This window comes from Stenotrophomonas sp. PI_27 (assembly GCF_027854495.1).
Classification (GTDB): Bacteria; Pseudomonadota; Gammaproteobacteria; order Xanthomonadales; family Xanthomonadaceae; genus Stenotrophomonas; species Stenotrophomonas pavanii.
This window is the reverse complement of sequence record NZ_JAJNOF010000002.1, coordinates 1-56,688: the sequence shown is the minus strand read 5'-3', so window position 1 is coordinate 56,688 and position 56,688 is coordinate 1. Positions and strand designations below refer to the sequence as shown.

The following is a 56,688-nucleotide window of genomic DNA, read 5'->3' as shown; positions in this document are numbered from 1 at the left end:
AACTCGAGCTTGCCCGGCAGGATGCGCAAGTCGGCGTGCACATCGGCCTGCAGCGGCACCGGACGGGTATAGAACAGGGGAGCGCCGCTCGGCGCCGCTTCGGTGGTGGTGTCGCTGGTGGTGGTCATCTTGGGAACCGTTCGATCATGCGCGCCTGCCATCCCGGGCACGCCAGCGGGAACAACCTGAATCCCGCATTATCAACAAGCACGATGACAACGGCCACCCCGCCGGCAAACTATTTCAGCTGCAACGGATAGCGCTGCCAGAGCACGTGGACCAGGAATCCGGCCAGCTCGGTGTCGCGCGCGCTCACTGCGGCGCGGATCTTGTCCAGCAGCACCATGTCGCTGCAGGAGCGGACGTCGGCGTGGTTCGCCTGCCCTGCCCTGCGCGCACGGTAGCGCGCGGCCCGTTGCGCGTCGCTCATCGCGTACCCGAACTTGGGCGGACGACCGCGCTTGCGCGGCAGGGTCAGCTCCAGGGTTCCGGGGTCTTTGTCATCACGCATGGGCGGGGTGCGGGCGGCGGCGAGCAACGGGGGGTGCGCAATTTATCGTGAGGCATCACTTTAATCCAGCGTTTTCTGCACTTTTGTTGCGATGCAGTGTAAAAATCGCGCCGCCAGCACTGCCTCCACGCATGGCATGGATCTACTGCAGAGCTCGCGACCCGGTCACCGGCAGCTCCACGCCCTGCGTGGATGCGGAAACCCGCCAGCACATGGTAGATCAACGCCATGCGTGGATACGGAAATCCGGACGCACAGAAAAAAGGGAGCCCGCGAACGGGCTCCCCTCACTTTCCTCATGCCGCGCGTACCGGCTCGTAGCCATGCAGGTGCGCCTCGCTGCTCGCGCGTCCCTGGCTGAGCGAGCGCAGCGAAGTCGTATATCCGACCAGCTGCGCCAGCGGTGCGAAGCCGCTGACCTCGGCGCGACCGTCCTGGTCCTCGATGCGGGCGATGCGGCCATGGCGACGGTTGAGGTCGCCGACCACGTCACCCACCGACGCCGACGGCGAATGCACCGTCACCGCCATCACCGGCTCCAGCAGCTGCGTGCCACCCTCGGCCAGCGCCGCCTTGATCGCCTCGGCACCCGCACGATGGAACGCCATCTCCGACGAGTCCTTCGCATGGGTCTGGCCATCCACAAGCGTGACCTCGATACCCACCACCGGATGCCCGTGCGGGCCTTCCGACAGCGCAGCCCGCACGCCCTTCTCCACCGCTGCGATGAAGCTGCGCGGCACCACGCCACCGACGATGCGGTCATTGAACACCACCTGGTCGTCCTCGCGCGGCGATACGTCCAGCACCACGTGCGCGAACTGGCCCTGGCCACCGGTCTGCTTGACCAGCCGCCCGACGACACCGGTCATCGGGCGCATCGGCGTCTCCTGGTAGGCCACGCGTGGCGCACCTACGCCCACATCGACCTTCCACTCGCTGCGCAGGCGCTCGACCATCACTTCCAGGTGCAGCTCGCCCATGCCCCAGACCAGGGTTTCACCCGTTTCCCGGTCCGTTTCCACACGGAACGAGGGGTCTTCCTGGGCCAGGCTGGCCAGGCCCTGCGCCATCCGGATCAGGTCCGCCGCACGCGCCGGCTCCAGGCGCCAGGCCAGCACCGGCGCCTGGGCCTGGATGTTCTCCAGGCGCAGCGGGCGTGCACGACTGCTCAGCGTTTCACCGCTGACCGCATCCTTCCAGCCCAGCACCGCGACGATGTCCCCGGCCACGGCCTGGTCGATGTCGTGGGTCTGGTCGGCCTGCACCCGCACCAGCCGGCTGACCCGCCGACCCTGCGGATGCTGCGAACTGGCTACCGCGTCGCCCACCTTCAAGCTGCCCGAGTACAGCCGCACGAAGCTCAGCGCGCCGTGCTGCTGGTGGGTGATCTTGAACAGCAGGCCGGCCAGCGGACCATCCGGGTCCGGCGGCAGTACCACCTCGCCGTCATCGCTTTCGGCGCTGACGGCAGGGCGATCCAGCGGCGACGGCAGGTAATCGACCACAGCGTCCAGCAGCGTCTCGATACCCTTGTCCTTGAACGCGGCACCAGCCAGCACGGGCACGCCCGCACCGGCGAGCGTCGCCCGGCGGATCGCCGCGCGCAGCGCCCCGGCATCGATCACGCGACCTTCCAGCCAGGCATCGGCCAGCTGCTCATCGTGATCGGCCACGGCTTCGACCAGCGCATCGCGCTGCGGCTGCCACTGCGCACGCGCCGCGTCGTCCCACGCGGTGATGGACGCGGCCGCACCGTCCTGCCACTGCAGCACACGCTCGTCGACCAGGTCGACCCAGCCGTTGAAGCCGCTTTCGCTGCCCAGCGGAACGCCCAGTGCCCATGGCCGCGCCTGCAGCTTGTCCTGCAGCTGCTCCAGTACGCGCTCGAACGAAGCGCCGACGCGGTCCATCTTGTTGACGAAGGCGATCAGCGGCACGCGATGGCGACGCGCCTGGCGCCACACCGTCTCGGACTGCGGCTGCACACCGTCCACGGCCGAGAACACGGCCACGGCACCGTCAAGCACCCGCAGTGAACGCTCGACCTCGATGGCGAAGTCGATGTGGCCGGGGGTGTCGATCAGGGTCAGCCGATGCGGCGGCAGGTCGCGCGGCGCCCACTGCGCCTGCACGGCGGCCGCGCCAATGGTGATGCCACGTTCGCGCTCGATCGCCGAGAAGTCGGTGGTCGCGTTGCCGTCGTGTACTTCGCCGACGCGGTGGATCTCGCCGCTTTTCCACAGCAGGCGTTCGGTCAGCGTGGTCTTGCCGGCGTCGATGTGGGCAATGATGCCAAGGTTGCGACGGCGGGAAAGGACTTGGGTGTTCATGAGAAAGGTTCCTGCAAAGCCAACTTCGGGGGCCGCGCACCCCGGTTGGCGACAGGGTGCGCGGCTAGCGTTCGGTCTCGGCGATCTGGTGCATGGCACGTTCTCCTTTGCGGTACTGGGTAGCGTCGGCTGGGTAGAGTCGACTGTTAGTCGACTCGCGGGAAATTAGTCGAGTACAAGAATCAAAAACGAAAAGAGCGCCCCGGAGGGCGCTCTGTCGAAGGTCCAGCGATGGCCGCTTCAACGGCCTCGTGGGGCTCCAGGCAGACACGCCCGTTCCGCGCTTGCGCGGGTCAGGGTGAAAAACTTCAGGAGCGGCATCCGGTTCATGGCGCGCATTGTAGACCTGCCAATCTGGCGCGCAAGTGAATATTGCACACACAAATGGAACGATGAGGCCGGCGGGCGCCAGGGGCGGATCCCTTTGCGACGGCAAAGGGATCTGACCCCTCTCAGCCTTTACTTGCAGCCGTGCAGCGTGCGCGCCTCGGCCACGGTCGCCGCCTGGTCATCTCCCATCGACATCCACCCCTTCAGCGACGTCGCCGGGTCCATGTGCGGCAGCCGTGGGCCGCCATGGATCACCACCTCGGTCCAGCTACCGACCGGGGCCAGTTCGGACAGGCGTGCCGCCTGGTCATCCTCGGTGCTGAACGTGTCGTCCGGGTTCGCCGGGGGCGTCGTGTTCACGGTCGCGGTCTTGCGGGAATGCACGCGCAGCGCGCCGCCCGGCATGCGCTGGGTGGTGATGTCGTAGCGCTCGATACCGTACGCCCAAGGATTTTCGCCAACGCTGCGGGTCTCGCTTCCGTCATCCGCCACCGCCACCACCTCGCCCGCCGGGCCGACCACGCCCGCGACAGCGCCCAGGCCGGACATCAGCGCCTGGTAGACGATCATCTGCCGCTGCTCGGTGCTCAACGCAGCGGCCTTGAGCTTGGCAGGGGGAATCTGCAGGTACGCCGCCTCCTTGCAAAGCACCAGCACCTGCTGGTCGTCCCAGCTCACGGACATTTCCTCGTTGGCGAAGTACTGCGTCCGGATGGACGCAACAGGGGAGCCCGCGCCAGCGGAATGCCGGATCTCGATCAGCGAGGCATTCTCCGCCGCATCGGTCAGCGAAACCGGCGAGGTGGAAGCCGCAGTCGCAGCGCCTGCGAAGCCAGCCAACACGGCCAGCACAGTGCCGCGCGAAATGCTACAGATCATTGCATCAGTCCATTGAGGGAATATCGGCCGGACATGATACGCGGCGACGGCGGCAGATCCGGCCTATGTCACCACCACCAGCGGTACCCCGCGCCGCGGATGCTCCAGCACCACCACATCCTGCTGGTAAACCCGCTGCAGGTTGTCTTCGGTCAGCACCTGCAGCGGCGTGCCATCGGCCGCCACCCTGCCCTGCTCCAGCAGCACGATGCGGTCGGCATAGCCGGCGGCCAGGTTGAGGTCGTGCAGCACCACAATCACGCACGCACCGGCTTCGGCACAGGCACGCACACTGCGCAGCGTGCGCTCCTGGTGGCGCAGATCCAGCGCGGCGGTCGGCTCATCAAGCAACAGCAGCGGCGTGTCCTGCGCCAGCACGCGCGCAAACGTTGTCCGCGCAGACTCGCCACCGGACAGCTGCTGCACCTCGCGCAGGCGCAGCGCCTGCAGTTCGGCGGCATCGATTGCAGCTTCCACCTGAGCATCGTCCACACGCGGATCCGGCGGATGCGGCAACCGTCCCATCGCCACCACTTCTTCCACGCTGAAGGCGAAGCGCACGCCATGCTCCTGCGGCATCACCGCGCGCTCGCGCGCCAGCGGCCCCGCCTTGTAACTGGCCAACGGCTTGCCCAGCAGGCTCACCTCACCCACGTCGGCACTCAGGTCACCGGCAGCCACCGCCAACAACGTGGACTTGCCTGCGCCGTTCGGGCCAACCAGCGCGGTCACCGTGCCCGGCTCGAACGCGAGCGAGACGCCATGCAGGATCTCGCGCTGCTGGCGGCGCACCACCACCTCGTGCAGCTTCAGAAGCACGCTCATGGCGCCGCCTTGCGGCGCTGCTGCAGCACCAGCCAGAGGAAGAACGGTGCGCCCAGCGCGGCCGAGAACAAGCCCAGCGGAATCTCTGCCGGCGGGTCGAGCGTGCGTGCGGCGGTGTCGGCCACCACGATCAGCAGCGCACCCAGCAGGCCGGACAACGGCAGCAACCAGCGATGCCCGGGGCCGACCAGCAGGCGCGCGACGTGCGGTACCACCAGGCCAACGAAACTGATCGAGCCGGCAAACGCCACCGCTGCGCCCACCAGCAGCGCACTGAACGCCACCAGCCGACGTCGCGTGCGGGTGACATCCAGCCCCAGGTGCTGTGCCTGGCGTTCGCCCAGTGCCAGCATGTCCAGCGGCGTGGCCAGCCGCTGCAGCGCAAACACGCCAATCGCAAACAACGGCACCACGGCTGCCACGTCGGCCCAGTTGGCGCGCGCCAGCGAGCCCATCTGCCAGAACACCAGCGACTGCAGCTCGCTTTCGCTGGCGATGTAAGTAAGGAAACCGATCAGCGCCGAGCAGAATGCAGCCATCGCGATGCCGACCAGCAACAGCGTCGCGTTGCCCGAACCTTTGCCGGGCCGGGCCAGTGCGTAGGTGAGGCCGATCGCCAGCGCACCGCCGGCGAACGCCGCCACCGGCACCAGCCAGCCGGCCGCACCGGCAGCGCCGAGCACGATGGCGGCCACCGCCCCCAGCGCAGCACCCTGGCTGACACCGACGATGCCGGGGTCCGCCAGCGGATTGCCGAACAGCCCCTGCAGGCTGGCACCGGCCATCGCCAGCGATGCACCCACCATTGCGCCCAACAGGGCACGCGGAATGCGCAGTTGCCAGACCACGGCCAGGTCGCGACTGCTGACCGCCTGTGGGTCAAGCAGGCCCAGCTTCACCGCCAGCGCCTGCATCACCTCCAGCGGCGGCAACCGCAACGGACCCACGGCGAACGACGCCAGCACTGCCCCCAGCAGTGCCAGCAACGCCACCATCAACATCGCCCGCCCGCGACGGCAGCGCCGATCCGCCGGACTCATGCCTTCGGCAACGCCGCCAGGGCCTTGGCCAGCGCCAGCGCGCCCGCACCAGAACCCACGCTGGTGTACTTCAGCTGCACATCCGGCATCACCCAGACCCGATTGGCCTGCCCGGCCGGGGTCTGCTTCAGCGTCGGGTACGCCTTCCACAGGCCTTCGGCACCGCCGAACAGCTGCAGGTCATGCTCGGTCACCAGGATCACTTCCGGTGCCGCCGCGACCACGCCCTCATTGCTCAGCTGCGAGTAGTTCTTCACCCCGGCTTCGGTGCCGATGTTGATGCCACCGGCCAGGGCGATCAGCTGCGCCGACGCGCTGTCGGCACCGGCAACAGTGGGCGAGCCGCCAGCGCCGGTGGCCGAGACGTGGATCAGTCGTGGCGCATGGTCCAGGCCCTTGCCAATCGCTGCAGCCTCGTCGAGCTGGCGCTGCACCTGCGTGGCCAGTGTTTGCCCCGCTTCGGCCAGCCCTAGTGCGGCGGCGACCTTGCGCACCTTGTCCGGCGCCGGCTGCAGATCATCGATGACCACCGCCGGCTCACCGACTTCGCGCAGCTTTTTCGCCAGCTCGGTGTGGCGGCGCAGGCTGTTGCCGAGGAACAGCGAGCCCTGCAGGCTCAGCACGCCCTCCACGCCGGTGGTGCGGTTGAACAGGAACTGGTGCGGCGCGGCCAGGCCGGCCTGGGTCGTGGTGTTGGTTGGTGCCGCGAACACCTGCGTGCCCAGGCCCAGCGCCTCGATCACCGCGATGACGTCGTCGCCGCCGGCAATGATCCGGCGGGTATCGGTCACCTCGATATCGGCGCCGTCATCGGAATGCACTCTGGCCGGCAGCACGGCCTTCTGGTCATGCACCGCCGGCATCTCGGCACCGGCCACGCGCTGCCAGCCTGCCGGCAACGCGGTGTCCGCAGCGGCGGTTGCGGCGGGCGGCTCGGCGGCCTTGTGGCCATCAGGCGGTGTCGACGAACCGCTACAGGCGGCCAGCGCCAGCGAAACAGCCAACGGAAGCGCACACAGGCGCAGACGGGACGCGATGTTCATGCTCGTTCTCCTTGCTGGCAGGGCGACGTGCAGGCCGCCCCGCCCTGTGACTTACTGCTTCGGGGTAATGCGGGTGATGCGGTCACCCTTCGGATCTTCGGCGCCACGCGACTTGTTCACCGCGAACACGTTGCCCTTGCCATCGGCGCGGACATGGTTCGGCAGCGTGCCGCCATCGAGGTTGGCAACCACCTTGCCGTCACCATTCACCACGGTGACCGTGCCCGCGCCACGGTTGCTGACGTAGGCCAGGCCGGAGGCATCATCGAAGGCGACGTTCAGCGCGCCGGCGCCGACCGGCACGTCGTGCAGCACCTTGCCTGCGGCCACATCGACGATCAGCAGGTTGTCGGTGCCCTGCGAGGCCACGTACAGGCGGTTGCGTGTCGCGTCGAAGGCCACGCCCGAGGCACTGATCGAATTGCCCAGGTCGATGACCTTCTCGACCTTGCCGCCGGCCACATCGATCACCGCCGCTTCCGGCGTGCCGATGCTGACGGTGAACAGCTTGCCGCCCTTCTCATCCAGCACCAGGCTCATCGGGGTGAACTTCCCGTCATCGACGCCGGATTCGAGCGTCACCGGCGGCAGTTCCTTGAAAGTCCTGGCATCGAACACCGACAGGTGGTCTTCACCCGTGGCCGAGGCGAACACCTTGCCGCGGGTGCCATCGACCACCACGTCGCGCGCGTGCGGCACAGTGTCGGCCGGGAACTGGTGGACCAGCGACAGGTCCTTCTGGCGATAGACCGCGATCGAGTTCTGGCGGGTGTTGGTCACCCAGACGTTGCCGTGGGTGTCATCCACGCCCACGCCGTAGACCGCATAGATGGCGCCATTGGTGCTGCCCGGTACCTGCGCCGGGGTGATCGCCTGGGTCACCTTCAGCGACGTCGGGTCCAGCTTCAGCAGCTGCGACTGGGTCACCGGCGGGCGCCCCACCGCCGAGGTCACGAACAGCGCATTGCTGGCGGCGCTGTAGGCGGACTGGTACAGGCCGGGCACCAGCTTGCTGGACTGGGTGGCGAACTGCGCCTGGCCGGACAGCGGCAGCTGCGGCGACACGCGCAGCTTCAGCACCGTCGCTGCGGCCGGCTGACTGGCGCGCACCACCACCGGGTGGGTGCCCGGCACCGCGTCGGTCGGAATGCTCAGCTGGGTCTTGAAGTTGCCATCGGCATCGACCACCAGCGGCTGCGCGTTGAGCACGCTGTCGCCACGCAGCAGGCTGACCTTCTGGCCCGGCACGAAGCCACGGCCGACCACCTCGGCAGTACTGCCGGGAACCACGTTCTCACCGCGTGAGACGACCTCACCCTTGAAGGTGGCGTTGGCCGGCGGGTCGAACACCGGCTGCGCGGTGGCGGTCACCGCCAGCAGCAGGCCGGCAGCAAGAGTGGTAAGACGGAAAGACGGACGGAACGACATGGCAGGCTCCTTGCACACGTAGGCCGCGCCACGTAGCGCGGGATTCATCGGTTGCCTGGGCCGCTGCACGCCGGCAGCCTCGCCTGGGTGGTGGGATCGCACGGCATCGCGTGCGGGTCGGGTCACTCGGCGGCGTTGTCACCGCCATTGGGTGCGCCATCGCTGGTACTACGGTCGGTTACGCCGTACAGCTCGTGCAGCGCCGCGTGGAACGAGGCGGGCAGCATCGGGCCATGGCCCAGGCCAGGAAATTCCCGGTAGCGCACGCTCAGGCCCGGCACTTTGCCCAAGCGCTCGGCCAACTGCATTGCCGCGTCCGGCGTGGCGCCACCGATGCGGCGCAGGTGCGCCACCACGCGCGGATTGGTCAGGTCACGCTTGCCGCGATCGCCGACGCGCTCGGCGCCGCCCAGCATCAGCCACAGGCTGGCCTGTTGGCCGTGCACGTTCTGCACGAACTGCTGTTCCGGATCACCCAGCGCCGCACCCTGGCTCCACCACAGCGAGGGGCTGGCCGCCAGATAGGACTGGAAGGCGGCGGGACGCGTGTACAGCGCATGGAGCACGAACAACCCGCCCAGCGAGTGCCCCCACAGCGCTTGCTGCTGCGTATCGATGCGTGCGCGACGCTCGACCTCGGGCTTGATGCGGCGTTCGATCACATCCAGGAAGGCCGCAGCACCACCGCCGACCGCCTGGGTTGTGCCGCCCTCGTCGTCGGCACGGTCGATCCACGCAGTGTAGTCGCGGGTGCGCGCCTTGGAATCGATGCGCAGGTCGTTGTCGTAGCCGATCAGCACCAGCACCGGTGGCGCCTTGCGCGTGGCCAGCTCGGTCAGCAGCGACTGATCCAGCACCATGGCCACCGCATTGCCATCCAGCGCGTACAGCACCGGCGAGGGCGACTTGCTGGCCTTCGCCGGGATCGCCAGATTCACCCGCCAACGGCGCTGCTGGTCCGGGCTGTCCACCACGAAATGCTCGAAGCGATAGCTGGCCGCCGGCTCGTCGAGCACGGTGTGGCCGATCTTCTGCAGCGGATTGCGCTGCTGGGCATGGGCGTACGAGGTGACCAGGAGCAGAGCCATCATCAGGGCGGCCAGGCCGCGGGCCAGCGGGCCACGGCGCGAAGGCGGGACGAAATGCTTCATCAGCGGCGGCAGACGCGGCACGGGGCCGCCGGTTCACAGGGGACCGCAGTCTACCTTAAACGCGAATGATTATCACATCGATCAAACGTCACGCTGTGTATCACGCGCGCGATGTGTTCATTTTCCCGGTTGCGCTGGAAACACCGGATCCACTATTTTCCCAGGCGCCGGGGCGCAGGAGCGCCCCGCCCTCGCAGGGCTGCGGATGGATGGGTGAGATCGAGCCATCGGCCGAGCCCTGTCCATGGCTGCCCGCCTCCACGCGTGGCGTGGATCTGCCGACCATCCTCCGCGCATGACGCGGAGGTCACCACCACCCACGGGAATGGATCCCGTGACTGCGAGAACACCTTGAAGCGCACCGCCCTGATCGCCCTTTCCCTCGGCCTGCTTGCACCGCTGGCTGCCCATGCCGCACAGGACCTGCCAACGCTCTACCAGGCCTTTGAAGAAGCCGGCAATTCGTCATTGGGCATGGACCAGCTCAACCAGACGGTGACATTCACTGCCGTAGCCCTGAGCGTTTCCAGCAACCTGGCGGGCGAGCCACTGATCGAGGCCGGCGACGACCAGGGCAATGTGCTGGCCCGGCTGACCAGCGACGACGAACAGCAGGCGGCCAAGCTGGGCGCGCTGGTAGAAGGTGCGACGTTCACCGCCAGCTGCACGCTGCAGTTCAGCTCGGGCACCGACTACCTGTCCTTCGGCGACTGCACCATCAAGTAAAGACGAAGCCGGCGAAATGCCGGCTTCATTCTGCTGCCCTGTAGCGTCGAGGCGCGCTCGGCTCGCGCCGTGTCACGGTCCCGAAGGCACCGGACCGTATGCATTCTCCTGCGGCGTGCCCGGCAACAGCGCGAATACGAAGATCACCAGGCCACCGAACGGAATGAAGGCCAGCAGGTACATCCAGCCCGACTGGTTGCAGTCATGCAGGCGACGGACGGTCACCGCGATGACCGGCAGCACGGTGGCCAGCCAGAACACGACGAACAGGATGATCGACGCAATGCCGAGGACGTCGGACTGCATCACCAGCCCGGCAACGAGCGGCACCATCAGTACGGCCGACACGATCAACAGGAACAGCTGGAACATCCAGTACTCGCGACGGTTGGCACGACCCTCGAACTGGGCGTAACGCTTCAACGGCAGAATCATTTCCTGCACGGCATCGATCCTTGAAAAAGTGGCCGCGCAGTGTGCCAAAGACCGGCGGCGGGAACAATGCAGCGTCGAGCATGGCTCGACCCTCCATAAGCCGGCTCAACGGCCCTTCGCGGCCCTCGCCGCTTCGCGCTCGGCACGCAGCCGGTCCAGCTTTTCCTTCAGCTTGATTTCCAGGCCGCGCGGCACCGGGTTGTAGTACACCCGTTCGCCCATCGCGTCAGGAAAACCGGTCTGGTCCAGCGCGATGCCTCCTTCGGCATCGTGGTCGTACTGATACTCGGCGCCATAGCCCAGCTCCTTCATCAGCTTGGTCGGCGCATTGCGCAGGTGCAGCGGCACCTCTTCGGTACCGCTCTGACGCACGTCGGCCTTGGCCTGGTTGAAGGCCGCATAGCCGGCGTTCGACTTGGCAGTGCTGGCCAGGTACAGCACCAGCTGCGCGAAGGCGAGTTCGCCTTCCGGGCTGCCGAGCCGCTCGTAGATGTCCCAGGCCTCCAGCGCCATGCTCTGCGCGCGCGGATCGGCCAGGCCGATGTCCTCGATGGCCATGCGGGTCAGTCGGCGCGCCAGGTAGGACGGATCGCAGCCGCCATCGAGCATGCGGGTCAGCCAGTACAGTGCGGCGTCCGGGTTGGAACTGCGTACCGACTTGTGCAGTGCCGAGATCTGGTCGTAGAACTGCTCGCCGCCCTTGTCGAAGCGACGGGTGCGATCGGCCAGCACCTGAGTCAGGGTCTGCGGCGTGATGCGCCCCCCCTCCCCGCCCGCCAGTTCGGCGGCGATCTCCAGCAGGGTCAATGCACGGCGCACGTCGCCGTCGGCGGCGGTGGCGATCTCCAGCAGCAGTTCGGGTGCGACCTCGATGCGCTCTTCGCCCAGGCCGCGCTCGCGATCCCCCAGCGCACGTTCCAGCGCTTCGACGATATCGGTCGGCGAAACACCTTCCAGCACATGCACGCGGCAACGCGACAGCAGCGCCGAGTTCAGCTCGAACGACGGATTCTCGGTGGTGGCGCCGACGAACAGGATCGTGCCGCGCTCGATGTGCGGCAGGAATGCGTCCTGCTGCGCCTTGTTGAAGCGATGCACCTCGTCCACGAACAGCACGGTGCGCCGGCCCTCCGCGAAGCGTTGCGCGGCTTCGGCCAGCACCTGGCGCACCTCCGGCAGCCCGGACAGCACGGCAGAGATGGCACGGAATTCCGCATCGGCGTACTCGGCCAGCAGCAGCGCCAGCGTGGTCTTGCCGCAGCCCGGCGGCCCCCACAGGATCATCGAATGCACGCGACCGGATTCAACCGCGCGGCGCAGCGCGCTGTCCGGCGCCAGCAGGCGCTTCTGCCCGACCATTTCATCGAGGGTGCGCGGGCGCATGCGCTCGGCCAGCGGGCGCAGGTGCTCCCGATCAACGCTCAGCAGATCGGGACCAGGGAAGGAAGTGGAGCGATGTCTTGGCACCCGCTTATTGTACCGCGAGAGCGTGACGGCGATTCCGGTAGTGCCGGCCGCTGGCCGGCATATCCCAAGCGCCTGCCAACGGTTGGCACCCACCGGATTCGGTAGCGCCGGGCCATGCCCGGCGCCCTGATCAATCACCGATGACGTCGGTGCCCTTCGGCGGGGTGAAGCTGAAGGTGCCGGCGGCGAAGCCCGGGTTGCGCTTCCAGCCACTGAAGCTGATCACGGTACGCTGGCCAACCGCATCGGTGATTTCCATCTTGGCCAGGCCCTGCGCGTTGAAGCCCAGCGCCGCGTACTGGAAGCTGGCTTCGGTCTCACGCTTCGGCGACAGCGACAGCCACTGCAGGCCATCGCGCTGCGCAGCCTCTTCGCTGACGTCGTACTGCTGTTCCAGCAGCGCCGGATTGATCAGCGCGGTCAGCGGGCTGTTCTGCTCTTCCTTGCCCTGCTCGCGCACGGTGGCCTGCTCCAGGTCCGGCTCGTACATCCAGACCTTCTTGCCGTCAGCCACGATCAACTGCTCGTGCGGGCGCACGTATTCCCAGCGGAACAGGCGCGGCGCCGACAGGGCCACGCGGCCGCTGGTCGATTCCTTCACCTTGCCGCGGCTGTCGAACACCTGCTGGCTGAACTGGCCATCCAGGCCCTTCAGGCCACTGGTGAAAGCCTTCAGGTCATCGCGGGCGCCAGCCCAGGCACTGCCGGCGGCGGCGCAGGCCACGGCCAGGGTGGTGGAAGCAAGGAAACGGCGGAAGCGGACGTTCATGCGGAAATCCTGTGGGCACGCAGGCCAGGAAAGTTGGATGTGAGTGTGCCCGGTGCAAGCTGAATGGGCGATCAGGGCGACATTATGCCGCCCTGATCGTCGAACGGCGATGCACGCACGAAGGCGGCTTCATCCATGCAGGGCGCGGTTCTACTTCAGCCGGCCGTACAGCACCTGGCCACGGAAGCCGCGCCGCACTTCGCGATACAGCGCGCGGAACGCCGGATAGTCCTGCGGCTGGCACAGCGCCTCCGGGCCACGCACCGCGTTCTGCTGCAAGCGGTGGTGCACGATCACGTCCTGGCCCTCGCGACTCCAGTCCACGCGGTACTCGCCGGCGGCGTTGGCGAAACGCTGGCTGGCCGGGATGGCGATGATCGGTGCATTGGCCGGGAACTGCAGGCGATAGGTTTCCTCGCGCAGGCTGGCATTGCAGTAGAACGGCGTTTCGTTGGCCGGCGCCGAGGCAGTGGCGTACAGGCCGCGCACCGACTCGCCACCCGGCGGGTCCGGCACGGCCATGCCCCCGGCCACGCTGAAATCGGCGTAGTCCTCGGCCTGGAACGCCATGCGATAGCCGAAGGGCCGGGTCAGATCGCCTGGCACGCCCTGAATCTGCAACTGCCCGCGCCCGTCAAAACCCGACGCGGCCATGATCTGCTCCTCAGCGCGCGCACGGTTCTGCGCGTTGAGCTGTGAGAACTGCGCGCGCATGCCGATCTCGGCGTTCTCGCCCAGCTTCGGAATCGTCTCGCCGCGCAGGTCGCCATTGGCGTCGAAGGTGAAGCGCACTTCCATGGACGTGGCGTTGCGATCGGGCGTGTTGGCCGGGGTGCGCGCCAGCGTGGCGTCGCGGGTGCGCACCACCGGCGCCCCCAGATCGCCTTCCGGCAACTGTCCGAAGCGCGCCCATGCCGTAGTCGAATCCAGGTACAGATCGAACTCGGGGATGTAGGTGATGGCGTGGTTGAAGCGGCCCAGCACCGGAATCTTCGGCAGCGTCGGACCGCCCCCGGCACCGATCAGCACCGGCGAGCTGGCGATGCCCTTGGCCGCCAGCAGCGCTTCCAGGATCGTCACATGGTCCTTGCAGTCACCATAGTGGTTGTCGAGGATGCTCTGCGCGCTGTTCGGCTCCAGGCCGCCATTGCCCAGGTACACCGCCACATAGCGGATGTTCTGCGCCACCCAGCGGTACAGCGCATCGGCCTGCCCGCGGCGGTCGCTGATGCCGGCGGTGATCTGGTCGGCCAGCGCCTGCAGTTCCGGCGTGACCTGCGCCGCCGGCCCGGCCTTGCGCTGGTAGGCGCGGCCCATCTGCGCCCAGTCACGATACGTGCTGGCCATGATGTTCGGGCCGAACTCCCAACCGGCGGCCGACCAGTTCTGCGCCGGCATCGCCTCACGCCGCTGGTAGCGCCAGCGCCACTGCGCCTGGCCGTTCTTCACTGTCGGGCGATCGCTGCCCTGCACGCCGCGGCTGTCGATGAACATCGGCAGGTTGGCCGGCGCACTCAGGGTGACCTCGGCGTCCTCGTATTCGGTGAAGACATTGAAGGTCTCCCACAGGCCGAAATAGCCCGGGAAGTACGGCGTCAGCTGGGTCCGGCGCACCTGGTAGTACAGGCGCGTGCCCGGCGCCAGGTTCGGGAACACGATCACCCGCACCTTACGGTCGGCGTACATCGCCGCCGAGGCGCTGGAGTAGCTTTCCTGGGTGTAGATGCGGTCGGCCGGCACGTCGCGGCGCTGGCCGTCGGCGGTGATGGTGTAGGCGCCAAGCACCTCCAGGGTTTCCATCTTCTCGCTGTAGCTCAGCCGCACCTGGCTGAACTGCTCGACCGAGGCCTTGGTCTTGAGCAGGACTTCGTAGGTTTCGGTCTGCACATTGCCCGCATCCGGCCGGACCTGGTAGTCGGCGCGGTAACGGACAATGCTGAAATTATTGCTGGCTTCGGTATCGCCGCTGGTGGAAGGCGGCGCCGTGGCGGGCGCGGAGGTGGCGGTTTCTGCCAGTGCCGGACTGGCAGCCAGCAAGGCTGCCAGCGCCAGTGCCAGCGCGCTTGGTACGGGGTGAAGCATGCGTCGGTTCCTTGGACGTCGTGGGGGATACCTCGGGTCTTACTTCGGCGGCGGCGGTGCCAGCACCGTGCGGTCGCCGTTGTGCTCGGGCGGGCTGACCACGCCGGCCGCTTCCATGGCCTCGATCAGTCGCGCTGCACGGTTGTAGCCGATCTTCAGCCGGCGCTGCACGCCGGAAATGGAGGCGCGGCGGGTCTCGGTGACCACCCGCAGCGCTTCGTCATACAGCGGGTCGGACTCGTCGCCGGCCGCACTGGTCTCGGGCAGGCCGGTGGCACCGACGACCACGCCGTCGCCCATCGTCTGCACCTCGTCCAGCACCCCGTCGACATAGTCGGCCGGGCCCATCGCCTTGAGGTGCTCGACCACGCGGTGCACTTCGTCATCGGACACGAACGCACCATGCACGCGCTCGGGCAGCGCGGTGCCCGGTGGCAGGTACAGCATGTCGCCGTGGCCGAGCAGGGTTTCCGCGCCGGACTGGTCGAGGATGGTGCGCGAGTCGATCTTGGAGCTGACCTGGAAGGCGATACGGGTCGGGATGTTGGCCTTGATCAGGCCGGTGATCACGTCCACCGACGGGCGCTGCGTGGCCAGGATCAGATGGATGCCGGCCGCACGCGCCTTCTGCGCCAGGCGCGCGATCAGCTCTTCGACCTTCTTGCCGACGATCATCATCATGTCGGCGAATTCGTCGATGAAGATGACGATGAACGGCAGCGTCTCCAGCGGTCGCGGCGCCTCGCCCAGTTCCGGGTTCGGCTTGAACAGCGGGTCCATCAGCGGCTGGCCGGCGTCCTGGGCTTCCTTCACCTTCTTGTTGAAGCCGGCCAGGTTGCGCACGCCCACTGCGCTCATCAGCTTGTACCGGCGCTCCATCTCGGCCACGCACCAGCGCAGGCCGTTGGCGGCCTCCTTCATGTCGGTGACCACCGGTGCCAGCAGGTGCGGAATGCCCTGGTAGACGCTCAGTTCGAGCATCTTCGGGTCGATCATCAGCATCCGCAGGTCCTTGGGCGAAGCCTTGAACAGCAGGCTCAGCACCATCGCGTTGACCGCCACCGACTTGCCCGAACCGGTAGTACCGGCCACCAGCAGGTGCGGCATGCGCGCCAGGTCGGCCACCGTCGGGCGGCCGGCGATGTCCTTGCCCAGCGCCAGGGTCAGCACGCTGGCCGACTTGTCATATTCCTTCGAGCGCAGCAGCTCGGACAGGAAGATCATCTCGCGGGTGACGTTGGGGATCTCCAGGCCGATCACGGACTTGCCCGGAATGACATCGACCACGCGCACCGACTTCACCGACAGGCCACGCGCGATGTCCTTGTCCAGCGAACTGATCTGGCTGACCTTGATGCCCGGTGCCGGCTCGATCTCGAAACGGGTGATGACCGGGCCAGGGTTGGCGCCGACCACCTGCGCATCGATGCGGAAATCCTTCAGCTTGAACTCGATCTGCCGCGACAGGGTTTCCAGCGTTTCTTCGTCATAGCCCTTCGGCTGCGGCTTGGGATCATCCAGCAGCGCCAGCGGCGGCAGGTCGGAACCATCGCCATTGACGCCACGGAACATCGGAATCTGGGTATCGCGCTTGGCCCGATCACTCTTCTCGATCACCGGCTCCGGACGCGGCTCGATCTTCACCGGCTCGCGCTTGGCGCGCACCTCGGCGTCGGCCTTGCGCACTTCCTGGCGCTCCTCGCGCATGACCCGGGTCTGCTTCCACTCGGTGACTTCTTCCTTCTTGCGTTCCAGCAACGGCGCCAGCGACATCACGCCGCGACCGATCTTCTCCATCACCGTGAACCATGACAGCCCCGTCGCCAGGGTGATCGAGGCCAGCAGCAGCACCAGTACGAACAGGTTGGCCCCCAGCGCGCCGAAGCCCACCGTCAGCGAGTTGCCTACCAGCTTGCCGAGGATGCCGCCGGCACTGGCGACATCGCCACTGAACAGGCGCACATGCAGGAAGCCGGTGCCGGCAATCAGGAACCCGACCAGACCGACCAGGCGCAGTGCCGGATCCAGGTCGTTCTCGCCCTTGCTCTCGCGCTTGAGGCCGAACATGGCGATCCAGGCCAGCGCGCCCAGCACGATGGGCAGCAGGAAGGCGATGTAGCCAAACAGCTGCAGCAGCACGTCGGCGATCCAGGCGCCGGCACGGCCGCCCAGGTTGTGCACCGGCGCGACCACGCTGCCGGTGTGCGACCAGCCCGGATCGGTCGCTGAATAGGTGAAAAGACTGGCCGCCAGATAGAGCAGGGCCGGCGCGATGGCGATCAGGCCCAGGTCGCGCCAGAGGCGCTGGCGGCGTGGATTGTCGGTCGTCGCCGCCGCGGCCGTGCGACGTGACGCCTTGCTGTCGTCCGACTTGGAGCGTTCAGGGACCTGCTTCGCCACCTTAGACCATGCCTTTGGAATGCGCTGTTAGTGATTGATAATAAATGAGACGGCGTCAGTTTTCAGTTATGCGACATCTGGCCGGGTCCGGACAGGGCCGAAACCACCGCTGGATGACGGCGTTCTGTTCATCGGCTTGAATCGCCCTGCCCCAGCCGCCACTCTATGACCTGCCGAGGATGCTGCGCAAACATCGCCAGCGCCTTGTCCCATCTACCTTTTCGCGAGTTTACATGAGCACCAGCCTGCCCTCCCGCCACCAGCGCCTCGTCATCCTCGGTTCCGGACCGGCCGGCTGGACCGCCGCCGTCTACGCCGCCCGTGCCAACCTGAAGCCGGTCGTCATCACCGGCCTGCAGCAGGGTGGCCAGCTGATGACCACCACCGAGGTCGACAACTGGCCGGGTGACGCCCACGGCCTGATGGGCCCGGACCTGATGGCGCGCATGCAGGCCCACGCCGAGCGCTTCGAGACCGAGGTCATCTTCGACCATATCCACACCGCCGACCTGTCGCAGCGCCCATTCAAGCTGATCGGCGACAGCCATGAGTACACCTGCGACGCGCTGATCATCGCCACCGGCGCCACCGCCAAGTACCTGGGCATCCCGACCGAAGAGACCTTCAAGGGCCGCGGCGTCTCCGCCTGCGCCACCTGTGACGGCTTCTTCTACCGCGACCAGGACGTGGTCGTGGTCGGTGGCGGCAACACCGCCGTGGAAGAGGCGCTGTACCTGTCCAACATCGCCCGCAAGGTCTACCTGGTCCACCGCCGCGACACCCTGAAGGCGGAGAAGATCATGCAGGACAAGCTGTTCAAGAAGGTTGCCGAAGGCAAGATCGAGACCGTCTGGCACCACCAGGTGGAGGAAGTGCTGGGCAACGACGCCGGCGTGACCGGCGTTCGCGTGAAGTCCACCCTGGACGGCAGCACCCGCGACATCGACGCCCACGGCTTCTTCGTGGCCATCGGCCACCACCCGAACACCACCTTGTTCGACGGCCAGCTGGCGATGAACAACGGCTACCTGGAAATCCGTTCGGGCCTGGGCGGCAACGCCACCCAGACCTCGGTGGAAGGCGTGTTCGCCGCCGGCGACGTGGCCGACCAGCACTACCGCCAGGCGATCACCTCGGCCGGCTTCGGCTGCATGGCCGCTCTGGACGCCGAGCGCTATCTGGACGCGCAGGGCAAGGCCAGCTGAGAAGCGAACCTGCTTCTGTAGCGTCGAGCGATGCTCGACCGAGACCAAAGGCCGGCGCGAAAGCGCCGGCCTTCGTGCTTTCAGGAGTGCCAGGCCATGCCCACCCTCACGTCCGCACGCACGCCTGCGAGAACTCGACAGGTGCCGACGCAACCCCGTCCGCGTCCCTCAGGAGCGCACTCCAGCGCGCGACGCCCGTGCCGACGCCATTGCAGGCAAGATTGATCACCACCGGTTGCATCGGATCATCAAAGGTCCTCGTCGACGAGGAGCACGCACCCACCTCGGAACAGGTCGTCAGCGAGAGCTCCACCGACAACGGATACTGGGGGTTCCCGGCATAACGGACTTCGACATCCCTGGCCGATTGAACGGGCACATCGGTGTCTGGAATCGCATGCAGCGCCAAGGGCTCGCACGTCTTTCCCGTTGCCCACAGGCGATAGCCCTTCTCCACCCCTTTCATCGACGCCGAGCGGAAGATGGGATCCTGCAAGGCAGCCACATCGTCAGGATTGGAGTGGTAGGCGGTTTCGACGATCACCGAGGGCATCTTCCCGATGCGGTTCTCGCCGTGCCCATCAGCAGCCGATTCGGCTCGAACAGGAAAGTTCTCGTACCCCGGTTGGGCGTGGATCAGTTCTCTCATCCCGCACAGGATGCTGTCACCCAGCGCCTTGTCTTCAGGCTTGGAGCGATGGTGATAGACCTCGGCACCACGAACGCTGGGGGCTAGGTTTCCGTTTGTGTGCAGGCTCAGCATCACATCCACACCGAGATGATTGGCGTAATTGGGGCGAGCACGGATGTCCTCCTTGACTTCACGATCGCTGTCGGCGCTGTTTGGCAGCTCATTCCAGATGTCTGCACGCTCAGGGAGGAGCGCCTTCAAGTGATACCTGGCAGACATATGTTCCCAAGGGAGGCCTGACTCCGGATGCGGGTCGATAGAACGACTGCGCGCTCGATGCACGACCAATCCGCTTCGTTGCTCCAGCAAGCGCTGCAGTTCGTCTCCGTATGTCGGGCTCAATACATCCTCCTGAAGTCCGAGCGGGGCCGGTCGTTGAAATTCCCACGCCCTGCTGGGATGCAAGGCAATGTACCCATGACTTGAGGAAACCAGAGCCTGCGTGTGCACGGACCGGGATTTCGCCGCTCTTGGCGCAGGGTGATCTTCCGGGAAATGCGCCTCGATTGGCTTACCCTGGAAAAGGAACTCCACGTCCAGGATGTCCAGGCCCGCCTGATTCGAGTAGTGCCGAAGATCAGCGGCCAGCGGTATGAGGAAGAGCTCTCCATAGTTCTGTTCATTGCCTGGAAGATATCCGGGGCCGAACTCGACGACCATTCTGCGCTTCTGCGGAACTACCACTACGCTCACAGTCACCTGGCGCAACCTGCCCTTCTCTTGCAGATGGCGAGTCAACCTGGCGGAAATCTCGTGCTCAAGCAGTGCAACCAACTCGGCATAGTCGCCCGGATCTTCCGCTGCCCTCTCCGCTGTCTTCGAGGACTCGGCTCCAGAAGCCAACACGGGTGGCACAAAGATCAGGCCGCACGCGACCGCGGCAGTTGCAAGCTTCAATCCCTTCATCGTTGATTTCTCCATGTGGTGGGATGCGCGCCGCTCATGCAGCGCCCCGCCACCCTGCCGACCCGTGCGCCAGCGATTCCGCACCCAGCGCACACGGATGGAGAATTCAAATTTTCCTCACCTCCAACCGAAACAAACCAACCCAGCTCCGCCAACACCGTTCGCGATCCACCTGGCCTATCCTTGCCAACCATGCCCTCCACCCGCTTCCTCCACTCCCTTCAGTCCATTCCCGCCACCGATTGGGATGCCCTGCACGACGGCCAGAACCCGTTCGTCAGCCACGCCTTCCTTTCAGGCCTGGAACAGCACGGCTGCCTCCGCGAGGACTGGGGCTGGCAACCCCGGCACTTCACGCTGTGGGAGGGCGAGCGCCTGATCGGCGCCATTCCGGGCTACCTGAAGACCAACTCCCACGGCGAATTCGTGTTCGACCATGCCTGGGCCAACGCCTATGCCCGGCATGGCCGCGACTACTACCCGAAGTGGCTGGGCGCGGTACCGTACTCGCCGGTCACCGGGCCGCGCCTGCTGGCCCGTCACGATTCAGATCGCGCCGCGTTGCTGTCGGTGTTGCGTGATGCGCTGCCGGCACTGGAGGTGTCATCGGCCCATATCAACTTCCATACCGCAGCTGACGAAGCGCTGTTCGGCGAGGACTGGCTGCTGCGCGAGGATGTGCAGTTCCAGTGGCAGAACCCCGGCGAGTGGGCAACGTTCGAGCAGTTCCTCGCCGCGATGGACCACAAGCACCGCAAGAACATCCGCCAGGAACGGGCCAAGGTCACCCGCCAGGGCATCACCTTCCGCGTGGTGCACGGCGACGAGGCCAGCCGCGCCGACCTGCAGGCGATGTACCGTTTCTACCTGCAGACCTTCCTGGAATACGGCAATGCCCCGGCGCTGACCGAGCCTTTCCTGCGCCATCTGGCGATCTCGCTCGGACGTGGGCTGGTGCTGTTCCTGGCCGAGCAGGAAGGCCAGCCGATTGCCGGCGCACTTTGCCTGCGGGGCGGCAGCACTCTGTATGGCCGCTACTGGGGCGGGGCCACCCTGCCCGGCCTGCATTTCGAAGCCTGTTACTACCAGGGCATCGAGTACTGCCTGCGCGAAGGCCTGAGCCGTTTCGAGCCGGGCGCGCAGGGCGAGCACAAGCTGGCGCGCGGCTTCCTGCCGACCCTGGTGCGCAGCCGGCACTGGGTGGCGGACGCGGATTTCGCCGAAGCGCTGCAGGACTGGTGCCGGCAGGAGCGACGGGATGTACGGCGGTACCGGCAGGAGCTGCTGGGGCACAGCCCATTTCGCGCGGACGGGTGACCTGCCAGCCAAGGTGGGCATCTGCCGCGGCATTCGCGCGGGGCCGCGACGAATACAATGCCGGCATGACCCGCCAGCTGCCCTGGCGCCTGGCCGATGCGCCGGACGCGCCCTTTCCCCCGGCCGAGACCGCCCTGCGCCAGCCCGACGGCCTGCTCGCCGTGGGCGGCGACCTGCACCCGGCGCGCCTGCTCAACGCGTATGCGGGCGGCATCTTTCCGTGGTTCAGCGAGGGCGAACCGATCCTGTGGTGGTCGCCTGACCCGCGCATGGTGTTCCGCACCGACGGCGTGCACCTGTCCAGCCGCTTCCGCCGCCAGCTGCGTGGCTGCGACTGGGAGGTCACCGCCGACACCGCGTTTGGCCAGGTGATGCGCGCCTGCGCCGCCGCGCCGCGGCCCGGCCAGGACGGCACCTGGATCAGCCCGGCCATGATCGAGGCCTACAGCCAGCTGCACGACCTCGGCTTTGCCCACTCGTTCGAGGTCTGGGACCGGCAGACGCTGGTCGGCGGCATCTACGGTGTGGCGATCGGTACCGTGTTTTTCGGCGAGAGCATGTTCAGCGGTGCCAGCGGGGGCTCGAAGGTCGCGCTGGCCGCGTTGGCGGCCACGCTTGGCGGCTGGGGCTGGCCGCTGATCGATGCCCAGGTGGAGAATCCGCACCTGCTGCGGATGGGCGCCACGCATCTGCCGCGCGCGGCGTTTCTGGATCACGTGCGCAAGGCGGTGCGCGACAAGGGCCGTGAAGGCCCGTGGACGCAGGCGGTGGGACGCCTGTCGGCTCGGCGTTTGGCCAGGGGTTAACACAAACTTTGCAAGCTGGGCCGGTCACGCGTAAAATACTGCGCCTTAGGCCCAGCGTGGCCGTTTTCTGAACCGCACAGGACTACATGTCGAAAGACGATTCCATCGAGTTCGAGGGCACCGTCAGCGAGACGCTGCCGAACACCACTTTCCGCGTTCGTCTGGAAAATGGGCACGAGATCATTGCCCATATCTCCGGCCGCATGCGCAAGAACTACATCCGCATCCTCACCGGTGACCGGGTCAAGGTTGAAATGACCCCGTACGACCTGACCAAGGGTCGTATCACCTACCGCATGAAGTAAGCGGTCGGCGCCTGGCGCCACGTCGACAAGGCCAGCCCTGGTTGCTGGCCTTTTGTCATGCCTGCCATCCGGCCCTGCCGGAGGTCATCGTGACCGAACTCACCGTGACGTCGGTCAGCCCTGCTTGCGGCAGATTCGCATCTGCATCCGCGGCGGCATCGTAGGAACCGATCCAGTCCGGATCGCCATCCCCTGCCCCGCCATGAACATGCCCTCGCTGACCGCCCTGCTCATCGCCCTCGTCGCGTCCGCCAGCGCGCTGCCTGCGCGCGCCGCCGATACCCCCGCTGCGGCGAACGCCGCTGACTGCATCCAACTGGGCGGCGACCAGCAACTGGTGCGCGCCGGCGCCTCGCGCAACATCCTGCTGCGCAATGGCCAGGACCACTATGTCGTGCATTTCCAGGACGACTGCTCCGCTGCGGCCCATTCGCGCAAGCTGAGCTTCTTCACCGATGGCCAGCAGGGCCTGCTGTGCGCCGCCGGGCGCAGCCAGCTGCGCACCGACGCCAACCGCTGCACCGTGGCGCAGGTCGAACCGATCGACGAGGCCACCTTCAAGAAGAAAGCCCGCCAGCGCAGCCGCTGACGTCGCGTACAACAAGGGCGGCCGAAGCCGCCCTTGTCAGGAAGGGTGTCACCGCACAGGCGCAACCAGTGGCAGCACCCGCGGCTGCTCGTGCTGCCGCGCCAGCCAGAGGTCGTAATTGGATTGCAGCCCCATCCAGAAAGCCGCCGTACTGACCCCGGCCATTTCCAGGCGGATGGCCAGATCAGGACTGATGCCCGCCTTGCCGTTCAAGACCCGCGACAATGCCACCCGCGACATGGCCAAGCGCTCGGCCGCTTCGGTCACCGAGAGATCCATCGGATCGAAGACCATCGCCTTGATCGTCTGCCCTGGATGTGGGTGGTGATGAATCATGCGCAACCTCAGTGATAGTCCAGGTAGTCCAGCAGCTCCACATCGCCACCGGTGAAACGAAAGGTGATCCGCCAGTTGCCATTGACCCACACAGACCAATGCCCCCTCCGGTCGCCCCGCAGCTTGTGCAGGCGCAATCCAGGCATGGCGAGATCCTCGGGACCCGATGCCACGTCCAGGATCGACAGGATCATCAATACCCTGCTGGTGTGACCGTGTCGGATCCCGCTGCTGATACCGGAGCGGTAGAGGCGCTCGAGGCCTTTGTGGCGAAAGCCGATGATCATCACTGTATCCCGTATCGTTGCGCGATACAAATGAAGCAGTCCCCATCGCGCTCACGAAACAGCATTGATGCCTTCGCACCCTTCCAGCAAGGCCGCAGGCGACAGGCCCAGCACAACAAGGGCGGCCGAAGCCGCCCTTGTCATGTCAGGTCCGTCGAAACCGGACGGAGGTCAGTTCATTCCACCGTGACCGGCAGCAAGCGCTCCGGTTCGGCCTGGGTCTCGACCACCAGTTCGTCGTCGCGCACATCGATGCTCACCTTGCCGCCATTGACCAGCTTGCCGAACAGCAGCTCGTCGGCCAGCGGCCGCTTGATCTTGTCCTGGATCACGCGGGCCATCGGACGGGCACCCATCAGCGGGTCGAAGCCGTGGTGGGCCAGCCAGTCGCGCGCGGTCGGCGTGGCCGACAGGCTGACGTGCTTGTCCTGCAGCAGCATCTCCAGCTCGATCAGGAACTTGTCGACCACGCGCAGGATGTGCTCGAAGCCCAACGCCTGGAACTGCACCACCGCATCGAGGCGGTTGCGGAACTCCGGGGTGAAGCTGCGGCGGATGGTCTCCATCGCGTCGGTGGCATGGTCCTGCTTGGTGAAGCCGATCGAACGCCGCGAGGCCTGCGCCGCGCCAGCATTGGTGGTCATCACCAGCACCACGTTCTTGAAATTGGCCTCGCGACCGTTGGTATCGGTCAGCACGCCGCGGTCCATCACCTGCAACAGGATGTTGAAGATGTCCGGATGCGCCTTCTCGATCTCGTCCAGCAGCAGCACGCAGTGCGGCGTCTTGACGATTTTCTCGGTCAGCAGGCCGCCCTGGTCGAAGCCGACATAGCCAGGAGGGGCACCGATCAGGCGGCTGATCGAATGCGGCTCCATGTACTCGGACATGTCGAAGCGGACCAGCTCGATGCCCAGCTGCAGCGCCAGCTGCTTGGTCACCTCGGTCTTGCCGACACCGGTCGGCCCGGCGAACAGGAAGTTGCCGATCGGCTTTTCCGGATTGCCCAGGCCCGAGCGGGCCAGCTTGATCGCCGAGGACAGCGTCTCGATGGCCGGGTCCTGGCCGAAGATCACCATCTTCAGGTTGCGCTCCAGGTGCTGCAGCACGTCCTTGTCGGTGGCACTGACCTGCTTGGTCGGGATGCGCGCCATCTTGGCCACGATCGCCTCCACTTCCTCGACGTCGATCAGCTCCTTGCGCTGGCCTTCCGGCAGCAGGCGCTGGCGGGCACCGGCCTCGTCGATCACGTCGATGGCCTTGTCCGGCAGCAGGCGGTCGCCGATGTGCTTCACCGACAGGTCCACCGCCGCCTGCAGCGCTTCGTCCGAATAGGTCACGCCGTGGTGCAGCTCGTACTTGGACTTCAGGCCCTGCAGGATCTCGTAGGTCTCGCCCACGGTCGGCTCGACGATGTCGATCTTCTGGAAGCGGCGGGCCAGCGCCCGGTCCTTCTCGAAGATGCCGCGGTATTCCTGGAAGGTGGTCGAGCCGATGCAGCGCAGCTCGCCGGAGGCCAGCGCCGGCTTGATCAGGTTGGACGCATCCATGGTGCCGCCCGAGGCCGAGCCGGCACCGATGATGGTGTGGATCTCGTCGATGAACAGCACCGCGTTGGGCACCTTCTTCAGTGCGGTCAGCACGCTCTTCAGGCGCTTCTCGAAGTCGCCACGGTACTTGGTGCCGGCCACCAGCGCGCCCAGGTCGAGCGAGTAGATCACCGCGTCGGCCAGCACTTCAGGTACCGAGCCCTCGACGATGCGGCGGGCCAGGCCCTCGGCGATGGCGGTCTTGCCCACGCCGGCCTCACCCACGTACAGCGGGTTGTTCTTGCGACGGCGGCACAGGACCTGGATCGTGCGCTCGATCTCGTCGGCGCGGCCGACCAGCGGATCGATCCGGCCGGACCGCGCCTGTTCGTTGAGGTTGCTGGCAAATTCGGTCAGTGCATCGCCCTTCGGCTCGCCCTCCCCGCCCTCCATGCGGCCCTCGCCCTCGGAGGAGGAGGACGGCTGCTCGCCTTCCTCGCCCAGCTTGGCGATGCCGTGGGACAGGTAATTGACCACATCCAGCCGGGTCACATCCTGCTGGTTGAGGTAATAGACGGCATGGGAGTCCTTTTCGCCGAAGATGGCGACCAGCACGTTGGCGCCGGTGACCTCCTTCTTGCCCGAGGACTGCACGTGGTAAACGGCCCGCTGCAGCACCCGCTGGAAACCCAGCGTCGGCTGGGTATCGCGGCCGTCATCTTCGGCCAGGCGGGACACGGAGGCCTCGATGGCCTGCTCCAGCTCCTGGCGCAGGCGTTCGGCGTCGGCACCACAGGCCTTCAGTACGGCCTGGGCAGACGGGTTGTCGAGCAGTGCCAACAGCAGGTGTTCGACCGTCATGAACTCATGCCGGGCCTCACGGGCGCGCTTGTAGCACTGGCCGATGGTGTGTTCGAGGTCTTTGCTGAACATGGATTACTCCGGCGGCAGATGGGAACAATATGCGGCCTGACTACGCGATTTCCATCACCCTAGCGGATTGCTGCGTTCAGATGGCGTTAGCACTGCAGATCGCTTGATCTTCATTCACTCCAGGATCGTACAACCGGCATGAGCGAACCCTACCTGAGCCGCTGGCGATTGCGGCGTGACGGCCCGGCCATCCGTACGCCCCACGCCCGGCTCTGGCCGGTGCTGACCGCCGCCGGCGAGCCGGCGATGCTGAAGATTGCCGGCGAAACCGAGGAGCAGAACAGCCATCGCCTGCTGCGCTGGTGGGACGGCGATGGCGCTGCCCGGCTGCTGGTCCACGAGGGGCCGGCGATCCTGATCGAGCGCGCCAGCGGTCAGTCGCTGCGGCAACGCTCGATCGATGGCGCCGATGACGCCTGCACCACGATCCTGTGCCAGGTCCTGCAGCGGCTGCACCGGCCACGGAGCGCGCCGCCAGCAGACCTGGTCTGCCTGCGTAGATGGTTCGCCGACCTGCTGCAGCCAAGGGCCGCGCTGCCGCCACTGCTGGAACAGTGCAGATCACTGGCAGGAGGGGTGTTGCAGGAAGAACAGGAGATCCGGCCGCTGCACGGCGACCTGCACCATGACAACGTGCTGGATTTTGGTGCGCGCGGCTGGCTGGCGATCGATCCGAAACGGCTGCTGGGTGACCGCGCGTTCGACTACACGACGCTGTTCAGCAATCCGGATCTGTGCGGCCCGGGCATCCACGTGGCCACGCGGCCGGAGCGGTTTGCCGCCCGGCTGGAACAGGTCAGCGCGCTGGCTGGGCTGGAACGGGCGCGCCTGCTGCGCTGGATCGCCGCCAGCGCGGCACTGTCGGCCGTGTGGTTCCGGGACGATGGCGACCCCGCCGACATCGACGAGGCGGTGGCGCGGATGGCGCTGGAGGCGCTGGCGGAGAGGTGAGACCCGCGCTTGGCAGGTGCCCACCTTGGTGGGCACACCCATCCGGGATCGATGTGCCCGGACGAGAATCGGCAGCCGGTCAGGCCTTTTCCATCGTGCACAGCAGCGGGTGCTGGTTCATCCGCGAATACTCGTTGACCTGGGCAACCTTGGTCTCGGCCACCTCGCGGGTGAACACGCCGCAGACCCCGCGGCCGCGGGTATGGACGTGCAGCATCACCTGCGTGGCCTTGTCCAGGTCCATGCTGAAGAACTGCTGCAGTACATCCACCACGAAATCCATCGGGGTGTAGTCGTCGTTGAGCAGCATCACCTGGTAGAACGGCGGCGGCGCCACTTCCGGGCGCGCGGGCTCCACGGCAACGCCGTGCTCGTGATGGGAATCGGGGGAGGACTCATGGGGCATCCACCCATTATAGAGGTTGCACCGCGCCTGCGTCGGCCCGCCGCGGATTGGACGGCACGCACGCCCAACGTCACAATTGCAGCTTCTTTCAACACTGCTTCACAGGATCTTCATGAAAAGGACCCTTCTGCCCGCCCTGCTGATCACCCTGGCCGCTGCCGGTGCTGCCACCGCCGCACCCCAGGCCGACAAGTCCGTGGCCCGCCACCTGGACAAGCTGGGTTACACCTACGAGGTCGACGAGGATGGCGACTACCGCATGGTCTTCGACGTCGAGGGTGACCGCACCCAGATGGTCTACGTGCGCTCGGCGGTGGAAGACTTCGGCAGCCACAACATCCGCGAGATCTGGTCGCCGGCCTACAGTGCCAAGACCAAGCAGTTCCCGGTGGCCGTGGCCAACCGCCTGCTGGAAGATTCGCAGGACGCCAAGATGGGCGGCTGGGTGAAGCAGGACACCACCGCCATGTTCGTGGTGAAGATCGACGCCGATGCCACCCCCGACCAGCTCAGCGACGCCATCGATGCGGCCATCCGCACCGCCGACGCGATAGAGCTGGAACTGACCAAGAAGGACGAATTCTGAGTTGAACGCCACGCCGGACCCGCGCTGGGCACCGCACGCCACCGTCGCCACGGTGGTGGTCGACGGCGGCCGCGTGCTACTGGTTGAAGAGACCATCGACGGCCGCCCGGTGCTGAACCAGCCGGCCGGCCACCTCGAGCCGGGCGAAAGCCTGGCCGAGGCTGCCCTGCGCGAGACCCGCGAGGAAACCGGCTGGACCGTGCAGCTGACCCACTTCATCGGCTGCTACCAGTGGACCGCCGGCGACGGCACTGCCTTCCTGCGCTTCTGCTATGCGGCGCGCCCGGTCTCGCACGACCCGGCGCAGCCGTTGGACACCGGCATCGACCGTGCGCTGTGGCTGACCCCGGCCGAGCTGCAGGCCGCCGGCGCGCGCCAGCGCAGCCCGTTGGTATGGCAGGTGGTGGCCGATTACCTGGGTGGCCAGCGCCATCCGCTTTCACTGGTCCGGGAGGTCGCATGAGCACTCCGCGCGTGATGGTGGGCGTGTCCGGTGGCGTCGATTCCTCGGTCGCCGCCTGGCGCCTGGTCCAGCAGGGCGAGGCCGTGGCCGGCCTGTTCATGCAGAACTGGGCCGACGACGGCAGCGGTGACTGCCGCGCCGAGGACGACCGCCGCGATGCGGTGGCAGTCTGCGGCCTGCTCGGCATCCCGTTCCACTTCCGCGACTTCTCCAGCGAGTACTGGCAGGGCGTGTTCGAGCACTTCCTGGCCGAGTATGCGGCCGGCCGCACGCCGAACCCGGACGTGCTGTGCAACCGCGAAGTGAAGTTCAAGCATTTCCTGGATGCCGCCCGCGAGCTGGGCGCCGAGCGCATTGCCACCGGCCACTATGCCCGGGTAACCCAGCGCGGCCACCAGTGGCTGCTGCTGCGCGGCGCCGACCGTTCCAAGGACCAGAGCTACTTCCTGCACCAGCTGGGCCAGGAGCAGCTGGCGGCCACCCTGTTCCCGATCGGCGACCTGGAAAAGAGCGACCTGCGCCGGATCGCGCGCGACGTTGGCCTGCCGACCCACGCCAAGAAGGATTCCACCGGCATCTGCTTCATCGGTGAGCGCGATTTCCGCGAGTTCCTTGGACGCTATTTGCCGGCCAAGCCGGGCCAGATCCTCGACCCGGCCGACGGCAGCGTGATTGCCGAGCATCCGGGCGTGTTCTATTTCACGCTGGGCCAGCGCGAGGGACTCAACATCGGCGGCGTGCGTGGCCGCCCGGCTGCACCGTGGTACGTAGTCGGCAAGGATGTGGCCAGCAACGTGCTGTACGTGGACCAGGACCGCGACAGCCCGTGGATGCTGTCCGGGCGCCTGCGTTCGGAACGCGCGCACTGGATCGCCGGCGCGCCGCCGGCGCGGCGCTTCGAATGTACTGCCCAGACCCGTTACCGCCAGCCCGATGAGCCCTGTACGGTGCAGGTGCTGGACGACGGCAGCGTGCTGGTCACCTTCGCGCGCCCGCAGCGCGCCGTTACCCCCGGTCAATCGTTGGTGCTGTATGACGGTGACGTGTGCCTGGGTGGCGCGGTGATCGCCGCCACCGATGCGCCGCTGGAAGAGCGCCTGCGCACCACCCCCTCCCCTTTTGAGGTAATCGCTGCATGAGTTTCACTGTCGACGACCGCGTCCTGGCCCTGGCCGGCATTGCCCAGGCCCTGCAGCAGGTCCGCCGCATCGCCGATACCGGCCATTCCGACGCCGCCGCCGTACGCACCGCCGTGGACAGCGTGTTCCGCGTGGATGCGTCCTCGCCGCAGGCGGTGTTCGGTGACCGCCATGCATTGAAGGCGGGGCTGCGCCTGCTGCACAACTACTTCCGCAGCCAGGGCCAGGACCCGATCCTGCCCAAGCTGGCCCTGTCGGTGCTGCAGCTGGAGCGCCGCTTCGTGCAGGACGGGGCGACCGTGAACAAGGTCGCCTCGGGCATCGAGCGCGCCCAGCGCCAGGCCGCCGAACTGGGTGACAGCGGTCACCCGGACGTGCTCGCCAGCCTGGGCGGCCTGTACGCCGACACCATCAGCCACCTCAAGCCGCGGGTGATGGTCCAAGGCAACCCGCACTACCTGGGCCAGGCCGGCGTGGTGGCGGAGATCCGCGCCCTGCTGCTGGCCGCGGTGCGCGCGGCGGTGCTGTGGCGGCAGCTGGGTGGCAGCTACTGGGACTTCCTGTTCGGGCGAAAGGCGATGATCGAGGCCGTGGACCGCCTGCTGGCCTGAGGGTGTGGGGTCAGAGCCCTTTTCCATGGAAAAGGGATCCGACCCCGTTGCTGCCTGCCCAAGGGGTCGGATCCCTTTCCGACACGGAAAGGGCTCTGACCCCGAGGCCGCCAGGGCGCCGGAAAACCGGCGCATTCAGAATGCACTTCGAGGCACATCGACGTTAAAGAGAAAGGGGGTACGGCCGATACATCCTCCGTGCACCTCCCGAGAACGTCCATGTACTCACGCATTTTCATCCGTCTGGCCGCCCCCCTGGCTCTGACCCTGCTGCTCCCCTTCGCCATCGGTTTCGAATGGCCGGCCGCCCTGCGCTGGGCGATCCTGACCACGATGACGCTGAGCTGGCTCGGCTTTGCGTGGTGGACCACCCGCGCCCAGGCACATCGTTCCCCCGAGCACGCCCGTGTCCTGCGCGAACAGGACCAGCTGCTGACCGAGCTGCGCAACTTCGTCGGCAACGAGATCGACGGTTCGCGTGGCGAAGTGGAACGCGCCCGTGACCTGATCCGCCAGGCCGTCTCCAGCCTCGGCGGCAGCTTCGATGCGATGAACCGCAAGTCGCGCCAGCAGAGCCAGGCCCTGTCGCGCATCGTCGACCGCGCCGGTGATGAAGGCAATGCCGGCCTCGACGTCGCCCGTTTCGCCCAGCACGCCAGCCATCGCATGGAACAGCTGGTGGAAGCGCTGGAACAGGTCAGCGGCCAGAGCAGCACCACCGTGCAGCACATCGACCAGATGGCGCAGCACCTGGATGGCATCTTCGCGTTGCTGGAAGACGTCAAGTCGATCGCCGACCAGACCAACCTGCTGGCGCTGAACGCGGCCATCGAAGCGGCGCGTGCCGGTGAAGCCGGTCGTGGCTTTGCCGTGGTCGCCGACGAAGTGCGCAACCTGTCCGAGCGCTCGACCACCTTCAACGAGCAGATCCGCAAGCTGGCGCACAGCTCCAAGGACGCCATTGCCAAGGTGCGCGAGACGGTCTCGCACATGGCCTCGCGTGACATGGACCGCTCCCGCGAAGCGCGCCAGGAAGCGGCGGCGATGCTCGACAATGTCGCGCAGATCAATGCCTCGCTCGGCGACGGCATGCGCGAAGTGTCCGAATGCGCCCGTGCGATCGATGGCAGCGTGGCCGAAGCCGTGCGCGCCCTGCAGTTCGAAGACATCGCCACCCAGGCCCTGGGCGGCGTGCACACCCACCTGGACCGCCTGACCACCATCAATCGCGAAGCGGTGGCCCTGCAGGAGCTGCTGCACCGCAACGGCGGCGTGTTCGACGAAGAGATTGCCAGCGCCCTGCAGCGCACCGGCAACCGCCTGCGCGAGCTGCGCAGCGAATGGGAACGCCCGCCGCACAAGCCGGTCGCCCAGCAGAGCATGGGCGCCGGCACCGTCGAGCTGTTCTGATCCTGATGTCCGCTGCCCTCGCCGGCAGCCCGCAAGGCCCCGGTTCGCCCGGGGCCTTTGCCTGTGACCCGCCGTTGGATGCATCCTGTACGCGCACCATGACCCTGATCCGCGCCCTGCCCGCCCTCACCGACACCGAGCGCCCGCGCAACGCGAGCGTGCGTGAGCAGTTGCAGCAGCTGGAAGACGTCGCCCGCGAGGAACTGCTCGAACTGCAGCACCTGGCCGATGCGCGCCCCGCCCCCTCCCGAGCCGACGATGAACTGCTGGGCCTGGCATGGGACCTGGGGCTGGATGGCGAAGCCCTGAAGTAGATCCGCGTCCTGCGTGGATGGCCGTCGCGCATGGCATGATCCACCGGTCCCGTCCATGGAAGACCGATGGCCATCGCCCTGATCGCAGTACTCCTGATCGAAACGGTCCTTCTGATGGCCTGGGTGGCCGGCTATTTCAGCTGGGGCATCACTCTGTTCAACGAACGCATTGCGGCGTCACCGGCCATGCAGGCCCGCCTTTCGCTGGGCAGCCTGGAACGTGACCTGCCACCGGACAAGTGGCTGCGACTGGCTTTCCATGCGCTGCCCGATGGCAGCATGGCGTTCCGCGAGAGCTTCGCGCCGAGCTTCGGCCTGCGCTACTTCCCGGTGATGCGCGGTCGCATCGTACTCAACGCGCGACGGCACGAGGTGCGGGTGACGGGCCTGTGCAGCTGGTTCGTGGCGATCCTGTCGCTGCTGCTGTTGCCGCTGGTGGCCATGCGCCCGATGGTGGCGCCGATGCTGCTGGTACTGCCGCTGTTCCTGGCCAGCTACCTGGTCCAGAAGCGGCGCTATGCGGCCGTCGTCCAGGCCCTGCGCATGCAGTTGAAGGCGGAGTTTCCCAGGTAGGTCCACGCCGTGCGTGGATGGTCGCGCGCCCGCGCATCCGTGCCGACCGACGGCCGGCACCCACCGGAGCTGGGCGCACCAGAGTCAGGCCACACCGGGCCGGCATCTGCCAGCGCAGATCGTCAGCGCACCAGCACCGCTTCGCCGCTGGCGTCGGTGCGCATCGGCGCCGGGCGCTGCTGGCGCAGCCACTGCGCCAGATCGCGCGGGCTGAGCGGGCGCGAGTACAGGTAGCCCTGGATCTCGTCGCAGCCCTGGCGGCGCAGCATGTCTTCTTCCTGGTGGGTTTCCACGCCTTCGGCCACCACCTTCATGCCCAGCGCGTGGCCCAGGTGGACGATGGCCTGGGTGACTTCCGCCGTGCCCGAGTCATGCAGCATCCCTTGCACGAAACTGCGGTCGATCTTCAGGCGCCCCACCGGGAAGCGATTGAGGTAATTGAGGTTGGAGAAGCCGGTGCCGAAGTCGTCCACCGCCAGCGGCACGCCGTGCCGCTCCAGCACGTCGAAGCAGTGGCGCAGGATGTCGGTGTCACGGATCAGCGCCGACTCGGTCAGCTCCAGTTCCAGCCGTTGCGGCGGCCAGCCATGGGCATGGCAGATCTCGATCACGCGCTCGGCGAAGCCGCGATCCCGCAGCTGCACCGCCGACACATTGACCGCGATGCGATCAAAGTGCAGTCCGGCACGATCCCACGCGGTTGCCTGGCGGCAGGCCTCGTTCAGCACCCAGTCGCCGATGCGCACGATCTCGCCGCACTTTTCGGCAATGGGAATGAACTCGGCCGGGCTGCAGTAGCCGATGCCGGGTCGGTGCCAGCGCAACAGTGCCTCGATCGCCGGTGGCTCGCCGTGGTGGGCGTGCAGCAGCGGCTGGTAGGCCAGGCTGAACTCGTCGCGCTCGATCGCCCCATGCAGGGCATGCTCGACGTCCAGCCGACGCTGGATGCGGGCCAGCGCGTCCTGGCTGTAGTACTGGTAGGTATTGCGCCCGGCTTCCTTGGCCGCATACATCGCGGCGTCGGCCGCGCGCAGCAGTGAGTCGAAATCGGTCTGCGCATCGCCCAGCATGGCGATGCCGACACTGGCGCCGACCTTCAACGTGGTCTCGCCACGGCGCAGCGGCTCGGCCAACGAGGCGATCAGCTTGCGCGCCACGTGACCGGCGTCCTCCGGCTCGGCCAGGTCACGCAGCACCACGATGAATTCGTCGCCACTGAAGCGGCCGAACAGGTCGTTGTTGCGCAGGTTCTGGTGCAGCCGGGTGGCGGCGGCCTTCAGCAGCGCATCGCCGGTGGCGTGGCCGAAGCTGTCGTTGATGGTCTTGAAGCCGTCCAGGTCGATGAACAGCATCGCCAGCGAGGTACCGCGATCGCGCGCTTCCTCGATGGCCTCGGCAGTCTGCTCGCCGAGCAGCACGCGATTGGGCAGGCCGGTCAGCAGATCGTAGTGGGCCAGCAGTTCGATGCGCTCGTTGGCTTCGCGTTCGCGGGTGATGTCACGGAACAGGACGACGAACCGCGGCGGCAGGCCGTCACGACGGTCCAGTTCGATCAGCACCTGCACCCAGACGCGCAGGCCGGACTGGCGGTAGAAGCACAGGTCCAGCTGCTCGGGCAGGCCGCCGTTGGCGATACGGGCGAGCGCCGCCTCGAACGCGTTGCGCGAGTCCTCGGTGTACAGCGCCAGCGCCTGGTCGAGGGTGATCGGTTCCTTGCGCAGGCCATGGATGCGGTAGCACTCCTCGGTCCATTGCATGCTGCGGGTCTGCACTTCGATCTCGCAGCCGCCGATGCGGCCCAGCGCGGAAACCCGGTTCAGCAGTTCGGTGCGCCAGCGGATCAACGCATCGGTCTGGTGCTGTTCGGTGATGTTCTGTACCTGGCCGAGCAGGCGCTTGGGTTGCCCATCCATGTCCAGCAGCGGCTGCATCCATAGCCTTAGGTGCTGCGAAGGCTCGTGGCCGCGGGTCAGCTCCAGCTCGAGGTTGGCAGCCCGGCCATCGCGCCACAACCGCCGCCATGCCGCGCGCAGCGCGCCGCGGGAGCGTGGATGCAGCTGCTTCAGCCAACGCCGCTGGCCCGGAACGGCGCCCTGCTCCAGGGCCAGCAGCGAACGCAGTTCCGGCGACCACCAGAAATGCCCGCTGTTGGGATCAAACGACCAGCTGCCCATGCTGGCGATGCGCTGGGCCTCGCTCAGGTGCAGCTGCTGTTCCTGCAGCAGCGATTCGAGCTGCTTCTGCTGCTCGATATCGGTGTGCGTGCCGACCATGCGCAGGGGCTGGCCATCGGCGGTGCGAGCGACCACGCGGCCGCGATCGAGCACCCAACGCCACTGGCCATCGGCCTGGCGGAAACGGAACTGTGCGCTGTACTGCTCGCTGTGCCCGCGCAGGTGCTCGTCGAGCGCGGCACGCACCTGCACGATGTCCTCGCCGTGCACGCGTGCCAGCATGCCGGTCGCAGCATCCTCGCCGAGCGCGGGCGTGCGTGTGACGCGGTCACCGGGAATGTCCCAGTCCCACAGGCTGTGGCCGGCACTGTCCAGCGCCAGCTCCCAGCGCCCGCCCCCGTCCACCGGCACCGGCTCGGGGATGCTCAGGGTGAAGGCCAGCAGGTTGCCGGCGCCGTCGTGCACCGCACGCAGGTGGCCGTCGTAGTGCCCACGCGGGCCGCCCGGCAGCGTGCAGGCAACGATGCCACCATCGGCGGCCATCAGGCGCAGATCTTCCAGCATCGGCGCATAGGCTGCCACGGTGGCCGGCAGGCCATGCTCGCGCGCGGCCGGATTGGCCGCCAGCGGGCGCCCGGCACGGTCGACGATGACCAGCGCCGACGCAAGCGGGTGCTGCAGCAGGCTGGCGATGATCCCTTGGTCCACGCGATCTTGCTCCGGATGACACGCCCGTCAGCGGGGCACGCAGTGGTTAACGGCGCCTGCGGCGGATAATTGAGTGGTCACGGCACGCTGCGGGGTAAGATGACCGGCGCCCCTGTCACCCGCCCCGCCCATGCCCGCAGACCCCACCGGCAACGCCCCTGTTCCCGACCCGCGGATGGCGCAGGCGCTGAGCCGTGACCGGCGGCGGGTGGTGCTGAGTTACCTGGTGATGGCGCTGGCCTGGATGATCTCCACCGACAGCGTGGTCCAGGCATTGGTGCCCGATCCGCAGCGGGCGGCGCTGTGGCAGGGCCTGAAGGGTTCGTTCTTCGCCCTGGCCAGCGCAGGCCTGCTGTATCTGCTGCTGCGGCCGCTGGCCGAACACGTGCTGCACACCCATGCCCGCCAGCAGGCCTCGGAGCTGCGCCTGCGCCAGATGTTCGAGGGCAACCCGGGCCCGATCCTGGTCTATGACCTGGACACGCTGGCGATCCTCGATGCCAATCCCGCCGCCTGCAGCGCGTTCGGCTGGGACCGTGACGAACTGCTGGAGCAGACCATCGATGCGCTGTGGCCACCGGGCCAGGACCAGGCGCTGCAGACCAAGCTGGAGGCGATCCGCGAGGCGCCCGAGGCGTTGTGCATCCTGCGCGCGCAGCTGCAGCTGCGCGATGGCTCGCTGCGGCACATGGAACTGCGCTCCAACGCCATCAGCTACGACGGCCACAACGCCCGCCTGCTGATCGCCATCGACCGCACTGCCGAGGACCTGGCCCAGCTGCGTCGCGACCAGGCGCTGGCACGGGTGGAGGAAGCCCACGAACTGGCCCGCATCGGCGCCTGGGAACTGGACCCGTCCACCGGGCTGGGCCGCTATTCCAACCAGGTCTATCGCCTGCTCGGCCGGCGCCCGCCCGAGGCCCGGCGCTGGCACCGCTTCGACGAGCTGCTGGTCCCGGCCGACCCGGCCACCGCCACCCAGACCGAACAGCTGCTGGCCGAGCTGTGCTGCGGCGAACCGGTGCAGGTGGACGTGCTGCTGCCGCTGCTGTCGATGGACGGGCGCGCGCTGATGGTGCACCTGCGCGCGGCCAGTGGCATCGATGAAGCCGGTCGCAGCCGCGTGCTGGGCACGCTGCAGGACGTGACCGAGCGCGAGCAGTCGCGGCGCCTGCTGCGCGAGCGCGAGGAGCAGTTCCGCGAACTGGTGCGGGTGCTGCCCGACGGCGTGGTGATCCTGTCCGACGAACATGTGCTGTACGCCAATGCCTGGGCCGCCGGCCTGTTCGGCTATGGCAGCCATACCCTGCTGGGCGAGCCATTGTCGGCACTGGTTGCTGCCGCAGACCTGCCGCGGGTGCGCAGCCAGCTGCGCGCCGGCCAGCCCCACCTGGGGCCGGGCCACAGCAGCGTGGTGGCGATGCAGCGTGCCGACGGCCGCAGCTTCCACGCTGGCCTGGCGGTGGGCGAAGTGCGCTACGGCGGCCGCGACTGCAAGCTGCTGATCGTGCGCGACCTGAGCGATTCCGAACGCACGCGCAGCGCGCTGGAAACCAGCAACCGCGAACTGCAGGCGATGGCCGGGCGGCTGTTCTCGCTGCAGGAGGACGAGCGGCGCGCGATCTCGCGCGACCTGCACGATGACATCGGCCAGGCCATCACCGCGATCAAGCTGTCCGCGCACGCGGCGCAGGACGAGGATGATCCGCAGCGTCGCGGCGAGGATCTGGCGCAAATCGTCAGCCTGGCCGACACCACCGTGGCCAAGCTGCGCGACATCTCGACCCTGCTGCGTCCACCGCAACTGGATGCACTGGGCCTGGAGGCGGCGCTGAGCTGGCAGGCGCGGGTGCTGTTCCGCTCTTCGCCGGTGGAGCTGCTGGCCGAGATCGAACCGCTGCCGCATCGCCCGGACAACAGCATCGAACAGGCCTGCTTCCGCATTGCCCAGGAAAGCCTGACCAACGCGCTGCGCCATGCGCGCGCCAGCCAGGTCCTGCTGCAGCTGCGCGATGTCGGCCAGCGCGGCCTGCACCTGCAGATCCGCGACGATGGCGAGGGCTTCGATCCGGATGGCCCGCGCGGCCTCGGCCTGATCGTGATGCGCGAGCGCGCGCAGAGCGTCGGCGGCCACGTGCGGATCGAGTCCGCGCATGGCGAAGGCACCCTGGTCGACGTCCATCTTCCCTACCAGGCGGCCTGCATGGCCGCCGTCGATTCACCGGAATACTGAGCCTATGTGGAATTCCAACCTGCCCCCGGTCAGCATCGATGATGCTCCCGACCGCCTTGGCGCCGGCAACCCCGAGCTGCAGGCGATGGTTGCCGAGGCGGCCTCCGGCGGCATCGCGCTGATGCTGATGCACGTGGACATCGACCACTTCGCATCGGTCAACGAGAACATGAGCGCCGAAGTGGGCGACCAGGCGCTGGTGCTGGTGGCCCAGCGCCTGCAGTCCTACCTGCGTGGGCGCGGCAAGCTGTGGCGGCATGGCAGCGACGAGTTCCTGATCGCGGTGCCACGCACCGACGACGTGCCGCTGCCGGAGGATTTCGCCGAGGAGATCCGCCAGCAGATGGAACTGCCGCTGTCGGTGCTGCCGTACACGCTGTTCATGACCGGCAAGCTGGGCGTGAGCCTGTGCCCGGAACATGCCAGCAGCGCCTCGCGCCTGCTCGACCATGCCGAGGATGCGCTGTACCAGGCCGCCCGCGAAGGCGGCAATGCCGTGCGCATCCATGCGGTGGATACCCCGCCGAGCGCGCACAGCGAGAGCATCATCGCGCGCCAGATCGTCGACGCCATTCCCAATGGCGAATTGAAGCTGCGCTACCAGCCGCTGGTGAGCGCCCGCGACGGCCACGTGGTCGGCATGGAGGCGCTGCTGCGCTGGCAGTCGCCGACCCTGGGCATGCTGGTGCCGGAGCGGTTCATGCGCACCGCCGAGCGCCTGGGCATCATCGTGCAGATCGGCACCTGGGTGCTGGAAGGCGCGCTGAAGCAGGCCCGGCTGTGGCGCGACCAGGGCTTTGATGACTTCACCATCGCAGTGAACGTGTCCACGTTGCAGCTGCTGCGGCCCAACTTCTTCGCCGAGGTGATGTCCCTGCTGCAGGCCGCTGGCGTGCCGGCACACATGCTGACGCTGGAGATCAACGAAAGTGCACTGACCAACAACGTCAATTTCGTCCATGAGACGCTGGCCAACCTGCGCAACGAAGGCATCAGCCTGAGCCTGGACAACTTCGGTACCGGCGACTCCAGCCTGAGCGCGCTGGTGCGCTACCCGGTGGACAAGCTGAAGATCGACCGCAGCTTCATCAAGAGCGCGCCGGCGGGTAACCGCGAGGCGGCCATTGCCCGCGCGATCATCGCGATGGGCCACCAGCTGGGCATGACGGTGATCGCCAACGGCGTGGAATCGCAGGCCCAGCTGGGCTTCCTGCGCCGCAACGACTGCGACGTGTTCCAGGGCTACCTGTTCGGCGAGCCGATGTCGGCCGATGCCGCTGGCATGACCCTGCGCCGCCGCTACCTGCGCCCGGAAGCCTTCGCCGAAACACGCCCGGACCGGACGCTGCTGCTGCTGGATGACGAGGAAAACGTGCTGCGCTCGCTGGTGCGCCTGTTCCGCCGCGACGGCTACCGCATCCTGGCGGCGGGCAACGTGCGTGATGCGTTCGACCTGCTGGCGATCAATGACGTGCAGGTGATCCTGTCCGACCAGCGCATGAGCGACATGAGCGGCACCGAGTTCCTGGGCCGGGTGAAGATGCTGTACCCGGATACGATCCGCTTGGTGCTGTCGGGCTACACCGATCTGAACACGGTGACCGATGCGATCAACCGCGGCGCGATCTATCGCTTCCTGACCAAGCCGTGGAACGACGACGAGTTGCGCAAGCACATCCACCAGGCGTTCCGCACGTACGAGGAGCAGCGCCGCAGCAATGCCGGGCCGGTGCAGGTGGAAAGCGGAGACGTCGGTGAGGATCGCCCGCCGCGGTGACGATTCCGCCGGGTAGAGCCGGCCGCTGGCCGGCTGCTCTGGGATGTCCGGTTCAATGAGGTTGCCGGCCAGCCGATTGGCCTCGGTAGAGCCGGCCGCTGGCCGGCTGCGCTGGGTGTCCGGTTCCCATGAGGTTGCCGGCCAGCGGCCGGCACGACCGATTGGCCCGGGTAGAGCCGGCCGCTGGCCGGCTGCTCTGGGCATCCGGTTCAATGAGGTTGCCGGCCAGCGGCCGGCACCACCGATTGACCCCGGTAGAGCCGGCCGCTGGCCGGCTGCTCTGGGATGTCCGGTTCGATGAGGTTGCCGGCCAGCGGCCGGCACTACCGATTGACCCCGGTAGAGCCGGCCGCTGGCCGGCTGCTCTGGGTGCCCGGTTCCAATGGAGTTGCCGGCCAGCGGCCGGCACTACCGATTGGCCCGGGTAGAGCCGGCCGCTGGCCGGCTGCTCTGGGTGTCCGGTTCGATGAGGTTGCCGGCCAGCGGCCGGCACTACCGATTGGCCCGGGTAGAGCCGGCTGCTGGCCGGCTGCTCTGGGTGTCCGGTTCGATGAGGTTGCCGGCCAGCGGCCGGCACTACCGATTGGTCCTGGTAGAGCCTGCCGCTGGCCGGCTGCTCTGGGTGTCCGGTTCGATGAGGTTGCCGGCCAGCGGCCGGCACGACCGGAAGCGGTCAGCGCGGCTGCTTGATCGGCAGCACCACGCGGAAGCGCGAACCCACGCCCGGGGTGCTGTCCAGGTCGATGCGGCCATGGTGCTTGTTGATGATGCTGTAGGAGATCGACAGGCCCAGGCCCGTGCCACTGCCCACCGGCTTGGTGGTGAAGAACGGATCGAAGATGCGCTGGCGCAGTTCCGGCGAGATGCCACCGCCGGTATCTTCGAACTCGACCCACACGTGATCGCCCTCGACGCCGGTGCGCACCGTGATCGTGCCGCGTTCGGCAATGGCATGGCCGGCGTTGAGCAGCAGGTTCATGTAGACCTGGTTCAACTCCGACGGCAGGCACTCCACCAGCGGCAGCTGCCCGAACTCGCGCACCAGGGTGACCTTATACTTGAGTTCGTTCCAGATGATGTTGATGGTCGACTCGAGGCCGGCGTGCAGGTCGACCAGCTTCCACGACTCGTCGCGGCCAGAGTACGAGAAGTCCTTAAGGTCACGCACGATGCGTGTCACCCGCTCGATGCCCTCACGGGATTCGGCCATCAGCTGCGGCAGATCGCGGCTGATGAAATCGATGTCCAGGCGGTCGCGGATATCGTCGATCTCCGGGATCAGCGCCTTCGGGTCCGGCGCGCGCAGGGCGCGCTCGTAGGCTTCGATCACGGTGAACAGGCTGCGCAGGTATTCCTGCAGGCTGCCCAGGTTGGAGTGCACGTAACCGATCGGGTTGTTGATCTCGTGCGCGACGCCGGCCGCCAGCTGGCCGATCGATGCCATCTTCTCCGACTGCAGCAGCTTCTCCTGGGTGCCATTGAGGCGCAGGTAGGCCTGGCGCAGCTCGGCGTGGCGCTGCTGCAGTTCACGTTCGTAATCTTCCTGGCCCTCGATGTGGCGGAACAGGGCCAGGAAATGCCCTTCGCCGACCGGGCCGTGGTGGTACAGGTGGGCAATGACCACGCCTTCGCCCAGCGGCAGGCTGCCATTCCAGTGGCCATGCTGGCGTGCATGTTCCAGCGCATCGGGGGGCAGCAGTTCGCGCAGGCGCTGCGGCGGCGGCAGGCCACCGTGCTCGCCACTGGCCAGCAGGTTCTGCGCGGCCGGGTTGGCCAGGGCCACCTGCCCATCTTCAGTGAACAGCAGCAGGCCCTCGCGCAGGCGCTCAAGCAGGGCCTGCAGCACCGGCTGCGGCGGGAGGGGGGCGGTAACCAGGGCGTTGGCAGCGGACACGGCGACTCGGGCGTTCGAACAGGCGCCCAATATACGCGGTCACGCAGCGGGGTTCAGCCCGCAGGGAAGCAGTGTGGAATCGCCGTCGCGTCAGGCAACGGCGAGCGGCCGGCCGATGCTGACCGTGTGCGACTGGCCCTTGGCGTCGTAGGCCGAGGCGTCTTCGGTGCGGCCGAGCTGGCGCAGTGCCCAGTTCACTTCGCGGCGGCGGCGCGCCAGCAGCACGCCGTTGGCGCGGTTGCGCTCGGCCAGCTCCTGCAGCTGTTCGCCCTCGCCCGCTGGCGGCGCGCCTTCCAGCGCACGCAGCGCTTCCAGCTTGGCACCGGTGGCACGGATCAGGGCGTGCACGTCGTGCTCGACCAGGGCCTGGCGCTCAACGTCCAGGGCCTGGGCGAGGCGCTGCAGCGGCTCGCTCATCGCCGCAGTCATCCGCGCAGCTGCTGGTCCAGATCGAGCATGCGCGATGCGATCGCGTCCGGATTGATCTTGTAGGTGCCGTTCTGCAGCGACTCGCGCACGGCCGCCACGCGCTGGGCGTCGATCGCCGGGGCGGTGGTCAGCTCACGCTCGATCGCCTGCAGGTTGGTGGCCTCGCCGGTCAGGCGCAGGCTGTCGGCCGCCTCGACCGGGCGTGCCGCCGCATCGGTGCTGACACCGGGCTTGGTGGCCGGGGTCGTCACGCTGCGCAGGGCCTGGGGGACCTGCAGGTTGCCGTCGATTTTCTGGCTCATGGGGTGTCCTGGAGTTGCCGTTCACAAGGGATAACGGCCGCAGGGCCGTGATCTTTAGGGATATTTTGCGGTAAATCAACGCGCCACGATTACGTCACCTGCGGCGTCGACCGTGCCCTGCACGATCCGCCGCGAGGACAGGTTCTCCACCGAGACCCGCTCGTTCTCACCGGCATCACCCATCGCGCGGCCGGCAATGCGGACCTCGACCGAGCCGCGACGCGAAACCAGGGCCACATTGTCTCCTCGCTTGATGAGACGCTGGACCACCAGATCGTTGTTCGACAGCAGGGCTCCGGCCTGCAACGGACGGCGGGCAATGCGGCCGATCGCAGCATTCGGATCGGACAGCACCGCACCGGCAATCCGGGCAGCGTCACGCTGGGCAGTAGTGATATCGGCGGCCGTGAGGGTTTCTCCAGTGCCGATTCCGCGGTTGAGCACCAGCACGGTCTGGTTGCGCCGCACCTTCACCGGCACGAACAGCCGCCAGCCGCCGGCATCGGGGCAACTGACCTCCACCGTGGTGTTGGCGGTGGGCTGCACCTGTAACGCCCCGCCACATTTCGGCAGCCGCAGCGCATCGGCCACCTGGGCCTCGCCTTCGCTGCCGGCGGGCAGCGTCGACAGCGCCGCAGTGCGGATGCTGGCCACCGGCTGCCAGTCGGTGGCGCACGCCCACGGCGCGGCCAGGGCGAGCGCGATGGCGAGCAGAGATGTGACCCGGCGCATGGCGCCTCCTGTCGATGGGATCTGGCCCAGCAGCGTGCAAGGGGTGTGCCAGAGCGCCGGGGCCCGTTGATCGGATCCGGGATGGGGATGCGACCGGATGGGTAGAGTCGACTGCCAGTCGACTTTCGCGCGAAGCGCGGGGTTTCCCGTGATCGGATCGAAGCGCAGTCGACTGACAGTCGACTCTACAAACGCGGTGCGGGCCGCGCGGGCGGCAGAACGCCCTCAAGTTCCGCCACTGCCACGCCGATACAGCAGCCATGTCCCATGACCTGCTCAACCGGATCGACCAGCGGACCCGACTGGCCGGCCACAACCGCCTGGCGCTGCTGCTGTTCCGTCTCGGCGGACGTCAGCTTTTTGGCGTCAATGTCTTCAAGGTGCAGGAAGTCCTGCGGCGCCCGGAACTGTTCCAGGTGCCCGGGCTGCCCAGCCAGTTCGCCGGCGTGGCCGACGTGCGTGGCCGCTCGGTGCCGGTGCTGGACCTGGGCCTGGCCATCGGCCACCCCGAACGCGAGCCCGATGCGGATACCTCGCCGGGCTACCTGGTGGTCACCGAGTTCAACCGCTCGATCCAGGGCTTCCTGGTCAGCGGCGTCGAGCGCATCGTCAACATCGCGGTGGAGGACATCCACCCGCCGCCGGAACTTGGCGCCGAATCCAGCTACCTGACCGCCGTGACGCGCTTCCAGGGCGAACTGATCCAGGTGATCGACGTGGAAAGCGTGCTGGCCGACATCGCCCAGGTGCGCGGCGAAGCGGTGCTCGACCCGGCGATGGCCATGCCGTCCGACGGGCCGCAGCTGCAGGTACTGGTGGTGGACGACTCGCGCGTGGCCCGCCAGCAGATCCGCAGCGTGCTGGACCAGCTGGGCGTGGGCGCCACCCTGCTCTCCGACGGCAAGCAGGCACTGGACCACCTGCTGCAGGTGCACGCCTCCGGCGAGAACCCGGCCGAGCGCTACGCCATGGTCATCTCCGACATCGAGATGCCGGCCATGGACGGCTATACGCTGACGACGGAAATCCGGCGCCACCCGGGCCTGGCCGGCCTGTACGTGCTGCTGCACACCTCGCTGTCGGGCGTATTCAACAACGCCATGGTCGAGCGCGTCGGCGCCAACGCGTTCGTCGCCAAGTACTCGCCGCACGAGCTGGCCGATTTCGTGCTGGACCGCCTGCGCAAGGTGGCGATGGCGGCCTGACAGCCACTGATCCGGTAGTGCCGGCCGCTGGCCGGCAACCGCAGATCCATCGGGGAGCCGGCCAGCGGCCGGCACTAACCCCTCGAATTTGGCACACCCCTTGCAGCTTCCCGGGCAACGTTCCCGTGGGAGTGCACCGTGCGCAACCTGATTTCCGACTACCTGGGCGTCCACGCCCAGGCCATGCCGTTGCGCGAACAGCGGATGAAGCTGATCGCCAGCAACCTCGGCAATGCCGATACGCCCGGCTACAAGGCCCAGGACCTGGACTTCGATGCCGCCCTGCGCCACGCCCAGGGGCAGGATGCCAACGGCCTGATGGCCACCACCCATGAGCAGCACTACGAGATCAGTAGTGGCCTGAACCCGTTCCAGATCGCGCGCGAAGGCGTGCAGCCCAGCCTGGACGGCAACACCGTCGATCCGGATGCCGAGCGTGCCGCCTATGGCCGCGCCGCTCTTGAGTACCGCGCCTCGCTCAGCTTCGTCGAGAGCAAGGTGCGTTCCATGCTGACCGCGATCACGGGGCAATAAGCCATGAGCAACCTGCCGATCTTCGATATCGCCGGTTCCGCGCTGCAGGCGCAGTCGGTGCGCATGAGCACCATCGCCTCCAACCTCTCCAACGCCGACACCGTCGCCGGTTCCGCCGACGCCGTGTACAAGCCGCTGGAACCGATCTTCCAGGCCGTCACCAGCAAGGACGATCCGAACATCACCTCGGTGAAGGTGAAGGAGATCACCCAGAGCGAAGCCGCGCCGATCAAGCGCTACGAGCCGGGCCACCCGCTGGCCGACGCCGACGGCTACATCTACCAGCCCGACGTCGATCCGGTCGCACAGATGGTCAACCTGATCTCGACCTCGCGCAACTACCAGGCCGGCGTGGAGATGTTGACCACCGCCAAGGAACTGGCCCTGGCCACCTTGACCATGGGCCGTTGAGGCCCGCCGCACCGGATACCGCCATGACCACCGCCGTCAACAACCAGACCAGCCAGGACGTGTACTCCGCGCTGGGCCTGAACGCCCCCAACAGCAACGCCACGAAAAAGAAGAACACGCTCGACCAGGCCGATTTCCTGCGCCTGATGACCGAGCAGCTGCAGCACCAGGATCCGCTGAAGCCGATGGACAACACGCAGATGGTCGCGCAGATGGCGCAGATGTCCACCGTGCAGGGCATCACCGATCTGAACAAGACGGTCAAGGGCTTCCAGGAATCGATGGCCAGTGACCAGGTGCTGCGCGGTGCCGCGCTGGTCGGCCACCAGGTGCTGGTCCCGTCGGAAAAGCTGGTGCTGGAGAAGGAAGGCAGCGTCGAAGGCACGGTGGCAGCGCCGTCGGCCGGCATCATCACCGTGGACATCACCGATGCCAACGGCGCCAAGGTCACCTCGCTGAGCGTGGAAGCCACGGCCGCCGGCGAAACCGCCTTCCAGTGGGACGGCAAGGACGCCAACGGCAAGCGCATGGAGCCGGGCAAGTACTCCATCGTCGCCAACCATGTCGATACCGCCGGCAAGAGCACCAAGCTGTCCACCTACGTGCAGGCGCCGGTGGAGAGCGTGACCGTCGGTTCCGACGGCCTGTACCTGAACCTCAAGGGCCTGGGCACGGCCCCGATCGACTACGTGCTCCGCGTCAGCTGAGCCGCATATCCCGCATCAACCAGGAGCATCCCATGGGCTTCAATGTCTCGCTGTCCGGCATCAATGCCGCCAACACCGACCTGAGCGTCACCGCCAACAACGTCGCCAACGTCAACACCACCGGCTTCAAGCAGTCGCGCGCCGAGTTCGCCGATCTGTTCGCCTCCACCAGCTATGGCCTGTCGAAGAACCAGACCGGCTCGGGCGTGCGCGTCTCCAACGTCGCCCAGCAGTTCATCCAGGGCCACAACGAGCAGACCGGGCGCAGCCTGGACATGGCCATCTCCGGTGAGGGCTTCTTCACCATGAACATGAACGGTTCGCGTGTGTACTCGCGTGCCGGCAACTTCCAGACCGATTCGGCCGGCTACGTGGTCAACCCGCAGGGCGCGCGCCTGCAGGTGTTCGCGCCGAATGCCGATGGCACCAACTTCGATGCCGGTCGCCTGGTCGACCTGCAGCTGCTGACCACCGACAGCCCGCCGAAGCAGACCAGCGAAGTGAAGGTCGGCTTCACCCTGCCGGCCAATGCCAAGCAGCCGACCGTGGCGACTTTCGACCCGGCCGATTCCAACAGCTACAACCATTCCAGCGGTGGCATCACCGTGTATGACTCGCTGGGCGTGAGCCACATCCAGGTCTCGTACTTCGTCAAGGGTGCCAACCCCAACGAATGGACCGTGCACAACTACGTCGATGGCCAGCCCGCCGGCACCCCGACTGCGGTCACCTTCGACAACAGCGGCAAGCTGACCGTGCCGGCCAACGGCAAGGTCAGCCTCGGCACCTTCACCCCCACCACCGGCGCCGGCCAGCTGAACATGACGCTGGACATCAGCGGCTCGACCCAGTACGGCGAGAAGTTCGCGCTGCGCAACACCCAGCAGGACGGCTACGCCGCCGGCAAGCTCAATGAAATCACCGTCTCCGAATCCGGCGTGGTCTACGCCCGCTATTCCAACGGCGACGACAAGCCGCTGGGCCAGGTCGCGCTGACCACGTTCAACAACACGCAGGGCCTGGAATCGAAGGGCAACAACCTGTGGGTGGAGACCTTCGAATCGGGCACGCCGCGCACCGGCATGCCGGACACCTCCAACCTCGGCAAGATCCAGGCCGGCTCGCTGGAAGCGTCCACCGTCGACCTCACCGAGCAGCTGGTCAACATGATCACCGCGCAGCGCAACTTCCAGGCCAACGCGCAGATGATCACCACCCAGGACCAGATCACCCAGACCGTCATCAACATCCGTTGATGAGCTGCTGACCCTGTCACGGAACTCCCCGCATGGATAAAGCCCTTTACGTGGCGATGACCGGTGCCCGCGCCTCCCTGCAGGCGCAGGGAACGCTCAGCCACAACCTCGCCAACTCGGACACCCCCGGCTTCAAGGAAGCGCTGGCCAACACCGAAGCCTTCCCGATCCGCGGCCCGGGCTTTGCCTCGCGGGTGGATGCGCTGCACGTCGACGCCGGCTTCAACCGCCGGCCCGGCGCGCAGCACATCACCGGCAAGCCGTTGGACCTCGCGCTGCAGAGCGGCACCTGGCTGGCCGTGCAGGCCAGCGACGGCAGCGAAGCGTACACGCGCGGCGCAGCCTTGTCGGTGACGCCGAACGGCCAGCTGGTGACCTCCGGCGGCCGCACGGTGCTGGATGACAACAACAACCCGATCGCCATTCCGCCCTTCCAGGCGATGGAGATCGGCGGCGACGGCACGATCTCGATCATCCCGCAGGGCGAAGGCCCGCAGACGATGGCGCAGATCGGCCGGATCAAGGTGGTGCAGGCCCCGGACGAGCGCCTGGAGCGCGGCCTGGATGGCCTGTTCCGCAGCACCGATCCGCGCCAGCCGTTCGCCCCGGCGCAGGGCACGGCCGTGCACAGCGGCCAGCTGGAAGGCAGCAACGTCGATGCCGCCGGTGCGCTGGTGCAGATGATCCAGCTGCAGCGCCAGTACGAAATGCAGGTGCAGGTGATCAAGCACGGCGACGACAACGCGCGCAGTGCCAACAGCCTGCTGCGCCTGGGCAGCTGACGGATTTCCGGCGCCGCCCGGGCGCGGCGCTGGCACACCGCTTGCACACCCGTTACCAGGGGCCGCATCGCGCGGCCGGCTTCACCCAGACAGGACACCGAAGATGAACCAGGCATTGTGGATCGCGAAAACCGGACTGGATGCGCAGCAGATGCGCATGTCGGTGGTTTCCAACAACCTCGCCAACACCAACACCACCGGCTTCAAGCAGGACCGTGCCAGCTTCGAGGACCTGCTGTACCAGCAGGTACGCCAGCCCGGCGGTTCGTCGTCGGCGCAGACCCAGCTGCCGACCGGCCTGCAGCTGGGTACCGGTGTGCGCGTGGTCGCCACCGCCAAGAATTTCGAACAGGGTGGCCAGCAGCAGACCGGCCGCGCGCTGGACGTGATGGTCAACGGCCGCGGCTTCTTCGAAGTGCAGATGCCCGACGGCAGCTCGGCCTATACCCGCGATGGCTCGTTCAAGATCAACCAGGACAGCGAACTGGTCACCAACAGCGGCTACCCGGTGCAGCCGGGCATCCAGATTCCTGAAGGTGCGCAGTCGGTCACCATCGGCAGCGACGGCACCATCAGCGTGAAGATGGCCGACAACGCGGCGTCGGTGGAAGTGGGCGCGCTGACCCTGACCGACTTCGTCAATCCGGCCGGCCTGCAGGCGCGTGGCGAGAACCTGTTCCTGGAAACCACGGCTTCGGGCCCGGCGCAGAACGGCAACCCCGGCCTGAACGGCCTCGGCACCGTGGTGCAGGGCGCGCTGGAAGGCAGCAACGTCAACGTGGTCGAAGAGCTGGTGTCGATGATCGAAACCCAGCGCGCCTACGAAATGAACGCCAAGGCGATCTCCACCACCGACTCGATGCTCGGCTACCTCAACAACAAGATCTGACCGGCCCAACCGGGAAACCGCCATGTCGCCCATTTCCAACTTCGCCCGCACTGCCCTCGCCTGCGCCGTGGTCGCCCTGCTCGGTGGCTGCGTGATCGCGGGCGACGTGCGCCCCTACCCGGCGATGGCTCCGATCCAGCCGATCATGCCGCCGCAGGCCGCGCCGACCGCCGGCGCGATCTACGCCGCCGGTCCCACCCTGCAGCTGTACTCGGACCGCCGCGCACGTGATGTCGGCGACCTGCTGACCATCACCCTGCTGGAAAACACCACCGCGCAGACCAGTGCCAACACCGCCACCAACAAGGAATCGAACCTGAGCCTGGGCACGCCGTCCATCCTCGGCGCGCCGGTCACCCTGGGCGGCAAGGACATCCTCAGCGCCACCGCAGCAGGCAAGCGCGATTTCACCGGCAAGGGCAACAGCGCGCAGAGCAACCGCCTGCAGGGCAGCGTCACCGTCACGGTGATCCAGCGCCTGCCCAACGGCAACCTGGTGGTGCAGGGGCAGAAGAACCTGCGGCTGAACCAGGGTGATGAACTGGTGCAGGTGCAGGGCATCGTGCGCCCGGGCGACATCAGCCAGGACAACACCATTCCTTCCAGCCGCGTGGCCGAAGCCCGCATCGTCTACGGCGGCCGCGGCCCGGTCGCGCAGTCCAACGCGATGGGCTGGCTGAGCCGCTTCTTCAATTCCGGCCTGACGCCGTTCTGAGTATGGCCATGAAACTCTTCTCCTCTTCTTCCTGGCAGCGTCGCGTGGCGTCGTTCGTCGCGCTGATGCTGCTGGTCGTGGCTGCCCCGGCCAGCGCCGAACGCATCAAGGACCTGGCCCAGGTCGGCGGCGTGCGTGGCAATGCCCTGGTGGGCTACGGCCTGGTGGTCGGCCTGGATGGCAGTGGCGACCGCACCAGCCAGGCGCCCTTTACCGTGCAGAGCCTGAAGAACCTGCTCGGCGAACTGGGCGTGAACGTGCCGCCGAACGTCAACCCGCAGCTGAAGAATGTGGCGGCGGTGGCGATCCATGCCGAGCTGCCGCCCTTCGCCAAGCCGGGCCAGCCGATCGACATCACCGTGTCCTCGATCGGCAACGCGGTGTCGCTGCGCGGCGGCTCGCTGCTGATGGCCCCGCTGCGCGGTGCCGATGGCCAGATCTATGCGATCGCGCAGGGCAACCTGATCGTCGGCGGCTTCGGTGCGCAGGGCAAGGATGGTTCGCGGGTTTCGGTGAACGTACCGAGCGTGGGCCGCATTCCCAACGGCGCCACGGTCGAGCGTGCCCTGCCCGATCCGCTGGCCAACGGCGGTGACATCACCCTGAACCTGCACAACAACGATTTCACTACCGTCTCGCGCATGGTCGCCGCGCTCAACAATGCGTTCGGCGAAGGCGCCGCGCGGGCGATCGATGGCGTGACGGTCGCGGTCACTGCGCCGACCGATCCGGGCGCGCGCATCGGGCTGCTGGCGCGCATCGAGAACCTGGAACTGACCCCGGGCAGCGCGCCGGCCAAGGTCGTGGTCAATTCGCGCACGGGCACGGTGGTCATCGGCCAGCAGGTACGGGTCGGCCCTGCTGCCATCTCGCATGGTTCGCTGACGGTGACGATCCAGGAAAACACCAACGTCAGCCAGCCCAATGCCCTGTCCGGCGGCCGCACCGTCGCCAGCCCGCAGTCGACCATCACCGCCACCAATGACGGCAGCCGCATGTTCAAGTTCAGCGGCGGCACCACCCTGGACGAGATCGTGCACGCGGTGAACGCCGTGGGTGCGGCGCCGGGTGACCTGATCGCGATCCTGGAAGCCCTGAAGCAGGCCGGCGCACTGAGTGCCGAGCTCGAGGTGATCTGACATGCGCATCAATCCCGCATTCGACCTGCACCCGGCGCAGCAGAACGATCCGGCGAAGATCGACAAGGTCGCACGCCAGCTGGAAGGCCAGTTCGCGCAGATGCTGGTCAAGAGCATGCGCGATGCCAGCTTCGGCGACTCGCTGTTTCCCGGCGAGAACAAGATGTTCCGCGACATGTACGACCAGAAGATCGCCGAGGCGATGACCCGCGGCAAGGGCCTGGGGCTGTCGGGCATGATCAGCCGGCAGCTGTCCGGCCAGGCCGCCGACGGCCCGGCGCTGGATACCCGCGTGGATCCGGCCAAGGCCAGCCGCGCCTACCAGCTCAACGCGCCGGACAAGCCGGCACCGTCGCTGCCGCTGGAAGATGGCAGCCAGGCCGTGCGCATGCTGCAGCAGATGGCGGCCGGCGCACAGCACGGTGCCCAGGCCGCGCTGGCACCGATGGAGCAGGCGCTGGACCTGATCGCCGGCCGCGAAAGCAGCACCCTGCACCGCTCGCTCGGCACCGAGGATCCGTACATGGGCAGCCTCCAGGGCGAGGACTGGTCCGCCAACAACGACCAGTGGTCGGCCACGGCCAGCAACCGCGGCACCGCCGTCAGCCCGGCCGACGCGCTGGCCACCCGGACCGCCGTCGCCCAGCTCGGCGAGCACACGCCGGAGGGTTTCGTCGCCAGCATCTGGCAGCACGCGCAGAGCGCAGCCCGGGAACTGGGCGTGGATGCCCGGGCGCTGGTGGCGCAGGCAGCGCTGGAAACCGGTTGGGGCAAGCGCCACATCCGCCAGTCCGATGGCAGCACCTCGCACAATCTGTTCGGCATCAAGGCCACCGGCTGGAGCGGCCAGCGCGTTGAAGCCGGCACCCACGAATACGTGGATGGCGTGCGCCGCAACGAAACCGCCAGCTTCCGCGCCTACAGCTCGCCCGCCGAGAGCTTTGCCGACTATGTGCGCCTGCTGAAGACCAGCCCACGCTACCAGCAGGCCCTGCAGGCCGGCACCGATGTGCAGGGCTTCGCCCGTGGCCTGCAGCGCGCCGGCTATGCCACCGACCCGCGCTATGCAGCCAAGATCGCCGCGATTGCCGGTGGCCCGACCATCGAGCGTGCCGTAGCGGCCGTGACCGACGCCGGTTCGCGCCTTGGCCAGACCTTCGCCAGCACCGCGACCGCGGCGCTGGGTATCACCCGTCGTTGAGGAACCCCATGTCCAGCGTACTTTCCACCGGTACCGGTGCCCTGCTCGCCTTCCAGCGTGCGTTGGCGACCACCAGCCACAACGTGGCCAACCTCAATACGCCCGGCTACAGCCGGCAGAAGGTCAACTTCGCCACCGCCGACCCGCAGAACTACGGCTATGGCACGGTCGGCAACGGCACCCGGATCACCGACATCCGCCGCACCGCCGACCAGCTGGCGATCTCGCGACTGCTCGACAGCAGCGGTGAACTGGCGCGCCTGAAACAGCTTTCGGGCATGGCCGACCGGGTCAACGCGCTGTTCTCCGATGCGGCCACGAATGTCTCTGGCGTCTGGTCGAACTTCTTCGATTCGGTCAGTGGCCTGTCGTCGAACGCGGCCGGCACCGCCGACCGCCAGAACATGCTCGACGGTGGCAAAGCCCTGGCCAACCGCTTCGTGCAGCTCAACACGCACCTGAACAACCTCAACAGCGAGGTCAACAACGGCCTGCTGGCCGGTGCCACCGAGGTCAACCGCCTGGCGCAGGAGATCGCCCAGATCAACGGCGCCATCGGCACCAACGTCGCCACCGCGGCGCCCGACCTGCTCGACCGCCGCGACCAGCTGATCACCCAGCTGATCGGCTACACCGGTGGCACGGCGGTGATCCAGGACGGCGGCATCATGAATGTCTACACCGCCGGCGGCAACGCACTGGTGGTGGGTACCACGGCGACCAAGGTCACCACCGTGGCCGACCCGTACCAGCCCGAGCGCCTGCAGTTGGCGCTGGAGACCCAGGGCAACACCATCCGCCTCGACCCGAAGGCAGTCGGCGGCCAGATCGGCGGCCTGCTGGAGTTCCGCGACACCGTGCTGACCCCGGCGCAGGCCGAACTGGGCAAGCTGGCGGTGGGCCTGGCCGAGAGCTTCAACCAGGTGCACCACCAGGGCGTGGACCTGTATGGCCAGATGGGTGGGGACTTCTTCAACATCGGCAACCCGCGCGTCACCGCCAACAACAGCAACAGCGGCACCGGCACCCTGACCGCAACCTATGGCGACCTGGGCAAGCTGGACGCGCAGAACGTGGTGCTGCAGTTCGATGGCACCACCTGGAAGGCCAGCCGTGCCGACACCGGTGCCAGCATCCCGCTGACCGGCACCGGCACCGCCGGCGATCCGCTGGTGATCAACGGCGTGCAGCTGGTGGTCGGCGGCACGCCGGCGGCCAACGACCGCTTCCTGCTGCAGCCGACCGCGGGGGTGGCCGGCAGCCTGGAAATGGCGATCACCGATCCGTCGCGCATCGCCGCCGCCGCCGCCGTCAAGGGTGCAGCGGCCACCGCCAACACCGGCACCGGCAAGCTGAGCGGTGTAACCGTCACCGATTCGACCCACGCGAACCTGCGCAATCCGGCAGCGATCGTGTTCACCTCGGCCACCACCTACACCATCGACGGTGGCCCGCCGCAGACCTATACGCCAGGCCAGACCATCAGTGCCAACGGCTGGAGCTTCGTGCTGGACGGTGCGCCGAAGGTGGGCGACACGTTCAACATCACCCCCACCCCGGCCGGCTCGTCGGACAACAGCAACGCGTCGAAGCTGGCCAAGGTGGAAAGCGCAAAGGCCTTCAACGCCGGAACGGTGACACTCAATGGTGCGCTGGGGGGCCTGACCACCCAGGTCGGCGCCGCCGCCCGCTCGGCCGAGTACTCGCTCGACGCGCAGCTGGTGATCAATGACAAAGCGCAGGAAGCCCGCGACGAAGTCTCCGGCGTGAACCTGGACGAGGAAGCGGCGGACATGCTGCGCCTGCAGCAGGCCTACCAGGCCGCCTCGCAGCTGATCTCGACCGCCGACAGCATGTTCCAGACCATCCTGGGAGCCGTCCGCCGATGAGCAGCCGTATTTCCACCAGCATGATGTTCAACCAGTCGGTGTCGCTGATGATGGCCAAGCAGGCCAAGCTCAGCCACCTGGAGCAGCAGATCGCCACCGGCAGCAAGATCGTCAGCGCCAAGGACGATCCGGTGGCTGCAGGCACTGCGGTCGGCCTCGACCGCAGCCTGGCCGCACTGGACCGCATGAAGCTCAATGCCGGCAACGTGCAGAACCGCCTGGGCGTGCAGGAAAACACCCTGGCGCAGGTCAACGAGCTGATGGCGCGCGTCAACGATCTGACCATCCAGGCCAGCAACCCGGCGCTGAGCGCGGCGGACAAGAAGACGCTGATCACCGAGGTCAACCAGATCCGCGACGGCCTGCTGTCGCTGGCCAACGCCGATGATGGCACCGGCCGCTACGTGTTCGGTGGCACCAACGACGGTGACCCGCCCTTTGCCAAGATCAACGGCAAGGTGGTCTACCGTGGCGACCAGACGCAGCGGCAGGTCGAAGTCGGTCCGGACACCTACGTGAAGGACGCGCTGCCCGGCAGCGAGATCTTCATGCGCATTCCCACCGGCGATGGCTTCGTCGACGGCAGCGCCGCGGCCGGCAACACCGGCAACGGCGTGCTGACCAACATCACCCGCGACGGCAGCGACAGCTGGAACGGCCAGGGCTTCAGCGTGCGCTTCACCACCGGCACCCAGTACGAGGTGGTGGACGGTGCGGGCAATGTGACCGGCACCGGCACCTACAAGGCCGGCGACGACCTGGAAGTGAACGGTGTGCGCCTGCGCATCACCGGCGCGCCGGCAGCCGGCGACAGCTTCAACGTGCAGGCGGCCAGCAGCCGCGACATCTTCTCGACCATGGACAACCTGGTGGCCGCGCTGGGCGCCGACACTGGCACCCCTGCACAGATGGCCGCGCAGCAGAACCAGTTGCAGAGCGCACTGCGCGACGTGGCGCGTGCCTCCGAGCGGATGATCGATTCGCGCGCTGCGGGCGGCGCGCAGCTGAAGGCGCTGGACAATGCCGCTGACATGCGCGAGGCCAATGGCGTGACCCTGAAAACCACGCTGTCGCAGATGCGCGACCTGGATTACGCCGATGCGCTGAGCCAGTACCAGCTGCAGAGCACCGCGTTGCAGGCGGCACAGACGATCTTCTCGCAGATGCAGTCGATGTCGCTGTTCAACAAGCTGCGCTGACGCCCCGCCCGCGTCAGTCCCGAAAGGCCGCGATGCCCTGCATCGCGGCCTTTTTCGTTTGCGCGCCTGCCCGCCGCTGCGCGGCCACCTGGCCGTCGCCGGCCGATTTCCGTGATTCTCCATCAAGCCCGGCCCGACCCCGCCGATACCTTCATCAGCGCTGGTCAGGCCCTGCCCGACCGCCCCTCCCGCGGCCGCTTCCACCCTGGCATCAGGGCTGAAAACCCCGGGAAAACAGCTTCAGGCAACGAATTCTGGCTTCGACGGAATTCACGGCTAAAGGTTGTTGACAAAGCGCCGTTATTCATTTGGCAACGGCGAAGCACACAGCCACACAAAAAAACAGGCGGCGCTTCGTTCCATTCACCAACGGGTTCCATATAAGAGGAGACGACCCCATGGCACAGGTAATCAACACCAATACGATGTCGCTCAACGCTCAGCGCAACCTGAGCACCAGCGGCAGCTCGCTCGCTACCACCATCCAGCGCCTCTCGTCCGGCCTGCGCATCAACAGCGCGAAGGACGACGCGGCCGGCCTGGCCATCAGCGAGCGCTTCACCACCCAGATCCGTGGCCTGGACGTGGCCATCCGCAACGCCAACGACGGCATCTCGCTGGCCCAGGTCGCCGAAGGTTCGCTGAACGAAGTGGGCAACAACCTGCAGCGCATCCGCGAACTGGGCGTGCAGGCCTCCAACGCCACCAACTCGGCCAGCGACCGCAAGGCACTGCAGGCCGAAGTGACCCAGCTGGTCTCGGAAATCGACCGCGTCGCCAAGCAGGCCGACTTCAACGGTACCAAGCTGCTCGATGGCAGCTTCACCAGCCAGCTGTTCCAGGTGGGCGCCAACGCCGGCCAGGCCATCGCGATCAACAGCGTGGTCAATGCCAAGGCCGATTCGCTGGGCGCGGCCACCTTCGCCAACGGCTACACCGGCACCGCACTGGCGGTGGACAAGGCGACGGCCGACACCACCTACTCCGGCCTGCAGGTCTCGGTGACCCCGCCGGGCGGCACCGCCACCACGGTCACCATCAGCGACTTCACCGTGAAGGCCGGCGAGTCGATCACCTCGGCCACCGCTGCAGCGATCAACAACAAGCTGGGTGAAACCGGCGTGGTGGCCTCGGTCAATGCCGGCGTCATCAGCCTGGCCTCGGTCAAGGACGGCCAGACCTTCGCCCTGGGCGTCAGCGCGGCCACCCCGCCGGCCGGCGCCACCGCTGCGACCATCGCCGGCCTGGGCCTGACCGAAACCAGCACCAACGGCGGCACCCTGACCGGTGCAGCGGTCAGCTTCGTCAAGGACCTGAACGTCACCACCGCCGAAGGCGCCCAGAAGGCGATGTCGATCGTCGACAAGGCCCTGGAATCGGTCAACAGCGTCCGCGCCGACCTCGGCGCGATCCAGAACCGCTTCACCTCGGTGGTGGCCAACCTGCAGACCTCCTCGGAGAACCTGTCCGCATCGCGCAGCCGCATCCGCGATACCGACTTCGCCAAGGAAACCGCCGAACTGACCCGCACCCAGATCCTGCAGCAGGCCGGTACGGCCATGCTGGCCCAGGCCAACCAGGTACCGCAGAACGTGCTCAGCCTGTTGCAGCGCTGACATGAGCCGCCCCCGGGGCACGTCGGGGGCGTCTAACCCAACTCACGTGCAACCGCTCAAGGACCTCTCCTCATGGCACAAGTCATCAACACCAATACGATGTCGTTGAATGCTCAGCGT

At 67.2% G+C, this 56,688-nt stretch carries 53 protein-coding genes (1 of these 53 only partly in view); 29 read left to right on the top strand and 24 right to left on the bottom strand.

Annotation, left to right across the window (positions count from 1 at the left end):
* From LRM18_RS02495 to LRM18_RS02455, 9 genes are all read right to left on the bottom strand, one after another.
* Positions 1-128, bottom strand: partial view of a SapC family protein gene (locus LRM18_RS02495; RefSeq protein ID WP_270950786.1) — the 5' portion only. It extends 628 nt beyond the left edge of the window; 128 of the gene's 756 nt are visible here — the first part of the coding sequence; the start codon lies at positions 126-128; its stop codon lies off the left edge, out of view.
* A 110-nt stretch (positions 129-238) separates the two neighbouring features.
* Positions 239-511, bottom strand: coding sequence for a hypothetical protein (locus tag LRM18_RS02490; protein ID WP_005409616.1), 273 nt, complete (start codon positions 509-511; stop codon positions 239-241).
* Between the two features lie 296 nt (positions 512-807).
* Positions 808-2,844: an elongation factor G gene (fusA, locus tag LRM18_RS02485; RefSeq protein ID WP_103282370.1), complete on the bottom strand. Its 2,037-nt coding sequence runs from the start codon at positions 2,842-2,844 to the stop codon at positions 808-810.
* 459 nt (positions 2,845-3,303) lie between these two features.
* Positions 3,304-4,053 carry a hypothetical protein gene (locus LRM18_RS02480; protein WP_270950757.1) on the bottom strand — a complete coding sequence of 250 codons (750 nt, stop codon included), beginning with the start codon at positions 4,051-4,053 and terminating at the stop codon, positions 3,304-3,306.
* A gap of 63 nt (positions 4,054-4,116) precedes the next feature.
* Positions 4,117-4,878, bottom strand: coding sequence for a heme ABC transporter ATP-binding protein (locus LRM18_RS02475; RefSeq protein WP_057494216.1), 762 nt, complete (start codon positions 4,876-4,878; stop codon positions 4,117-4,119).
* Positions 4,875-5,918, bottom strand: coding sequence for an iron ABC transporter permease (locus LRM18_RS02470; protein ID WP_270950754.1), 1,044 nt, complete (start codon positions 5,916-5,918; stop codon positions 4,875-4,877). The genes LRM18_RS02475 and LRM18_RS02470 overlap by 4 nt, the downstream gene beginning before the upstream one ends.
* On the bottom strand, positions 5,915-6,961 hold the full coding sequence (locus LRM18_RS02465) for an ABC transporter substrate-binding protein (protein ID WP_270950752.1): 1,047 nt from the start codon (positions 6,959-6,961) through the stop codon (positions 5,915-5,917). The genes LRM18_RS02470 and LRM18_RS02465 overlap by 4 nt, the downstream gene beginning before the upstream one ends.
* Before the next feature lie 51 nt (positions 6,962-7,012).
* Complete coding sequence (locus LRM18_RS02460; RefSeq protein ID WP_270950750.1) at positions 7,013-8,389, bottom strand: ATP-binding protein; 1,377 nt, start codon at positions 8,387-8,389, stop codon at positions 7,013-7,015.
* A 122-nt stretch (positions 8,390-8,511) separates the two neighbouring features.
* Complete coding sequence (locus LRM18_RS02455) at positions 8,512-9,540, bottom strand: alpha/beta hydrolase-fold protein (RefSeq protein WP_270950748.1); 1,029 nt, start codon at positions 9,538-9,540, stop codon at positions 8,512-8,514.
* Positions 9,541-9,891: 351 nt separating this feature from the next.
* Between LRM18_RS02455 and LRM18_RS02450 the strand changes: the two genes are divergently transcribed.
* The gene (locus LRM18_RS02450) at positions 9,892-10,266 is read left to right on the top strand and encodes a hypothetical protein (protein WP_270950746.1); all 375 of its coding nucleotides are present in this window, start codon (positions 9,892-9,894) and stop codon (positions 10,264-10,266) included.
* A 72-nt stretch (positions 10,267-10,338) separates the two neighbouring features.
* On the opposite strand, the gene LRM18_RS02445 is transcribed toward LRM18_RS02450, so the two are convergent.
* From LRM18_RS02445 to LRM18_RS02425, 5 genes are all read right to left on the bottom strand, one after another.
* The gene (locus LRM18_RS02445; RefSeq protein ID WP_049467709.1) at positions 10,339-10,710 is read right to left on the bottom strand and encodes a DUF805 domain-containing protein; all 372 of its coding nucleotides are present in this window, start codon (positions 10,708-10,710) and stop codon (positions 10,339-10,341) included.
* A 96-nt stretch (positions 10,711-10,806) separates the two neighbouring features.
* Positions 10,807-12,084 (bottom strand): replication-associated recombination protein A, encoded by a 1,278-nt coding sequence (locus tag LRM18_RS02440; RefSeq protein WP_210240759.1) that lies wholly within the window; start codon positions 12,082-12,084, stop codon positions 10,807-10,809.
* 214 nt (positions 12,085-12,298) lie between these two features.
* Positions 12,299-12,937 carry an outer membrane lipoprotein chaperone LolA gene (gene lolA / locus LRM18_RS02435; protein ID WP_049467715.1) on the bottom strand — a complete coding sequence of 213 codons (639 nt, stop codon included), beginning with the start codon at positions 12,935-12,937 and terminating at the stop codon, positions 12,299-12,301.
* A 150-nt stretch (positions 12,938-13,087) separates the two neighbouring features.
* A complete protein-coding gene (locus tag LRM18_RS02430; RefSeq protein WP_049467718.1) occupies positions 13,088-15,019 on the bottom strand; it encodes a DUF3857 domain-containing protein in 1,932 nt (643 codons plus the stop codon).
* Between the two features lie 39 nt (positions 15,020-15,058).
* Positions 15,059-17,419, bottom strand: coding sequence for a DNA translocase FtsK (locus LRM18_RS02425; protein WP_064238502.1), 2,361 nt, complete (start codon positions 17,417-17,419; stop codon positions 15,059-15,061).
* A 233-nt stretch (positions 17,420-17,652) separates the two neighbouring features.
* Between LRM18_RS02425 and trxB the strand changes: the two genes are divergently transcribed.
* Positions 17,653-18,624: a thioredoxin-disulfide reductase gene (gene trxB / locus LRM18_RS02420; RefSeq protein ID WP_049455054.1), complete on the top strand. Its 972-nt coding sequence runs from the start codon at positions 17,653-17,655 to the stop codon at positions 18,622-18,624.
* Between the two features lie 106 nt (positions 18,625-18,730).
* Here trxB and LRM18_RS02415 read toward each other — a convergent pair whose 3' ends face one another.
* Entirely contained in the window at positions 18,731-20,221 is a 1,491-nt protein-coding gene (locus LRM18_RS02415; protein ID WP_270950739.1) for an N-acetylmuramoyl-L-alanine amidase, read from the bottom strand.
* 192 nt (positions 20,222-20,413) lie between these two features.
* Here LRM18_RS02415 and LRM18_RS02410 point away from each other — a divergent pair, with 192 nt between their 5' ends.
* The 4 genes from LRM18_RS02410 to LRM18_RS02395 all read left to right on the top strand — a co-directional run bounded on the left by LRM18_RS02410 (position 20,414) and on the right by LRM18_RS02395 (position 23,238).
* A complete protein-coding gene (locus LRM18_RS02410) occupies positions 20,414-21,538 on the top strand; it encodes a GNAT family N-acetyltransferase (RefSeq protein WP_164688374.1) in 1,125 nt (374 codons plus the stop codon).
* Positions 21,539-21,603: 65 nt separating this feature from the next.
* Positions 21,604-22,344 (top strand): leucyl/phenylalanyl-tRNA--protein transferase, encoded by a 741-nt coding sequence (aat, locus tag LRM18_RS02405; RefSeq protein ID WP_270950735.1) that lies wholly within the window; start codon positions 21,604-21,606, stop codon positions 22,342-22,344.
* A gap of 86 nt (positions 22,345-22,430) precedes the next feature.
* Positions 22,431-22,649: a translation initiation factor IF-1 gene (gene infA / locus LRM18_RS02400; protein ID WP_005409596.1), complete on the top strand. Its 219-nt coding sequence runs from the start codon at positions 22,431-22,433 to the stop codon at positions 22,647-22,649.
* Positions 22,650-22,851: 202 nt separating this feature from the next.
* On the top strand, positions 22,852-23,238 hold the full coding sequence (locus tag LRM18_RS02395) for a hypothetical protein (RefSeq protein ID WP_049467732.1): 387 nt from the start codon (positions 22,852-22,854) through the stop codon (positions 23,236-23,238).
* Positions 23,239-23,286: 48 nt separating this feature from the next.
* Here LRM18_RS02395 and LRM18_RS02390 read toward each other — a convergent pair whose 3' ends face one another.
* The 3 genes from LRM18_RS02390 to clpA all read right to left on the bottom strand — a co-directional run bounded on the left by LRM18_RS02390 (position 23,287) and on the right by clpA (position 26,323).
* Positions 23,287-23,574: a HigA family addiction module antitoxin gene (locus tag LRM18_RS02390; RefSeq protein ID WP_049412360.1), complete on the bottom strand. Its 288-nt coding sequence runs from the start codon at positions 23,572-23,574 to the stop codon at positions 23,287-23,289.
* Positions 23,575-23,582: 8 nt separating this feature from the next.
* Positions 23,583-23,861 (bottom strand): type II toxin-antitoxin system RelE/ParE family toxin, encoded by a 279-nt coding sequence (locus LRM18_RS02385; RefSeq protein ID WP_270950613.1) that lies wholly within the window; start codon positions 23,859-23,861, stop codon positions 23,583-23,585.
* Between the two features lie 176 nt (positions 23,862-24,037).
* Complete coding sequence (gene clpA, locus LRM18_RS02380; protein WP_049467738.1) at positions 24,038-26,323, bottom strand: ATP-dependent Clp protease ATP-binding subunit ClpA; 2,286 nt, start codon at positions 26,321-26,323, stop codon at positions 24,038-24,040.
* 138 nt (positions 26,324-26,461) lie between these two features.
* Between clpA and LRM18_RS02375 the strand changes: the two genes are divergently transcribed.
* Positions 26,462-27,274: an APH(6) family putative aminoglycoside O-phosphotransferase gene (locus LRM18_RS02375; RefSeq protein ID WP_270950611.1), complete on the top strand. Its 813-nt coding sequence runs from the start codon at positions 26,462-26,464 to the stop codon at positions 27,272-27,274.
* 79 nt (positions 27,275-27,353) lie between these two features.
* On the opposite strand, the gene clpS is transcribed toward LRM18_RS02375, so the two are convergent.
* Positions 27,354-27,680, bottom strand: a complete 327-nt coding sequence (gene clpS, locus LRM18_RS02370) for an ATP-dependent Clp protease adapter ClpS (protein ID WP_006444529.1) — start codon at positions 27,678-27,680, stop codon at positions 27,354-27,356.
* Positions 27,681-27,792: 112 nt separating this feature from the next.
* On the opposite strand from clpS, the gene LRM18_RS02365 reads away from it, so the two are divergent.
* The 7 genes from LRM18_RS02365 to LRM18_RS02335 all read left to right on the top strand — a co-directional run bounded on the left by LRM18_RS02365 (position 27,793) and on the right by LRM18_RS02335 (position 32,776).
* Positions 27,793-28,266, top strand: a complete 474-nt coding sequence (locus LRM18_RS02365; protein WP_270950587.1) for a hypothetical protein — start codon at positions 27,793-27,795, stop codon at positions 28,264-28,266.
* Position 28,267: 1 nt separating this feature from the next.
* Positions 28,268-28,729 carry an NUDIX hydrolase gene (locus LRM18_RS02360; RefSeq protein ID WP_049467746.1) on the top strand — a complete coding sequence of 154 codons (462 nt, stop codon included), beginning with the start codon at positions 28,268-28,270 and terminating at the stop codon, positions 28,727-28,729.
* On the top strand, positions 28,726-29,868 hold the full coding sequence (gene mnmA / locus LRM18_RS02355; RefSeq protein WP_049467749.1) for a tRNA 2-thiouridine(34) synthase MnmA: 1,143 nt from the start codon (positions 28,726-28,728) through the stop codon (positions 29,866-29,868). The genes LRM18_RS02360 and mnmA overlap by 4 nt, the downstream gene beginning before the upstream one ends.
* Entirely contained in the window at positions 29,865-30,479 is a 615-nt protein-coding gene (hflD, locus tag LRM18_RS02350) for a high frequency lysogenization protein HflD (RefSeq protein WP_049467751.1), read from the top strand. Before mnmA ends, hflD begins: the two co-directional genes overlap by 4 nt.
* A gap of 219 nt (positions 30,480-30,698) precedes the next feature.
* Positions 30,699-31,889 (top strand): methyl-accepting chemotaxis protein, encoded by a 1,191-nt coding sequence (locus LRM18_RS02345; protein ID WP_270950583.1) that lies wholly within the window; start codon positions 30,699-30,701, stop codon positions 31,887-31,889.
* A gap of 98 nt (positions 31,890-31,987) precedes the next feature.
* Positions 31,988-32,203, top strand: coding sequence for a hypothetical protein (locus LRM18_RS02340; protein WP_053463201.1), 216 nt, complete (start codon positions 31,988-31,990; stop codon positions 32,201-32,203).
* A 66-nt stretch (positions 32,204-32,269) separates the two neighbouring features.
* The gene (locus LRM18_RS02335; protein WP_270950564.1) at positions 32,270-32,776 is read left to right on the top strand and encodes a hypothetical protein; all 507 of its coding nucleotides are present in this window, start codon (positions 32,270-32,272) and stop codon (positions 32,774-32,776) included.
* Positions 32,777-32,898: 122 nt separating this feature from the next.
* Here LRM18_RS02335 and LRM18_RS02330 read toward each other — a convergent pair whose 3' ends face one another.
* Entirely contained in the window at positions 32,899-35,658 is a 2,760-nt protein-coding gene (locus LRM18_RS02330) for a GGDEF domain-containing phosphodiesterase (RefSeq protein ID WP_064238495.1), read from the bottom strand.
* A 130-nt stretch (positions 35,659-35,788) separates the two neighbouring features.
* On the opposite strand from LRM18_RS02330, the gene LRM18_RS02325 reads away from it, so the two are divergent.
* Positions 35,789-37,891, top strand: a complete 2,103-nt coding sequence (locus LRM18_RS02325; protein WP_053463205.1) for a PAS domain-containing sensor histidine kinase — start codon at positions 35,789-35,791, stop codon at positions 37,889-37,891.
* Positions 37,892-37,895: 4 nt separating this feature from the next.
* Positions 37,896-39,668, top strand: a complete 1,773-nt coding sequence (locus LRM18_RS02320; protein ID WP_064238492.1) for an EAL domain-containing protein — start codon at positions 37,896-37,898, stop codon at positions 39,666-39,668.
* A gap of 673 nt (positions 39,669-40,341) precedes the next feature.
* Here the strand turns inward: LRM18_RS02320 and LRM18_RS02315 are convergent.
* The 4 genes from LRM18_RS02315 to flgA all read right to left on the bottom strand — a co-directional run bounded on the left by LRM18_RS02315 (position 40,342) and on the right by flgA (position 43,025).
* Positions 40,342-41,562: an ATP-binding protein gene (locus LRM18_RS02315; protein ID WP_049467822.1), complete on the bottom strand. Its 1,221-nt coding sequence runs from the start codon at positions 41,560-41,562 to the stop codon at positions 40,342-40,344.
* A 90-nt stretch (positions 41,563-41,652) separates the two neighbouring features.
* The gene (locus tag LRM18_RS02310) at positions 41,653-41,991 is read right to left on the bottom strand and encodes a flagellar protein FlgN (RefSeq protein ID WP_270950558.1); all 339 of its coding nucleotides are present in this window, start codon (positions 41,989-41,991) and stop codon (positions 41,653-41,655) included.
* Positions 41,988-42,293, bottom strand: coding sequence for a flagellar biosynthesis anti-sigma factor FlgM (gene flgM / locus LRM18_RS02305; RefSeq protein WP_049467771.1), 306 nt, complete (start codon positions 42,291-42,293; stop codon positions 41,988-41,990). Before flgM ends, LRM18_RS02310 begins: the two co-directional genes overlap by 4 nt.
* 75 nt (positions 42,294-42,368) lie before the next feature.
* Positions 42,369-43,025: a flagellar basal body P-ring formation chaperone FlgA gene (gene flgA / locus LRM18_RS02300; RefSeq protein ID WP_154330543.1), complete on the bottom strand. Its 657-nt coding sequence runs from the start codon at positions 43,023-43,025 to the stop codon at positions 42,369-42,371.
* A 260-nt stretch (positions 43,026-43,285) separates the two neighbouring features.
* Here flgA and LRM18_RS02295 point away from each other — a divergent pair, with 260 nt between their 5' ends.
* The 13 genes from LRM18_RS02295 (at position 43,286) to LRM18_RS02235 (ending at position 56,568) form a co-directional block, all read left to right on the top strand.
* Positions 43,286-44,230: a chemotaxis protein gene (locus LRM18_RS02295; RefSeq protein WP_049467776.1), complete on the top strand. Its 945-nt coding sequence runs from the start codon at positions 43,286-43,288 to the stop codon at positions 44,228-44,230.
* A gap of 138 nt (positions 44,231-44,368) precedes the next feature.
* Positions 44,369-44,764, top strand: coding sequence for a flagellar basal body rod protein FlgB (gene flgB, locus LRM18_RS02290; protein ID WP_049467779.1), 396 nt, complete (start codon positions 44,369-44,371; stop codon positions 44,762-44,764).
* Positions 44,765-44,767: 3 nt separating this feature from the next.
* Positions 44,768-45,175, top strand: a complete 408-nt coding sequence (gene flgC / locus LRM18_RS02285) for a flagellar basal body rod protein FlgC (RefSeq protein WP_049467783.1) — start codon at positions 44,768-44,770, stop codon at positions 45,173-45,175.
* A 23-nt stretch (positions 45,176-45,198) separates the two neighbouring features.
* Entirely contained in the window at positions 45,199-45,882 is a 684-nt protein-coding gene (locus LRM18_RS02280) for a flagellar hook capping FlgD N-terminal domain-containing protein (protein WP_049467786.1), read from the top strand.
* A 32-nt stretch (positions 45,883-45,914) separates the two neighbouring features.
* On the top strand, positions 45,915-47,138 hold the full coding sequence (gene flgE / locus LRM18_RS02275) for a flagellar hook protein FlgE (RefSeq protein WP_049467789.1): 1,224 nt from the start codon (positions 45,915-45,917) through the stop codon (positions 47,136-47,138).
* A gap of 32 nt (positions 47,139-47,170) precedes the next feature.
* Positions 47,171-47,920 (top strand): flagellar basal body rod protein FlgF, encoded by a 750-nt coding sequence (locus LRM18_RS02270; protein WP_270950547.1) that lies wholly within the window; start codon positions 47,171-47,173, stop codon positions 47,918-47,920.
* A gap of 103 nt (positions 47,921-48,023) precedes the next feature.
* Positions 48,024-48,809: a flagellar basal-body rod protein FlgG gene (gene flgG, locus LRM18_RS02265; protein ID WP_005416457.1), complete on the top strand. Its 786-nt coding sequence runs from the start codon at positions 48,024-48,026 to the stop codon at positions 48,807-48,809.
* A 22-nt stretch (positions 48,810-48,831) separates the two neighbouring features.
* A complete protein-coding gene (gene flgH, locus LRM18_RS02260; protein ID WP_049467794.1) occupies positions 48,832-49,524 on the top strand; it encodes a flagellar basal body L-ring protein FlgH in 693 nt (230 codons plus the stop codon).
* A gap of 2 nt (positions 49,525-49,526) precedes the next feature.
* Positions 49,527-50,663, top strand: coding sequence for a flagellar basal body P-ring protein FlgI (locus LRM18_RS02255; protein WP_053463209.1), 1,137 nt, complete (start codon positions 49,527-49,529; stop codon positions 50,661-50,663).
* A 1-nt stretch (position 50,664) separates the two neighbouring features.
* The gene (gene flgJ, locus LRM18_RS02250; protein ID WP_206632624.1) at positions 50,665-51,864 is read left to right on the top strand and encodes a flagellar assembly peptidoglycan hydrolase FlgJ; all 1,200 of its coding nucleotides are present in this window, start codon (positions 50,665-50,667) and stop codon (positions 51,862-51,864) included.
* A gap of 8 nt (positions 51,865-51,872) precedes the next feature.
* Entirely contained in the window at positions 51,873-53,753 is a 1,881-nt protein-coding gene (gene flgK, locus LRM18_RS02245; RefSeq protein ID WP_064238486.1) for a flagellar hook-associated protein FlgK, read from the top strand.
* Positions 53,750-54,952 (top strand): flagellar hook-associated protein FlgL, encoded by a 1,203-nt coding sequence (flgL, locus tag LRM18_RS02240; protein WP_053463212.1) that lies wholly within the window; start codon positions 53,750-53,752, stop codon positions 54,950-54,952. The genes flgK and flgL overlap by 4 nt, the downstream gene beginning before the upstream one ends.
* A 398-nt stretch (positions 54,953-55,350) precedes the next feature.
* Positions 55,351-56,568 (top strand): flagellin, encoded by a 1,218-nt coding sequence (locus tag LRM18_RS02235; protein WP_053463213.1) that lies wholly within the window; start codon positions 55,351-55,353, stop codon positions 56,566-56,568.
* Positions 56,569-56,688 lie beyond the last annotated feature (120 nt).

Bases quoted from the DNA above. Each gene is read 5' to 3' on its own strand.
- flgJ (WP_206632624.1), top strand. From the start codon at position 50,665: ATGCGCATCAATCCCGCATTCGACCTGCACCCGGCGCAGCAGAACGAT.
- LRM18_RS02440 (WP_210240759.1), bottom strand. From the start codon at position 12,084: ATGCGCCCGCGCACCCTCGATGAAATGGTCGGGCAGAAGCGCCTGCTG.
- LRM18_RS02475 (WP_057494216.1), bottom strand. From the start codon at position 4,878: ATGAGCGTGCTTCTGAAGCTGCACGAGGTGGTGGTGCGCCGCCAGCAG.
- LRM18_RS02335 (WP_270950564.1), top strand. From the start codon at position 32,270: ATGGCCATCGCCCTGATCGCAGTACTCCTGATCGAAACGGTCCTTCTG.
- LRM18_RS02345 (WP_270950583.1), top strand. From the start codon at position 30,699: ATGTACTCACGCATTTTCATCCGTCTGGCCGCCCCCCTGGCTCTGACC.
- LRM18_RS02375 (WP_270950611.1), top strand. From the start codon at position 26,462: ATGAGCGAACCCTACCTGAGCCGCTGGCGATTGCGGCGTGACGGCCCG.
- flgH (WP_049467794.1), top strand. From the start codon at position 48,832: ATGTCGCCCATTTCCAACTTCGCCCGCACTGCCCTCGCCTGCGCCGTG.
- LRM18_RS02470 (WP_270950754.1), bottom strand. From the start codon at position 5,918: ATGAGTCCGGCGGATCGGCGCTGCCGTCGCGGGCGGGCGATGTTGATG.
- LRM18_RS02295 (WP_049467776.1), top strand. From the start codon at position 43,286: ATGTCCCATGACCTGCTCAACCGGATCGACCAGCGGACCCGACTGGCC.
- LRM18_RS02395 (WP_049467732.1), top strand. From the start codon at position 22,852: ATGAACATGCCCTCGCTGACCGCCCTGCTCATCGCCCTCGTCGCGTCC.
- clpS (WP_006444529.1), bottom strand. From the start codon at position 27,680: ATGCCCCATGAGTCCTCCCCCGATTCCCATCACGAGCACGGCGTTGCC.
- LRM18_RS02235 (WP_053463213.1), top strand. From the start codon at position 55,351: ATGGCACAGGTAATCAACACCAATACGATGTCGCTCAACGCTCAGCGC.
- flgK (WP_064238486.1), top strand. From the start codon at position 51,873: ATGTCCAGCGTACTTTCCACCGGTACCGGTGCCCTGCTCGCCTTCCAG.
- LRM18_RS02415 (WP_270950739.1), bottom strand. From the start codon at position 20,221: ATGAAGGGATTGAAGCTTGCAACTGCCGCGGTCGCGTGCGGCCTGATC.
- flgG (WP_005416457.1), top strand. From the start codon at position 48,024: ATGAACCAGGCATTGTGGATCGCGAAAACCGGACTGGATGCGCAGCAG.
- LRM18_RS02465 (WP_270950752.1), bottom strand. From the start codon at position 6,961: ATGAACATCGCGTCCCGTCTGCGCCTGTGTGCGCTTCCGTTGGCTGTT.
- LRM18_RS02255 (WP_053463209.1), top strand. From the start codon at position 49,527: ATGGCCATGAAACTCTTCTCCTCTTCTTCCTGGCAGCGTCGCGTGGCG.
- lolA (WP_049467715.1), bottom strand. From the start codon at position 12,937: ATGAACGTCCGCTTCCGCCGTTTCCTTGCTTCCACCACCCTGGCCGTG.
- trxB (WP_049455054.1), top strand. From the start codon at position 17,653: ATGAGCACCAGCCTGCCCTCCCGCCACCAGCGCCTCGTCATCCTCGGT.
- clpA (WP_049467738.1), bottom strand. From the start codon at position 26,323: ATGTTCAGCAAAGACCTCGAACACACCATCGGCCAGTGCTACAAGCGC.
- LRM18_RS02365 (WP_270950587.1), top strand. From the start codon at position 27,793: ATGAAAAGGACCCTTCTGCCCGCCCTGCTGATCACCCTGGCCGCTGCC.
- LRM18_RS02430 (WP_049467718.1), bottom strand. From the start codon at position 15,019: ATGCTTCACCCCGTACCAAGCGCGCTGGCACTGGCGCTGGCAGCCTTG.
- LRM18_RS02320 (WP_064238492.1), top strand. From the start codon at position 37,896: ATGTGGAATTCCAACCTGCCCCCGGTCAGCATCGATGATGCTCCCGAC.
- LRM18_RS02455 (WP_270950748.1), bottom strand. From the start codon at position 9,540: ATGAAGCATTTCGTCCCGCCTTCGCGCCGTGGCCCGCTGGCCCGCGGC.
- LRM18_RS02385 (WP_270950613.1), bottom strand. From the start codon at position 23,861: ATGATCATCGGCTTTCGCCACAAAGGCCTCGAGCGCCTCTACCGCTCC.
- fusA (WP_103282370.1), bottom strand. From the start codon at position 2,844: ATGAACACCCAAGTCCTTTCCCGCCGTCGCAACCTTGGCATCATTGCC.
- LRM18_RS02460 (WP_270950750.1), bottom strand. From the start codon at position 8,389: ATGTCGTTCCGTCCGTCTTTCCGTCTTACCACTCTTGCTGCCGGCCTG.
- LRM18_RS02280 (WP_049467786.1), top strand. From the start codon at position 45,199: ATGACCACCGCCGTCAACAACCAGACCAGCCAGGACGTGTACTCCGCG.
- flgL (WP_053463212.1), top strand. From the start codon at position 53,750: ATGAGCAGCCGTATTTCCACCAGCATGATGTTCAACCAGTCGGTGTCG.
- LRM18_RS02410 (WP_164688374.1), top strand. From the start codon at position 20,414: ATGCCCTCCACCCGCTTCCTCCACTCCCTTCAGTCCATTCCCGCCACC.
- LRM18_RS02270 (WP_270950547.1), top strand. From the start codon at position 47,171: ATGGATAAAGCCCTTTACGTGGCGATGACCGGTGCCCGCGCCTCCCTG.
- LRM18_RS02340 (WP_053463201.1), top strand. From the start codon at position 31,988: ATGACCCTGATCCGCGCCCTGCCCGCCCTCACCGACACCGAGCGCCCG.
- flgM (WP_049467771.1), bottom strand. From the start codon at position 42,293: ATGAGCCAGAAAATCGACGGCAACCTGCAGGTCCCCCAGGCCCTGCGC.
- flgC (WP_049467783.1), top strand. From the start codon at position 44,768: ATGAGCAACCTGCCGATCTTCGATATCGCCGGTTCCGCGCTGCAGGCG.
- flgE (WP_049467789.1), top strand. From the start codon at position 45,915: ATGGGCTTCAATGTCTCGCTGTCCGGCATCAATGCCGCCAACACCGAC.
- infA (WP_005409596.1), top strand. From the start codon at position 22,431: ATGTCGAAAGACGATTCCATCGAGTTCGAGGGCACCGTCAGCGAGACG.
- LRM18_RS02480 (WP_270950757.1), bottom strand. From the start codon at position 4,053: ATGATCTGTAGCATTTCGCGCGGCACTGTGCTGGCCGTGTTGGCTGGC.
- LRM18_RS02325 (WP_053463205.1), top strand. From the start codon at position 35,789: ATGCCCGCAGACCCCACCGGCAACGCCCCTGTTCCCGACCCGCGGATG.
- aat (WP_270950735.1), top strand. From the start codon at position 21,604: ATGACCCGCCAGCTGCCCTGGCGCCTGGCCGATGCGCCGGACGCGCCC.
- LRM18_RS02490 (WP_005409616.1), bottom strand. From the start codon at position 511: ATGCGTGATGACAAAGACCCCGGAACCCTGGAGCTGACCCTGCCGCGC.
- LRM18_RS02390 (WP_049412360.1), bottom strand. From the start codon at position 23,574: ATGATTCATCACCACCCACATCCAGGGCAGACGATCAAGGCGATGGTC.
- hflD (WP_049467751.1), top strand. From the start codon at position 29,865: ATGAGTTTCACTGTCGACGACCGCGTCCTGGCCCTGGCCGGCATTGCC.
- LRM18_RS02310 (WP_270950558.1), bottom strand. From the start codon at position 41,991: ATGACTGCGGCGATGAGCGAGCCGCTGCAGCGCCTCGCCCAGGCCCTG.
- mnmA (WP_049467749.1), top strand. From the start codon at position 28,726: ATGAGCACTCCGCGCGTGATGGTGGGCGTGTCCGGTGGCGTCGATTCC.
- flgA (WP_154330543.1), bottom strand. From the start codon at position 43,025: ATGCGCCGGGTCACATCTCTGCTCGCCATCGCGCTCGCCCTGGCCGCG.